The 57671-nt window shown below is 73.7% G+C and carries 45 protein-coding genes and 3 pseudogenes (1 of these 48 only partly in view); 24 read left to right on the top strand and 24 right to left on the bottom strand.

The genetic code is table 11. The features are described 5' to 3' along the window. Positions 1 to 199, bottom strand: partial view of an SDR family oxidoreductase gene (locus tag ACF061_RS13515; RefSeq protein ID WP_392266996.1) — the beginning only. 527 nt of this gene lie to the left of the window's left edge; only the first 199 of its 726 coding nucleotides appear in the window; it begins with the start codon at positions 197 to 199; its stop codon lies beyond the left edge, outside the window. Positions 200 to 488: 289 nt separating this feature from the next. Here ACF061_RS13515 and ACF061_RS13510 point away from each other — a divergent pair, with 289 nt between their 5' ends. The 11 genes from ACF061_RS13510 (at position 489) to ACF061_RS13460 (ending at position 13269) form a co-directional block, all read left to right on the top strand. Next, positions 489 to 1355: an SDR family NAD(P)-dependent oxidoreductase gene (locus tag ACF061_RS13510; protein WP_392266995.1), complete on the top strand. Its 867-nt coding sequence runs from the start codon at positions 489 to 491 to the stop codon at positions 1353 to 1355. A 252-nt stretch (positions 1356 to 1607) separates the two neighbouring features. Further along, positions 1608 to 2636 (top strand): C4-dicarboxylate transporter, encoded by a 1029-nt coding sequence (locus tag ACF061_RS13505; RefSeq protein WP_392266994.1) that lies wholly within the window; start codon positions 1608 to 1610, stop codon positions 2634 to 2636. A gap of 358 nt (positions 2637 to 2994) precedes the next feature. Then, entirely contained in the window at positions 2995 to 7080 is a 4086-nt protein-coding gene (locus ACF061_RS13500) for a discoidin domain-containing protein (RefSeq protein WP_392266993.1), read from the top strand. A 249-nt stretch (positions 7081 to 7329) separates the two neighbouring features. Next, positions 7330 to 7665 carry a nitrile hydratase gene (locus tag ACF061_RS13495; protein ID WP_392266992.1) on the top strand — a complete coding sequence of 112 codons (336 nt, stop codon included), beginning with the start codon at positions 7330 to 7332 and terminating at the stop codon, positions 7663 to 7665. Next, the gene (locus tag ACF061_RS13490; RefSeq protein ID WP_392266991.1) at positions 7662 to 7976 is read left to right on the top strand and encodes an SH3-like domain-containing protein; all 315 of its coding nucleotides are present in this window, start codon (positions 7662 to 7664) and stop codon (positions 7974 to 7976) included. Before ACF061_RS13495 ends, ACF061_RS13490 begins: the two co-directional genes overlap by 4 nt. After that, positions 7973 to 8665: a nitrile hydratase subunit alpha gene (gene nthA, locus ACF061_RS13485; protein ID WP_392266990.1), complete on the top strand. Its 693-nt coding sequence runs from the start codon at positions 7973 to 7975 to the stop codon at positions 8663 to 8665. The genes ACF061_RS13490 and nthA overlap by 4 nt, the downstream gene beginning before the upstream one ends. After that, complete coding sequence (locus tag ACF061_RS13480; RefSeq protein WP_392266989.1) at positions 8662 to 9522, top strand: MIP/aquaporin family protein; 861 nt, start codon at positions 8662 to 8664, stop codon at positions 9520 to 9522. Before nthA ends, ACF061_RS13480 begins: the two co-directional genes overlap by 4 nt. A gap of 4 nt (positions 9523 to 9526) precedes the next feature. Next, positions 9527 to 9949 (top strand): hypothetical protein, encoded by a 423-nt coding sequence (locus tag ACF061_RS13475; protein WP_392266988.1) that lies wholly within the window; start codon positions 9527 to 9529, stop codon positions 9947 to 9949. Then, positions 9936 to 11045, top strand: coding sequence for a HoxN/HupN/NixA family nickel/cobalt transporter (locus tag ACF061_RS13470; protein ID WP_392266987.1), 1110 nt, complete (start codon positions 9936 to 9938; stop codon positions 11043 to 11045). The genes ACF061_RS13475 and ACF061_RS13470 overlap by 14 nt, the downstream gene beginning before the upstream one ends. 16 nt (positions 11046 to 11061) lie before the next feature. Beyond that, positions 11062 to 11631, top strand: coding sequence for a TetR/AcrR family transcriptional regulator (locus ACF061_RS13465; protein WP_392266986.1), 570 nt, complete (start codon positions 11062 to 11064; stop codon positions 11629 to 11631). Positions 11632 to 11841: 210 nt separating this feature from the next. After that, positions 11842 to 13269 carry a DHA2 family efflux MFS transporter permease subunit gene (locus ACF061_RS13460; RefSeq protein ID WP_392267047.1) on the top strand — a complete coding sequence of 476 codons (1428 nt, stop codon included), beginning with the start codon at positions 11842 to 11844 and terminating at the stop codon, positions 13267 to 13269. Positions 13270 to 13525: 256 nt separating this feature from the next. On the opposite strand, the gene ACF061_RS13455 is transcribed toward ACF061_RS13460, so the two are convergent. Continuing rightward, on the bottom strand, positions 13526 to 15001 hold the full coding sequence (locus tag ACF061_RS13455; RefSeq protein ID WP_392266985.1) for a dihydrolipoyl dehydrogenase family protein: 1476 nt from the start codon (positions 14999 to 15001) through the stop codon (positions 13526 to 13528). A 547-nt stretch (positions 15002 to 15548) separates the two neighbouring features. On the opposite strand from ACF061_RS13455, the gene poxB reads away from it, so the two are divergent. Continuing rightward, a complete protein-coding gene (gene poxB, locus ACF061_RS13450; protein WP_392266984.1) occupies positions 15549 to 17282 on the top strand; it encodes a ubiquinone-dependent pyruvate dehydrogenase in 1734 nt (577 codons plus the stop codon). Positions 17283 to 17578: 296 nt separating this feature from the next. Further along, complete coding sequence (locus ACF061_RS13445; RefSeq protein WP_392266983.1) at positions 17579 to 18106, top strand: YbhB/YbcL family Raf kinase inhibitor-like protein; 528 nt, start codon at positions 17579 to 17581, stop codon at positions 18104 to 18106. 85 nt (positions 18107 to 18191) lie between these two features. Here ACF061_RS13445 and ACF061_RS13440 read toward each other — a convergent pair whose 3' ends face one another. Further along, positions 18192 to 18488, bottom strand: a complete 297-nt coding sequence (locus ACF061_RS13440) for a DUF4190 domain-containing protein (protein ID WP_392266982.1) — start codon at positions 18486 to 18488, stop codon at positions 18192 to 18194. 496 nt (positions 18489 to 18984) lie between these two features. Between ACF061_RS13440 and ACF061_RS13435 the strand changes: the two genes are divergently transcribed. After that, positions 18985 to 20637, top strand: coding sequence for an FG-GAP repeat domain-containing protein (locus tag ACF061_RS13435; RefSeq protein ID WP_392266981.1), 1653 nt, complete (start codon positions 18985 to 18987; stop codon positions 20635 to 20637). A gap of 267 nt (positions 20638 to 20904) precedes the next feature. Here the strand turns inward: ACF061_RS13435 and ACF061_RS13430 are convergent, their stop codons facing one another. Beyond that, positions 20905 to 21486: a TetR/AcrR family transcriptional regulator gene (locus tag ACF061_RS13430; protein WP_392266980.1), complete on the bottom strand. Its 582-nt coding sequence runs from the start codon at positions 21484 to 21486 to the stop codon at positions 20905 to 20907. A gap of 318 nt (positions 21487 to 21804) precedes the next feature. Here ACF061_RS13430 and ACF061_RS13425 point away from each other — a divergent pair, with 318 nt between their 5' ends. From ACF061_RS13425 to ACF061_RS13415, 3 genes are all read left to right on the top strand, one after another. After that, positions 21805 to 22566: an SDR family NAD(P)-dependent oxidoreductase gene (locus ACF061_RS13425; protein ID WP_392266979.1), complete on the top strand. Its 762-nt coding sequence runs from the start codon at positions 21805 to 21807 to the stop codon at positions 22564 to 22566. Positions 22567 to 22991: 425 nt separating this feature from the next. Next, positions 22992 to 23822, top strand: a complete 831-nt coding sequence (nadE, locus tag ACF061_RS13420; RefSeq protein WP_392266978.1) for an ammonia-dependent NAD(+) synthetase — start codon at positions 22992 to 22994, stop codon at positions 23820 to 23822. A gap of 462 nt (positions 23823 to 24284) precedes the next feature. Then, entirely contained in the window at positions 24285 to 26675 is a 2391-nt protein-coding gene (locus ACF061_RS13415; protein ID WP_392266977.1) for an ATP-binding cassette domain-containing protein, read from the top strand. Between the two features lie 196 nt (positions 26676 to 26871). On the opposite strand, the gene ACF061_RS13410 is transcribed toward ACF061_RS13415, so the two are convergent. From ACF061_RS13410 to ACF061_RS13400, 3 genes are all read right to left on the bottom strand, one after another. Beyond that, positions 26872 to 27651, bottom strand: coding sequence for an SDR family NAD(P)-dependent oxidoreductase (locus ACF061_RS13410; protein WP_392266976.1), 780 nt, complete (start codon positions 27649 to 27651; stop codon positions 26872 to 26874). Between the two features lie 329 nt (positions 27652 to 27980). Beyond that, positions 27981 to 29462 carry a pyridoxal phosphate-dependent decarboxylase family protein gene (locus ACF061_RS13405; protein WP_392266975.1) on the bottom strand — a complete coding sequence of 494 codons (1482 nt, stop codon included), beginning with the start codon at positions 29460 to 29462 and terminating at the stop codon, positions 27981 to 27983. A 339-nt stretch (positions 29463 to 29801) separates the two neighbouring features. Further along, positions 29802 to 30689: an endonuclease/exonuclease/phosphatase family protein gene (locus tag ACF061_RS13400; protein WP_392266974.1), complete on the bottom strand. Its 888-nt coding sequence runs from the start codon at positions 30687 to 30689 to the stop codon at positions 29802 to 29804. Positions 30690 to 31173: 484 nt separating this feature from the next. Between ACF061_RS13400 and ACF061_RS13395 the strand changes: the two are divergent. Then, positions 31174 to 31419, top strand: a pseudogene (locus tag ACF061_RS13395) (MurR/RpiR family transcriptional regulator); the annotation flags it as partial. A 124-nt stretch (positions 31420 to 31543) separates the two neighbouring features. Here the strand turns inward: ACF061_RS13395 and ACF061_RS13390 are convergent. The 4 genes from ACF061_RS13390 to abc-f form a co-directional block, all read right to left on the bottom strand. Next, positions 31544 to 32470, bottom strand: a complete 927-nt coding sequence (locus tag ACF061_RS13390; RefSeq protein WP_392266973.1) for an FG-GAP repeat domain-containing protein — start codon at positions 32468 to 32470, stop codon at positions 31544 to 31546. A 382-nt stretch (positions 32471 to 32852) separates the two neighbouring features. After that, positions 32853 to 33416 (bottom strand): CGNR zinc finger domain-containing protein, encoded by a 564-nt coding sequence (locus ACF061_RS13385; RefSeq protein WP_392266972.1) that lies wholly within the window; start codon positions 33414 to 33416, stop codon positions 32853 to 32855. 53 nt (positions 33417 to 33469) lie between these two features. Next, positions 33470 to 35161, bottom strand: a complete 1692-nt coding sequence (locus ACF061_RS13380) for an ABC-F family ATP-binding cassette domain-containing protein (RefSeq protein ID WP_392266971.1) — start codon at positions 35159 to 35161, stop codon at positions 33470 to 33472. A 78-nt stretch (positions 35162 to 35239) separates the two neighbouring features. Next, a complete protein-coding gene (abc-f, locus tag ACF061_RS13375) occupies positions 35240 to 36874 on the bottom strand; it encodes a ribosomal protection-like ABC-F family protein (protein ID WP_392266970.1) in 1635 nt (544 codons plus the stop codon). Positions 36875 to 38035: 1161 nt separating this feature from the next. Here abc-f and ACF061_RS13370 point away from each other — a divergent pair. Beyond that, positions 38036 to 38446: a RidA family protein gene (locus tag ACF061_RS13370; protein WP_392266969.1), complete on the top strand. Its 411-nt coding sequence runs from the start codon at positions 38036 to 38038 to the stop codon at positions 38444 to 38446. A 156-nt stretch (positions 38447 to 38602) separates the two neighbouring features. Here the strand turns inward: ACF061_RS13370 and ACF061_RS13365 are convergent, their stop codons facing one another. Beyond that, a complete protein-coding gene (locus ACF061_RS13365; RefSeq protein WP_392266968.1) occupies positions 38603 to 38800 on the bottom strand; it encodes a hypothetical protein in 198 nt (65 codons plus the stop codon). 107 nt (positions 38801 to 38907) lie between these two features. Continuing rightward, a complete protein-coding gene (locus ACF061_RS13360; RefSeq protein WP_392266967.1) occupies positions 38908 to 39966 on the bottom strand; it encodes an alpha/beta fold hydrolase in 1059 nt (352 codons plus the stop codon). 285 nt (positions 39967 to 40251) lie between these two features. On the opposite strand from ACF061_RS13360, the pseudogene ACF061_RS13355 reads away from it, so the two are divergent. Continuing rightward, positions 40252 to 40383 (top strand): annotated as a pseudogene (locus ACF061_RS13355) (osmotically inducible protein OsmC); the annotation flags it as partial. A 22-nt stretch (positions 40384 to 40405) separates the two neighbouring features. On the opposite strand, the gene ACF061_RS13350 reads toward ACF061_RS13355, so the two are convergent. The 3 genes from ACF061_RS13350 to ACF061_RS13340 are packed head-to-tail and all read right to left on the bottom strand — an operon-like array spanning position 40406 to position 42990. After that, positions 40406 to 41437: an NAD(P)/FAD-dependent oxidoreductase gene (locus ACF061_RS13350; protein WP_392266966.1), complete on the bottom strand. Its 1032-nt coding sequence runs from the start codon at positions 41435 to 41437 to the stop codon at positions 40406 to 40408. Then, positions 41434 to 41949 (bottom strand): isoprenylcysteine carboxyl methyltransferase family protein, encoded by a 516-nt coding sequence (locus ACF061_RS13345; RefSeq protein WP_392266965.1) that lies wholly within the window; start codon positions 41947 to 41949, stop codon positions 41434 to 41436. The genes ACF061_RS13350 and ACF061_RS13345 overlap by 4 nt, the downstream gene beginning before the upstream one ends. A gap of 9 nt (positions 41950 to 41958) precedes the next feature. Further along, positions 41959 to 42990 (bottom strand): type III polyketide synthase, encoded by a 1032-nt coding sequence (locus ACF061_RS13340; RefSeq protein WP_392266964.1) that lies wholly within the window; start codon positions 42988 to 42990, stop codon positions 41959 to 41961. A 328-nt stretch (positions 42991 to 43318) separates the two neighbouring features. Between ACF061_RS13340 and ACF061_RS13335 the strand changes: the two are divergent. Next, positions 43319 to 44008 (top strand): annotated as a pseudogene (locus tag ACF061_RS13335) (UbiA family prenyltransferase); the annotation flags it as partial. Between the two features lie 225 nt (positions 44009 to 44233). Here the strand turns inward: ACF061_RS13335 and ACF061_RS13330 are convergent. After that, on the bottom strand, positions 44234 to 44560 hold the full coding sequence (locus ACF061_RS13330; RefSeq protein ID WP_392267051.1) for a hypothetical protein: 327 nt from the start codon (positions 44558 to 44560) through the stop codon (positions 44234 to 44236). A 239-nt stretch (positions 44561 to 44799) separates the two neighbouring features. Then, positions 44800 to 45429 carry a hypothetical protein gene (locus tag ACF061_RS13325; RefSeq protein WP_392266963.1) on the bottom strand — a complete coding sequence of 210 codons (630 nt, stop codon included), beginning with the start codon at positions 45427 to 45429 and terminating at the stop codon, positions 44800 to 44802. 608 nt (positions 45430 to 46037) lie between these two features. Between ACF061_RS13325 and ACF061_RS13320 the strand changes: the two genes are divergently transcribed. After that, positions 46038 to 47456: an MFS transporter gene (locus ACF061_RS13320; protein WP_392266962.1), complete on the top strand. Its 1419-nt coding sequence runs from the start codon at positions 46038 to 46040 to the stop codon at positions 47454 to 47456. A gap of 25 nt (positions 47457 to 47481) precedes the next feature. On the opposite strand, the gene ACF061_RS13315 is transcribed toward ACF061_RS13320, so the two are convergent. Continuing rightward, complete coding sequence (locus ACF061_RS13315; protein ID WP_392266961.1) at positions 47482 to 48264, bottom strand: SAM-dependent methyltransferase; 783 nt, start codon at positions 48262 to 48264, stop codon at positions 47482 to 47484. Between the two features lie 56 nt (positions 48265 to 48320). Then, positions 48321 to 49142 carry a lipase family protein gene (locus ACF061_RS13310; RefSeq protein ID WP_392266960.1) on the bottom strand — a complete coding sequence of 274 codons (822 nt, stop codon included), beginning with the start codon at positions 49140 to 49142 and terminating at the stop codon, positions 48321 to 48323. A 258-nt stretch (positions 49143 to 49400) separates the two neighbouring features. Between ACF061_RS13310 and ACF061_RS13305 the strand changes: the two genes are divergently transcribed. Further along, on the top strand, positions 49401 to 49850 hold the full coding sequence (locus ACF061_RS13305) for a DUF523 domain-containing protein (protein WP_392266959.1): 450 nt from the start codon (positions 49401 to 49403) through the stop codon (positions 49848 to 49850). A gap of 244 nt (positions 49851 to 50094) precedes the next feature. Here ACF061_RS13305 and ACF061_RS13300 read toward each other — a convergent pair whose 3' ends face one another. The 4 genes from ACF061_RS13300 to ACF061_RS13285 form a co-directional block, all read right to left on the bottom strand. Next, positions 50095 to 51606: a hypothetical protein gene (locus ACF061_RS13300; RefSeq protein ID WP_392266958.1), complete on the bottom strand. Its 1512-nt coding sequence runs from the start codon at positions 51604 to 51606 to the stop codon at positions 50095 to 50097. A gap of 36 nt (positions 51607 to 51642) precedes the next feature. Then, complete coding sequence (locus ACF061_RS13295) at positions 51643 to 54375, bottom strand: S9 family peptidase (RefSeq protein ID WP_392266957.1); 2733 nt, start codon at positions 54373 to 54375, stop codon at positions 51643 to 51645. Then, the gene (locus ACF061_RS13290; protein ID WP_392266956.1) at positions 54348 to 56132 is read right to left on the bottom strand and encodes an N-acetylglutaminylglutamine amidotransferase; all 1785 of its coding nucleotides are present in this window, start codon (positions 56130 to 56132) and stop codon (positions 54348 to 54350) included. The genes ACF061_RS13295 and ACF061_RS13290 overlap by 28 nt, the downstream gene beginning before the upstream one ends. Positions 56133 to 56657: 525 nt before the next feature. Beyond that, the gene (locus ACF061_RS13285; protein ID WP_392266955.1) at positions 56658 to 57086 is read right to left on the bottom strand and encodes a CAP domain-containing protein; all 429 of its coding nucleotides are present in this window, start codon (positions 57084 to 57086) and stop codon (positions 56658 to 56660) included. Between ACF061_RS13285 and ACF061_RS13280 the strand changes: the two genes are divergently transcribed. Beyond that, positions 57079 to 57570, top strand: a complete 492-nt coding sequence (locus ACF061_RS13280) for a hypothetical protein (protein WP_392266954.1) — start codon at positions 57079 to 57081, stop codon at positions 57568 to 57570. The genes ACF061_RS13285 and ACF061_RS13280 overlap by 8 nt on opposite strands. Positions 57571 to 57671: the final 101 nt, after the last annotated feature.

Raw genomic sequence — 57671 nt, 5'->3', positions numbered from 1 at the left:
CGTCGGTGATGTCGAGGTGAACCGTCTCGGCCTTGCCGGGGAGTGCGGCGGCGGTCGTCTCCAACTTCGCGAGGTCCGGCCCCGCCAGAACGAGCTCGGCTCCCGCGGCGGAAGCCGTCTGGGCGAGCCGACGTCCGGTGGCCGAGCCTGCGCCGATGACGACGATCCGCTGTCCACCGAGGTCCTGAGACGTGGCCATGAGAATCCCTCCAACAGTCGAGTGAGCGACCCCGCTCTGTCCGGCGGGCTCGGGGATCACTCTGGTAGGGAACTCTCGATGAATCCAATGATTCGATGTGCTGGATTCCATAGATTTCATGCATGCAAAACGGACCCGGAATTTAAGAGAACAACGTTCTGTTAACGTATTTCGCAGCGGGTCGTCAGGGCCGGGCGCACGAGCGGAGGGCATTCCGACCTCCCCGCGTGCCGCACTCCCCCGGCCGCCCACCGCGTCAGTGACGGTTCCTTCCTCCCTGGAGTTCTCCGTGTCCTCTGTCTTCCTCGTCAGCGGCGCCTCGCGTGGTCTCGGCCGTGAGATCGTCCGAGCCGCCGCAGCCGACGGTCACCGGGTGGTGGCCGGCGTCCGCTCCCTCGACGCGCTCGACGACATAGTCGCCGAATACGGCGACCGCATCGCCGTGGTGCCCCTCGATGTCACCGACTCCGGACAGGCCGCGGACGCCGTCCGGACCGCGGTCGAACGGTTCGGCAGGCTGGACGTCCTGGTCAACAACGCGGGCTACGCCAATGTCGCCTCCGTCGAGGACGTCGACTTCGACGACTTCTCCGCCCAGGTGGACACCAACCTCTTCGGAGTGGTCCGGCTGACCCAGGCCGCGCTACCGGTTCTGCGGGAACAGCGCTCCGGACACATCGTCCAGGTGTCCTCGGTCGGCGGCAGGCTCGCCACCCCGGGACTGTCCGCCTACCAGGCCGCCAAGTGGGCCGTCGGCGGCTTCTCCTCGGTCCTCGCCAAGGAAGTCGCCCCGCTGGGCATCAAGGTCACCGTGCTGGAGCCGGGCGGCATGGCGACGGACTGGGCGGGCGCCTCCATGCGCGTCGCGCCGGTGCGCCCCGAGTACGAACCGACGGTCGGCGTCACCGCCGCCGTCCACGGATCAGGCGCGACCCAGGCCAGCGACCCCGCCAAGGTGGCCCGCCTCCTGCTGGACGTGGTGGCTCAGGAGGAACCGCCGCTGCGCCTGCTGGTGGGCGTCGACGCCTACCGGTACGCGACGGCGGCGGCCCGGGAGCAGCTCGCCGAGGACGAGCGCCGCAGGCACCTGAGCGAGTCCACGACCGCCGACGAAGCGACCCCCGAGCATCTCGACCCACTGGGCCACGGCCGCTGAACTCGCCACCGCGCGCCGCCGTGCGGTCCGGTCAGGACCGCACGGCGGCGCGCTCCTCGGGGCGGGGACCGCCGGTTTCACGGCCTCCCCAATGTCATGCATTCAATTTATGGTAGAGATCAAACCTAGTCCTTGGACTTATGAGATGGCTCGGGCGCAAGATCAGAGCGTCCTCGAAACGGGGCGTGATCCTCCGACCGGAAGCCGCGCCCGAGCACCGCGCCACACGCCCCACACAGCCATGGAGTCCTGATGTCCGCACCATCGACCCGCCCGGCGGCCTCCACCGACACTCCCCGTCCCACCAGGGCGCGGCTTCCCCTCAACACCTTCGGCATCGCCTTCGGCCTCTCCGGCCTGGCCGGCACCTGGACGGCCGCCGGTGAACTGGGGGCGCCCGAGCCGATCGCCGACATCCTCTGGCTGGTGGCGGCCACCGCCTGGCTCGTGACGATCGTCCGCTACGCCGCCGCGGGGCTGCGCCTGAACGACGTCGCCGAGGATCTGCGGCACCCCGTGCTCGGTCCGTTCGCGGCCCTCGCCCCCGTCGCCGGATCCCTGCTGTCGGCCCGCCTGTCGGTGTGGTTCCCGGCGGTCGGGGAGGCGCTGGTGTGGTTCATGCTCGCCCTGAGCGCCGCCTTCGGCGGATGGTTCATCGCCAGGATGCTGACGGTTCCGCGCGACCCGGCGACTCTGCACGGCGGGCATCTGCTGCCCACGGTCGCCGCGTCCCTGATCTCCGCACAGTCCCTGGCGACGATCGGTCATCCCGGAGCGGCCAAGGTGCTGTTCGCCTCCGGCGTCCTGTTCTGGATACTGATCGGCGCGCTGCTCCTGGCCCGCTTCACCACGGGCCCGGAGATCCCCCGGCCGCTGCTGCCGACCCTGGCCATCTTCTCCGCCCCGCCCGCCGTCGCCGGCAACGCCTGGTGGGCGATCACCGGGGGGCGGCCGGGAACGGCACATGAGATCCTGCTCGGCACCATGGCGGCGCTGCTCCTGCCCCATCTCTTCCTGGTCCGCGACTACCTGCGGCTGCCCTTCGCCCTCGGCTTCTGGGCCCTGACCTTCACCACCGCGGCGAGCGCGACCTACGGCATCCGCCTGCTGTCCCTCACCGGAGCTCGGTGGAGCACCCCGCTGAGCTGGGTCGTGGTCGCCGCCGCCACGGGTCTCATCGGCACCGTCGCCGTCCGCTCGCTGGCCCTGGTTCCGTTCCACCGGACCCACTCGCCGAAGACCCAGGGCGGTACGGGTCACACCGCACCGGCCGTCTGCTGAAAGGACCCGGGGGCCGGAGAAACCCCGAAGGCCTCGCGGGGTCCCCAGCGGCAAGCACACGGACATTCCGACAAGCAACTCGACGATGGGGCCGCCCCCCGCCAAGGGGCGGCCCCATCGGCGTACCAGCCGTCCCCTGCCGCCGCTTCCTCGCGTTGCGGCGGCAACTAGCCTCGCGGCGTTCCTTCCTGGGTGACTCCCCCGCCGACTGATGACCGTCGTCACAGGTCTTGACAGACACGTGTGTCCGGCCCGAGCCTTTGGCAACGTTGTCAGGCCGTGAGTCGTGCCGTGCCTTCCCAGCCACTGCTGCACCACCGGCCTCCTCTCCCGCACCCTGTGATTGGACGTCCCACCCATGGCTGACCTCCCGTCCCGGCGCTCGGTCGTCACCGCCGGTTCCACGTTGCTGGCGGGCCTCGGCCTCGGCACGCTCCTGCCCACGGCCGCTGCCGCCGCCGATGTCACGGCGACCGCGACAGGCCCCGCCCACCGGCCGCCGACCTCCCCGGCACCGGCCGAAATCGCCGCCCACCGGCCCGTCCAGGTCTCCTCGACGTCCTACGCAGCCACTCCCGGCGAGTTCGCGGTGGACCGGATGACCTCGCGGGGAGTACGCGGCTCCGGCTGGCGGGCCGGGGACGGCGACCCCCAGTGGATCTCGGTCGACCTCCAGGCCGACTGCCAGGTGACCGCGATCCGGCTGACCTTCGAGGCCGAGGCGGGCGACCCGGTGTTCATACCCCCCGCCGGTGGCAACTGGGCCCACGGCACCACCGGCAAGGAGATCCTGTCCAGCTACGCGGTGGACTTCGTCGTGGAGACCTCCCGCGACCAGCGCTCCTGGACCAGCGTGCACCGCACCGCCGCCGGCACCGGCGGCGAGGTGAACATCCAGCTCACCCGGCCGGTGACCGCCCGCTGGGTCCGGATGACGGCCCGCAGGCGGTCCAGCGCCAACCCGCTCGGCCTCAACGGGTTCGAGGTGTACGGCACCGTCGAGGGCCACCGGCCCGCCGCCACCGGCTGGACGGACTGGGGCACGCACACCGAAGAGGCCCCCCGCCTGTCGGTCGGCCGCGACGGAGCGGTCCCGTTGGAGTCCGGCTGGCGGCTGACCACGGACGACTGGGCGGGCGGCGGGGGAGCGGAGCTCTCCAAGGCGGGCGTGGACACCGCGGACTGGCTGCCCGCGACCGTACCGGGCACCGTCCTCGGCTCGCTCGTCGAGCGGGGCCTGCTGCCCGACCCGGTGGCCGGTCTGAACAACCTCCACGTCCCCGAGGCCCTGTCCCGGCACTCCTGGTGGTACCGGCGGGAGTTCGAGCTGCCGCGCGGACTGCGCACCGGCTCCGGCCGGCGGATCTGGCTGGAGTTCGACGGCGTCAACCACAAGGCCGACCTCTGGCTCAACGGTCACCGGGTGGGCGACCTGACCTACCCGTTCGCCCGCTCGGCCCACGACATCACCGCCTTGCTGGCCGACAGCGGCCCCCAGACCCTGGCCGTGGGGATCGCGCCGATGCCGGTGCCCGGCAGCCCCGGCGACAAGGGCCCGGCGGGGGAGGCCTGGGTGGACCCGGGCGCCGACCGGATGAACCTCAACTCACCCACCTACCTGGCCTCCGCCGGCTGGGACTGGATGCCGGCCGTCCGCGACCGGGGCGCGGGCATCTGGAACCACGTACGGCTGCGCTCCACCGGGCACGTGGTGATCGGCGACCCACGGGTCGACACCGTCCTGCCGCTGCTGCCCGACCTGTCCGTCGCCGAGCTGACCGTCACCGTGCCCGTCCGCAACGCCGACGCCACCGACCACCGCACCACCGTCACCGTCTCCTTCGACGGCATACGTGTCTCCCGCACCGTCACCGTCCCGGCGGGCGAGCGGTCCGAGGTGACGTTCACCCCCGCCGCCTACCGTCAACTGAGGGTGAGCAGTCCCAAGTTGTGGTGGCCCAACGGCCTCGGCGAGCCCCACCTGCACGAACTGACCCTGGTCGCCGAGAGCGACGGCGCCGAGAGCGACCGGCGCACCACCCGCTTCGGCATCCGGCAGTTCGGCTACGAGTACGACACACCGCTGCCCTTCGTCCCCTCCACCGACGCCTACACCCAGTCCTTGGACCTCGGCCCGACCAAGGCCCGGCACATCCGCGTCAGATGCCTGACCCGGGCCACCGGCTGGGGGAGTTCCCTGTGGGCCCTGTCGGTGTTCGACGGCGCCCGTCCCGGCACCGACCTCGCCCTGCACGCCACCGCCACCGCCTCCAGCACCGACGGCGACGACCACGGCCCGGGGAACGCCACCGACGGCGATCCGGGCACCCGTTGGTCCTCCGCCTACCAGGACGACCAGTGGATCAGCGTGGACCTCGGCTCGGCGCAGCCCTTCGACCGGTTGGACCTGGTCTGGGAGCAGGCCTACGCGCAGACCTTCACCGTCCAGGTGTCACAGGACGGCTCCTCGTGGGCGGATGTGAAGTCCGTGGACAACACGGCGGTGCCACTGCCGTTCAACAGCGGCGACGCCAGTCTGCGGGTGACCGACTTCGACGCCCGCACCGCCCGGTTCCTCCGCCTCAACTGCGGCATTCGCAATACCAGTTGGGGCAACTCCCTGTGGTCACTGGCAGTTGTCGACAGCTCCGTCCCGGGCACCGACCTCGCCCTGCGCCGTAAGGCCACCGCCTCCACCGAGGACGACGGCCACCCGGCCGCGAACGCCACCGACGGCAACCCCGGCACCCGCTGGTCCTCCGCCTACGACGACCACCAGTGGATCCAGGTCGACCTCGGCTCCGCCCGCCGCTTCGACCGGGTCGCCGTGCTGTGGGAGCAGGCGTACCCGAAGACGTACACCATCCAGGTCTCCGACGACGGCGACACCTGGACCGACGTGACGACGGTGTCCAACACGCCCGAACCGCTGAAGATCAGCGTCAACGGGGTGCGCGTCCTGGTCCGCGGCGGCAACTGGGGCTGGGACGAACTGCTGCGCCGGATGCCGGCCGAGCGGATGGACGCGGCCGTGCGGATGCACCGCGACATGAACTTCACCATGATCCGCAACTGGGTCGGCAGCAGCAACCGAGAGGAGTTCTACGCCAGTTGCGACGAGCACGGCATCCTCGTCTGGAACGACTTCCCCAACGCGTGGGGCATGGACCCGCCGGACCACGACGCGTTCGACGCCATCGCGCGGGACACCGTGCTGCGCTACCGCATCCACCCCTGCGTGGCCGTCTGGTGCGGCGCCAACGAGGGCAACCCGCCGGCCGCGATCGACAAGGGCATGCGCGAGGCCGTGCAGCGGCAGGCCCCCGGCATCCTCTACCAGAACAACTCCGCCGGCGGCATCGTCACCGGCGGCGGCCCCTACGGCTGGGTCGAACCGGAGAAGTACTTCGACCCGTCGACGTACGGCAGCAAGGACTTCGGCTTCCACACCGAGATCGGCATGCCGGTCGTCTCCACCGCCGCGAGCCTGCGCAACCTGGTGGGCGACCAGCCCGAGTGGCCGATCGGCGACGCCTGGTACCACCACGACTGGAGCGAGCACGGCAACCAGGCGCCGCAGATCTACAAGGCCGCCGTCGAGGCCCGCCTCGGCGCCGCGCGCGACCTGGACGACTTCACACGCAAGGCGCAGTTCGTCAACTACGAGAACTTCCGCGCCATGTTCGAGGCCTGGAACGCCAACCTGTGGGACGACGCCAGCGGTCTGATGCTCTGGATGTCCCACCCCGCCTGGCACTCCACCGTCTGGCAGACCTACGACTACGACTTCGACGTCAACGGTGCCTACTACGGCGCCCGCAGCGCCTGCGAGCCCCTGCACGTCCAGGCCGACCCGGTCCAGTGGCGGGTCCTGGCGGTCAACCACACCCGCGCCCCGCTCACCGGCGCGACGGTGACCGCCGAGACGTACGACCTCTCCGGCCGGCGGACCGGAACGCCCCGCAGCATCCGCGTAGATGTGCAACCCGCCTCCACCGCACCGGCGTTCACCGCCGACTGGACCGACGCACTGCCCGACCTGCACCTGTTGCGGCTCACCCTGCGAAACGGCGGGGGAGAGGTGCTGTCCCGCAACACCTACTGGCGCCACCGCACCCCGGAGGCGATGCGGGCCCTCGGCACGGCCGCGCGCACCCGGCTGACGGCCTCGGCGGGCCGGGTCACCCGCACCGCGGACCGGCACGGCCTGACCGCCACGGTCCGCAACCGAGGCTCCGCCGTGGCCGCCATGGTCCGGCTGTCCCTGCTGGACGACCGCGGCCACCGCGTCCTGCCCACCCTCTACAGCGACAACTACCTGTGGCTGCTGCCGGGCGAGACGCGGACCGTGACCCTGTCCTGGCCCGCCGGGGCGCTGCCCACCGGGCGGCCCGTCCTGCACGTGGAGGGCTACAACACACCCTCGGTGACGGCCCGCGCGTAGTCGGCGAGTGCCGTCGGCACACCGGAACGACGCTCCCGCCGCGGCGGGGCCACCACCCCGCCCCGGCGCCCGGTGGCGCCCCGCGGCGCGCGAGGGCGCCGGGGCGGGTGCGTCGGGGGGTGCTCAGTCGTCTGACGGATGCCAGGGCCCGGCCCTTCACCGCAAGCTCGGTCATGAGCCTTTGTAACGGGAGCGTTGAACCGGCACACGTGTCCGGCTACCTCCCGAGTAGGACACCCAAGGAGAGCAGTGGCCACGAAACGCGACATGATCGTGCGGCCCGCGCACGATCTCGGAGGGCTGCCGGCGGGGCCGGTCGTCCAGTCGGATCACGAGATGACACCGTTCGAGAAGAGCTGCCACGCGCTGCTCAACGTGCTCGCCGTGCACAAGCTCGTCAACACCGAGGAGAAGCGCCGGGGTGTGGAGGACCTCGGCGCGCAGATCATCGGGGAGCTCACCTACTACGAGCGGTGGGCGGTCTCGGCGTCCAAGGTGCTGATCGAGAAGGGGATCATCACCTCGGAGGAGCTCGGCGCGAAGATGAACGAGATCCGCGCCCGGTTGGCGGAGGCGGTGGCATGAGCACCCGCTTCGTGAAGGACCAGAGGGTGCGCATCGCGGACCGCGACGCGCCCGGACACGTGCGGACACCGGTGTACGTCCGCGGCAAGGAAGGCCGCGTCGAACGCGTCCTGCCCCGCTTCCTCAACCCGGAGCGGGAGGCCTACGGCGTCAACGAGGGCACCGACGTCCACCTGTACCGGGTGCGCATCGAGCAGGACGCCCTCTGGCCCGACTACGACGGACCGGCCGGCGACGTCCTGGAACTCGAGATCTACGAGCACTGGCTGGAGCCGGTCGACCAGCCCCACACCGAGGAAGTTACCCCGTGACCGACACGCACACCCACATCCCCGACCACGCGGACGGCGTCGTCGACCACGGTGACCACACGCACGGCGGGAGCGGCGGGGCCGACCCGCACGCCCCGATCGAGAACACCGCCGAGGAACCGGAGTACTTCGACGTCCTCCAGCAGGCGATCCGCGAACTCCTCGTGGAGAAGGGCCTGATCGAGGCGGACGAGGTACGGGCCATGATCGAGACGCTCGACGCGCACAAGCCCGCGCTCGGCTCGGCCCTGGTCGCCCGCGCGTGGACCGACGCCGCGTTCAAGGAGCGCCTGCTCGCGGACGGCACCGCCGCCATCGAGGAGTTCGGCATCGACAACTACGACGGCACCAAACTGATCGTGCTGGAGCAGACACCCGAGGTGCACAACCTCGTCGTCTGCACGCTCTGTTCCTGCTATCCCCGCCCGGTCCTCGGTCTGCCGCCGGACTGGTACAAGAGCCGCCCCTACCGGGCCCGCGCCGTGCGCGAACCCAGGGCGCTGCTCAAGGAGTTCGGCACCGAAGTGCCCGAGGACGTGACGATCCGCGTGCACGACAGCAACGCCAACATGCGTTACCTGGTGCTGCCGATGCGTCCCGCCGGGACCGAGGACATGACCGAGGCCGAGCTCGCCGGCCTGGTCACCCGGGACACGATGATCGGCGTCACCACGCCCAGGCTGCCATGACCGGGACAGGCCGGCCGCCGGGCGACGCGATCCGGCCCGCGCCGCCCGCCCCGGGCCCGCGGTGGGAGGTCGGCGGACGGCCGCTGTCCTCCTACCTCGCGGAGGCGGTGGGCTCGGCCTGGCTCGTCCTGGTCGCCCTCACCGCGATCTCCTTCACCATGCGGGACGGCAGTGCCCTCGCCTCCTGGCCGCTCACCGCACGCCTGGCGGTCGTCGGAGCCTCGGTCGGCGGCAGCGTCGCCCTGTTCTCGATCACCCCCGCGGGCAAGGAGTCGGGCGGCCACCTCAACCCGGCGGTCAGCCTGTTCATGGCGGTGCGGGGGGTGCTGCCCGTCCGGGACCTGTTCCCCTACGCCGCCGCCCAGTTGGGCGGCTCCGTCCTCGGCGTCCTGGTGGCCCGGGCGGTGTGGGGCGGGCGGGTCGGCGCGGTGCACGACGGGCTCATCCAGCCCGGGTCCGGCTGGGGCGCCACCGAGGTGTTCTGCGGCGAGGCGCTGAGCACCGCCGTCCTGCTGTGGGTGCTCGCGGGCATGACGGCCAGGCCCCGGCCGTACTCCACCCCCTGGGTGGTGGCCGCCGTCATCGCTGTCCTGATCACCGCCACCGGCGCGCGGACCGGCGCGAGCTTCAACCCGGCGCGCAACTTCGGGCCCCATGTGGTCACGGGCGACTACCACCTGTTCTGGGCGTACATGCTGGCTCCCCTGGCCGGGGCCCTGCTGGCGGCGGCCGTCCTGGCTCCGCTCGGGACCCGCCGGCCCTGGACCGGCAAGCTGTGCTGCGAACGCGACGTCCACCGCTACCACCAGCTCCAGCTCCACTTCCGGCACCACCACCTCCCCTCCTCATCCCGGTGATCCCATGCCACAGACACTGAGCGCTCCCGTACGCCCCGACTCCGCCACCGGTCCCGAGACCCCTGACGAGCAGGTGCGCCGGCAGGCACGGGACACCGTCGCCGTGCTCGGGCTCGACGACGTCGAGCTGGCCCCCGGCCTGGTCCACGCCCTGATCCGCGCCGGATTCGCCGTGCAGACCGGCGCGACGGCCGGGGGAGTGGAGATACGTGCCTGCCCCGAGCACTACGGGTCCGGCTCGCTGCTGGTCAGCTGGGCGCCGCACGAGGCGGCCCACACCCCTCTCGACCCACGGATCACCCATGTCGAGGGCGTCATGGCAGGCGCCCTGCTGGAGACCGTCCGGGCCCTCGGCTTCCGGGCCAAGCGGCTGGGCGCGTCCTATTCCGTGCAGGTGCAGCCATGGGGTTCCGATGACCCGGTCTGACCTGCTCAGAAGGACGCTGCGGACGTACCGGAGCAGTGTCGTCCTGCTCCTGGCGATCCTCGGCACCACCGTCTGCGCCTGGGTGCTCCTCGCCGACGTGGTGTCCGCGCACCGCTTCTCCGTGGGCACCCAGGCCTTCGGCACCGGGCTCGGCCTCACGGCGTACACGCTGGGCGTACGTCACGCCTTCGACGCCGATCACATCGCGGCCATCGACAACACCACCCGCAAGTTCATGGCCGAGGGACGGCCGTCCGCGCACGTCGGCTTCTGGTTCGCCCTGGGGCACTCGTCGGTCGTCGTCGTGCTGAGCCTGCTCACCGCGCTCGGCGCCCGGCTGGCGACCCGGCTCACCGACGACTCCTCGTCCTCCCACCGGCTGCTGGCGCTGCTCAGCACGTCCGTCTCCGGGCTGTTCCTGTGCCTGGTGGGCGTCTTCAACCTGCTGGCCGTGCGCCGCATCCTGGCCCTGTACCGGGCCGCGCGCCGCGGTGAGCACGACGAGCAGCGGTTGCGGACGGTCCTCGACGAACGCGGGCTGCTCTCCCGGATCCTGCGCCGCCTCACCGCGGCGACGACGCGGCCCTGGCACATGTTCCCCCTCGGTCTGCTCTTCGGCCTGGGGTTCGACACCGCCACCGAGGTCACGCTGCTGGTGCTCTCCGGGGCCGGCGCGACGTCCGGTGTCCCGTGGTACGCGCTGATGCTCCTGCCGCTGCTGTTCGCCTGCGGCATGAGCCTGTTCGACACCCTCGACGGCGCCTTCATGTCCGCCGCCTACCGGTGGGCGTTCGTCCATCCGGTGCGCCGGATCCTCTACAACCTCACCACGACGGGCCTGTCGGCGGCCGCCGCGCTGGCGGTCGGCGCCATCAACCTCCTCACGCTGCTGAGCAGCAGGTTTCCCCCGGTGGCGCACGCCTTCCCGTGGGTGGCCGATATCGACCTCAACACCGCCGGCTATCTGATCGCGGGTCTCTTCCTCACCGCCTGGACCTGCTCCGTCGTCTACTGGAAAGTGGCCGGCTCGCGGCGAACGCCCAGTGGAGGGGCAGGAGTTGCACGGCTGGAAGCACTTGAGCCAGAAAGTAATTGAGTGCTAACTTAGTCGCATGGTCAGGATGAGCGCGCAGGAGCGGCGCGAGAGCGTCATCCGCGCGGCGACGCGAGAGTTCGCCCGCGGCGGCTACCACGGCACCTCCACCGAGGCGATCGCCCGGCGGGTCGGGGTCTCGCAGCCGTACCTCTTCCGGCTCTTCCCGGACAAGCGGGCGATCTTCCTCGCCGCGGTCGAGCGCTGCATGGAGGACACCACCCGCACCTTCGCCGAGGCCGCCGAGGGACTCCAGGGCGATGAGGCCCTGCACTCCATGGCCAACGCGTACACCCGGGTCATCGCCGAGCGGCCCGAGCTGCTCACCATGCAGATGCAGACCTACGCCGCGGTGGCGGCCGCCGAGGCGGAGGGCGACCACGGACTCGGCGAGGCCGTGCGGACGTACTGGATGCGGCTGCGCGACACGGTGCACATCCCGCTCGGCGGGGACCTGGGCGAGACGACGACCTTCATGGCGTACGGCATGCTCATCAACGCGCTGGTCTCCATGGGGTTCCCGCCCCGGCACCCGGTGTGGGAGGGGCTCTACCCGTCCGCCCGGATCACGGGCCGGCTGGAGAAGTAGTAGGGGAAGGCCGGCCCTGGGGGAGGGCAGGGAGGGCACGCGAGGGGGCGTGCCGGGCCTCCGTGCGCCCTGGAAAGTTAGTCATCAATTACTAATCACCGTTGGACGCTCATCATTGGGGGAGCGATGGCACAGCAGAACGAACCGAACGAACCGGCCGCACCGACCGCGCCGGACACCGGCGGGACACCGGCCGCACGCCCGGGGGCGATGGCCTGGGCCCTGGTGATCACCAGCGTCGCCGGATTCATGGCGGCCCTGGACAACCTCGTCGTCACCACCGCCCTGCCCTCCATCCGCGAGGACCTCGGGGGAGCGCTGGGCGACCTGGAGTGGACCGTGAGCGCCTACACGCTCACCTTCGCCGTGCTGCTGATGTTCGGCGCGGCCCTCGGCGACCGGTTCGGCCGCCGACGGCTCTTCCTCACCGGGCTCACCGTCTTCACCGCCGCGTCCGCCGCCGCGGCCATGGCGCCGGGCATCGACTCCCTCATCGCCGCCCGCGCGGTCCAGGGCGTCGGCGCGGCCGTGATGATGCCGCTGACCCTGACCCTGCTGACCGCCACCGTGCCACCCGCCAAGCGCGGGACGGCGTACGGGATCTGGGGCGCCGTGAACGGCCTCGCCGTCGCCTCCGGCCCGCTCATCGGCGGCAGCCTCACCGAGCACGTCTCCTGGCACTGGATCTTCTGGCTGAACGTCCCGCTCGGCATCGCGGTCATGCCGCTCGCCCGCCTGCGCCTCGCCGAGTCCCACGGCACCGGCGCCCGCCTCGACATCCCCGGCACCCTCCTCGCCAGCGGCGGACTCTTCGGCATCGTCTACGGTCTGGTCCGCGGCCCCTCCGACGGCTGGACCGGCCCCCTGGTGCTGACCGGCCTGTTCGCGGGCAGCGCCCTCCTGGCCGGCTTCGTCCTGCACGGGATACGCGCCCAGAACGCCATGCTGCCGATGCGGCTGTTCCGCTCCCGCGCCTTCACCGGGATCAACGCCGCGAGCCTGCTGATGTTCCTCGGCATGTTCGGCTCGATCTTCCTGCTCAGCCAGTACATGCAGGGCGTGCTCGGCTACTCGCCCACCGAGGCCGGGCTGAGGATGCTGCCCTGGACCGGCATGCCGATGCTCGTCGCACCGCTCTCCGGCATCCTCTCCGACCGCGTGGGCGGCCGTCCGGTCGCCGCCGCCGGTCTCCTCCTCCAGGCCCTCGGCCTCGGCTACCTGGCCCTCGTGGTCGCCGCCGACACCTCCTACGCCGCCCAGCTGCCCGGCCTGATCATCAGTGGCGTGGGCATGGCGCTGTACTTCGCCCCGGCCGCCAACCTGGTCATGTCCAGCGTCCGCCCGCAGGAGCAGGGCATCGCCTCCGGCGCGAACAACGCCCTGCGCGAGGTCGGCGGCGCGCTCGGCATCGCGATCATGTCGTCGATCTTCTCCGCCCAGGGCGGTTACGACAGCGCGCGGAGCTTCGTCGACGGTCTGCGGCCCGCGCTGGTCGTGGGCGCGGCGGTGGTGGCGCTCGCCGCGGTGTCCGCCCTGCTGATCCCGGCCCGGCGCCGGACGGCACGGGACACGGGCGAGGCCGAACGCCCCGTCACCTCCTTGGAGGCCACCGTCCCGGCCGAACCCGCCGGGCTCTGAGGGAACACGGGGCAACGGGCGGCCAGGAGGGGGACGGCGACCGGCCGCGGGCACCGCGGGCCGACCGGGTGTACGCACCCGTCGGGCAAGCCCGCCCCGGCCGGATCCGCCGGGAACTCGGAACGGCACGCTGATCGGGCCGCCCCACGAGGGGCGGCCCGATCAGCGCGCCGGCCACTGGCACGTTCCCGCGCATCCGGTCGGGCCGCAGGGCACGACGCGACGTGACGCGTTCCCGGCCGGCCGCCGCCGGCCGTCAGCCCTCGCGAGCCGCCGCCTGCCGGTGTGCGCGCAGCGTCTCCAGCAGGCGCAGCCAGATCTCACTCGGCGTGGGATAGCTGGGGACGACGTGCCACAGCGTCGACAACGGCACCCGGCCCACGATCGCCGTCGTCGCCGAGTGCACCAGATCGGCGATGCCCGCGCCCACGAAGGTCGCGCCCACCACCACGTCCTCGGCGCGGTCGATGACCAGTTTGGCCCGCCCGCGGTAGCCGGAGCGCATGACCCAGGTGCCGGCGAGCGCGGCCAGGTCGTACTCGACCACCTCGACGTCGACGCCGGCCTCGCGGGCCTGCCGTTCGGTCAGTCCCGCGCTGCCGACCTCCGGGTTGGTGAACACCACCTGCGGCAGCCCGAGATGACCGGCGGCGGCGGACGGCAGGTCGCCGGCCCCGGCGGCGCGGGCGGCGATGACCTCCCCGGCGATCCGCGCCTGGTACTTGCCCATGTGGGTCAGCAGAGCACGCCCGCACACGTCGCCGATGGCGTAGAGCCAGTCGCCGGGTACTCCGCGCACCCCCTGGTGATCGTCCACGTCGAGGTAGCCGCCCGCGGGCAGGCCCACGGTCTCCAGACCGATGTCGTCGGTGTTCGGGGTGCGGCCGGTGGCCACGACGAGCTCGTCGGCGACGAGCACCGAGCCGTCGTCCAGGGTCACGCTCACCTCGCCGCCGTGGACGAGCCCCTCGCCGGTGTTCCGGACACCGTCCCGCTCCACCCGAAAGACGCCTCGCGAGAACAGGAGCGTCACGCCGCCGTGCCGCAGCGCCTCGCCGACGAACTCCCCCGCGAACGGCTCGTTCCTGCTGAGCAGCCGGTCCCCGCGGTGGACGACCGTCACCTCGGCCCCCAGACCGCGCAGCCAGGTGGCGGCCTCACAGGCGACCACGCCACCGCCGAGGACGACCACCCGGCGCGGGACCTCCCGCATCGTGGTCACGTCGCGGGAGGTCCACGGCAGCGCGGCGCGCAGACCGGGGAGGTCGGGCACGGCCGGACAGGAACCGGTGTCGATCACCACGGCGTGCCTGGCCCGCAGCGTGGTGACCGAGCCGTCGGGCCGGTCCACCGCCATCACCCGCTCCCCGGCCAGCCGCCCGTACCCGCGCACGACGTCGATGCCGGCGCCGAGTGCCCACTTGACCTGGGAGGCGTCGTCCAGCCCGTTGATCACCCGGTCCCGGCGGGCCAGGACGGCGGCGGGGTCCAGTTGCGCCGACACGCCGGCCGTGTGCTCGGCGGCGTCCACCACCTCCACCGGGCGCAGCAGCGCCTTGCTCGGCATACAGGCCCAGTACGAGCACTCCCCGCCCAGGAGCCCGCTCTCCACCAGCACCGAGGAAAGGCCGGAGAACTGGCTCGCGTACTGTGCGGCGTTCTCACCCGCCGCCGCGCCTCCGAGGACGATGACGTCCCACTCCGAACGCTCCGGATCCACCGCTGCGGCCATGGGTTCTCCCCGATCGTGACGACGCGCTGTGACCCCGGACAGCCTAGGAGCCGCAACCCGGCCCGACGCAACGGTCATTCGACTGACGCCGGCCCCCGGTACGGCGGCCGGGCCCCGGCCGACGTGGCCCGCGGACACGCCTCCCACGACGCGCGCGGGCACGCCTCGCACGAGCGCGGGCACGTCGTGAGCGTGCCGGTGCGCACACGTGTGCACGTCGGGTGGTGGTCGCGGGCCGGCGCCGGTTCCCACCCGCCACGGCCGCCAGTCATCCGACGGATACGTGAGGACGGCGCATCCGGCCACACTCGGGGAACGGTCACCGACTGGACGCCGTCGGCCGCCCGGCCCTCGACCTCGGGCACGACACGGTCGGCGCCGGGGGCCACCGGCCGCGGGCCGGGGGAAGGTCGCTCGGGCCACGGCACCGGCCCGGCCGTACTCCGGTCGGCCCCGGACGGCCCGTGACCCGCGCGGGGTCCACCGGCCGGGCGGCACACATGTGACCAGATGTGCGAACGACCAACGGAAGGCAGGCAGTACCGGCATGCCCACGATCGCCGATCACATCATCGCCTCGCTCAAGGCCGGCGGTGTCAGCCGTCTGTACGGACTGCCGGGCGACTCGCTCAACGGACTGACCGACGCGCTGCGCCGCGACGGCGAGGTCGACTGGGTGCACGTCCGGCACGAGGAGAGCGCCGCCTTCGCGGCGGCCGCCGAGGCCGGCCTGACCGGCGAACTGGCCGTGTGCGTCGGCAGCTGCGGCCCGGGCAACCTGCACCTGGTCAACGGCTTGTTCGACGCACAGCGCAGCCGCGTGCCCGTCCTCGCCATCGCCGCGCAGATCCCCGGCGCCGAGATCGGCACCGGATACTTCCAGGAGACCCACCCGCAGGAGCTGTTCGCCGAGTGCAGCGTCTACGCCGAGGCGGTGGGCAGCGCGGAGTCCGCGCCGCGCATCCTCGAACTGGCGATGCGCGCGGCCGTCGAACGCAAGGGAGTCGCGGTCGTGGTCGTGCCGGGCGAGATCTTCCTCGCCAAGGCCGCCCGGGACCTGGTCCCCGCCGTGGTCCGTCCCACCCGGACCGTCGCCCGCCCAGACGACGACTCGCTGCGCGAGGCCGCCGCGCTGCTGGACGCCGGGGAGCGGGTCACCGTCCTGGCCGGCGCCGGGGCGGCAGGCGCCCACGAGGATCTGATCAGGCTCGCCGAGACCCTGAAGGCCCCGATCGTGCACGCCCTGCGCGGCAAGGAGTACGTCGAGTACGACAACCCCTACGACGTGGGACTCACCGGTCTGCTCGGCTACTCCTCCGGCTACAAGGCGATCGAGGAGGCGGACACCCTGCTGATGCTCGGCACCGACTTCCCCTACCGCCAGTTCTATCCGCAGCGCGCCAAGGTCGTCCAGCTCGACATCCGCGGCGAGCAGATCGGCCGCCGCACCCGCGTCGACCTCCCGCTGGTCGGCAGCGTCCGGGACACCCTGCCCGTACTGCTGCCGCTGCTGACGCGGAAGACGGACCGCACCCACCTCGACCGGGCCCTGGCGCACTACGCCCGCACCCGCCGGTCGCTGGACGCACTCGCCGTCGACGATCACGACCGCACCCCGATCCACCCGCAGTTCGTGGCGAGCACCGTCGACCGGCTCGCCGACGACGACGCGGTCTTCACCACCGACGTCGGCTCGCCCGTGGTGTGGGCCGCCCGTTACCTGAGGTTCAACGGGCGGCGCCGGCTGCTCGGTTCGTTCAACCACGGCACGATGGCCTGCGCCCTGCCGCACGCCGTGGGCGCCCAGGCCGCGTATCCCGGACGTCAGGTGGTCGCCCTCGCCGGCGACGGCGGACTGACCATGCTGCTGGGGGAGCTGTTCACGCTGCGGCAGAACCGACTGCCCGCCAAGATCGTCGTCTTCAACAACAGCTCGCTGAACTTCGTCGAGTTGGAGATGAAGGCCGCCGGCATCGTCAACTTCGGCACCGGACTGGACAACCCACGCCTCGCCGACGTCGCCGCCGCGGTCGGGCTGTGGGCCCGCAGGGTCGAGCGGCCCGGTGAGCTGGAGGGCGCCCTGAAGAACGCCTTCGCCCACGACGGCCCGGCGCTCGTCGAGGTAATGACGGCCCGTCAGGAACTGTCGGTGCCCCCGGCGATCACGGTGGAGCAGGCCAAGGGTTTCACCCTCTACGCGATCCGGACCATCCTGTCCGGCCGCGGCGAGGAACTCCTCGACCTGGTCACCACCAACGTCGCCCGCCGGATCCTGCGCTGACCGGCAAGGACTCCGCCCCACCCGCGCGCACCCGGCCGGTGCACCGGGGACCACCGGCCCGCGCGCCGAGCGACGGGAGCACGATGCGCCTCCGACCCGTGACCTGACCCCACGCACCGGCGACGACGACGTCCCGGTGACCAGCACTTGCACCCACGAGAGGCCGTGCGCCCAGAACCCGTGCACCCACGAGAACCCGTGCACCCACGAGAACCCGTGCACCCACGAGAACCCGTGCACCCACGAGAAACCGTGCACCCACGAGAAACCGTGCACCCACGAGAGGAAAGACACCCATGTCCACCCCTTACGACCTGATCGGGAAGGTCCCCTCCTTCTCGCTCACCAGCGCCGACCTCACCGACGGCGGCCCCCTGCCGATCGCCTCCGCCAGCGGCATCTTCGGCGCCGGCGGCAGCGACACCTCGCCCCAGCTGAGCTGGTCCGGCTTCCCCGAGGAGACCAGGAGTTTCGTCGTCACCGTCTACGACCCCACCGCTCCCACCGGCAGCGGCTTCTGGCACTGGGCCGTCGCCGACATCCCGGCCACGGTGACCGAACTGTCCGCGGGCGCCGGTGACGAGTCCGGCTCCGCCCTGCCCGAGAAGGCCTGGCAGCTGGCCAACGACGCCGGACTCAAGCGGTATCTGGGCGCCGCCCCGCCGGCCGGCAGCGGCGAGCACACCTACTACATCGCCGTGCACGCGGTCGACGTGGAGACCCTCGGCCTGGACCACGGCGCCACGCCCGCCTTCCTCGGCTTCAACCTGTCGGGTCACACCCTGGCCCGCGCGGTCATCACCGCGCGGTTCTCGGTGGACTGACACACCGCCCACCGCGGGCCGGGACACGTTTGTGCCCCGGCCCGCCATGTGCGTGCGGGCCGGGGCGACACTCGTCTCCCGCGGCTCAGCCGCCGACGTACCAGGTGAAGCCGCCGTTGGAGGCCGCCACGGCCAGCAGCACGAAGAAGATGACCAGGTCGACGACGCCCAGGATGAGCCCGGCCTTGGCCATGCCGCCGCCCCCGCCGCCGCCCTTGACGCCCGGCTGACGCAGGGCGACGGCGCCGAAGATGATGGCCAGCGGACCGAGGACGACGTTCAGGAAGAAGACGCCGACGATGCCGCACACCAGGCTTGCGACCGCCAGGCCGCTGGTGCGCGAACCGGTGGACGGGACAGTGGAACCGCTATGACTGGCCATCAGTTGCTCCTCGCTCACGTCTGGTCGGTGGGGTGAGCCACAAGGGCGCACACCGGCTTTGCCTTTCCTTCACCGTCCGGGTGCCCCGCCCCCACCCGGACATTCCCGGGGATCGCCACCGGGGTGCGCGGCGATGGGCTCCGGGCTCGCCGCGTACCCCGGCGCCCGGGTCCGGGCCGGGGACCCCGGCGGCCGCCGCCGGGCCGGAGACCCGCGTCCCGAGCGACGGGCGCGAGGCTGTCCCGAGGGTGCACGACGTCGGCTCCCTGCCCGCCCAGGTCGCTTCCCGGCCGTCGGCGGCCACCCGGGCCCACCCGCGTCTCCCACCTGTCACAGGCTTGTCATACAATCCGGCAACCACCGGCTTTGACTGGTCTTCAGCGGTCAGCCGGAACTCAATTCCATCAGTGGGGGGCTTTTGTCCATTTCAAGCCTGTACGGCAGAGCACGTCGTTCCCGACTGCTTGGCTGCACCGCCCTCGCGGTGGCGGCAGGTATGTTCCTCAGCACTCCCGCCCTCGCGGCCGACCGGCCGACGGGGAACGTGCGGACGCCGACTCCCAAGTCCGCGGTGCCCCAGCTCGACCGCCCGGCGCCGCAGAAGGCGAACCGGGCCCGTACCGCCCTCAAGCCCGTCACCGGTCCGCAGTTCGACGTGGACGGCGACGGCATCGACGAGAACCTCGTCCGGCTCATGGACGGGACCACTCACACGTGGCTCAGCACCACGGGCAAGTTCTCGACGTACACCATCAACGCCAACTCCACCACGGAGCGGCAGAAGGACATCATCACCCCCGGCAACCTCGACGGTACCGGCGGGCCTGAGGTCCTGACCCTGTCCACGACGGGCACCCTGTCCCTGTACCACAGCACGGGCGCCTACGGCACGGGGCCCGTGGTGTGGAACGGCGCCGGGTGGCAGATCTACAACAAGGTCTTCGCCCCCGGGGACGTGACCGGCGACGGCAAGCCCGACCTGCTGGCGCGCACCTACGCCGGTGACCTGTACCTGTACGCGGGCACGGGCAGCGACACCGCCCCGTTCCGCGGGCGGGTCAAGGTCGGCGGCGGCTGGTCGGCGTACGACCAGCTCGTCGGCGTGGGCGACATGAACAAGGACGGGCTCGGCGACGTCGTCGCCCGTACCACCGGCGGCGACCTGTACTTCTACGCGGGCAAGGGCAGCACCACCGCCCCGCTCGCGGGCCGGGTGCGGATCGGCGGCGGCTGGAACATCTACAACCAGGTCATCGCCGCCAACGACTGGGACGGGGACGGGGAGAGCGACCTCATCGCCCGCACCCCCTCCGGTGACATGTACTACTACCTGGCCGACGGCACGGGCAAGTTCCGCGCCCGGCAGAAGGCCGGCAGCGGTTTCTACGGCATCGACCTGTTCGCCGGCAGCGGGGCCAACCCCCGGTTCGGCAAGGCGTCGCTGATCGGCATGGACACCAAGGGCACGCTGTTCTGGTACGGAGTGCAGAACAACGGCCAGTTCACCGCGCGCGAGCAGATCAGCGACACGGGCGGCTGGCAGGGCGCCAAGATCGCTTACGCCTCGTCGCTCGACAGCGACGGCTACGCCGACCTGCTGGAGCTCTACAACGGGGTTCTGTACAACTACGGCATCGACGCCGACGCCTCCCTGGCCACCGGCTGGGGCAGGATCAACCTGTTCCTCGGCCCCGGTGACCTGAACGGCGACGGCAAGGGCGACCTCCTCGCCCGGGACACCTCCGGCGCCCTGTACCTGGAGCGCGGCACCGGCAACGGCGCCTCGCTCGCCTCGGGCATCAAGATCGGCTCCGGCTGGAACGCGTACGACAAGATCGTCGGCGGTGGCGACTTCACCGGGGACGGACGCGCCGACATCGTCGCGCGCACGCCCTCGGGCACGCTGTACCTGTACCGCGGCACCGGCTCGGCCACCGCGCCGTTCGCCTCCCGGGTGAAGATCGGCGAGGGCTGGAAGGTCTACAACAAGCTGGCCTCGCCGGGAGACCTCGACGGGGACAACCGCGCCGACCTGATCGCGGCCAACTCCAAGGGCGAGCTGTTCCGTTACTCGGCCGACGGCACCGGGAAGTTCAAGGCTCCGGTGAAGCTGGGCAACGGCTGGAACACCTACCGGGACCTGCACTGACACCACCGGTCGGGACACCTCGGGGCCGTCGCCGCACAGCGGCACGGCACTGAGAACGGGGGTCCGCACCGGCGCCACGGCGTCGGGGCGGACTTCCTCTCACGTCACGGGTGCCGGCCGACCGCCAAGGCTCCAGCGCCGCGAGCCGGCGCCGCCGGTTCCGGGTCCCGGGGCGGGGCCTGGGCCGCGGCGACGTCCGGCGCCGCCCGCCGTGACGGCACCGGACCCGGCGGGAGCGGTCGGTCCAACGGGGCCGGTCCAACGCGGTCAGTCCAGGGCGGCCAGGGCCACGCGGGCGGCGTCCCGCAGCCGGGCGGTGTCCGGCGCGGCCCGCGCGATCACCCGGACCCCCTGCATGACCACGAGCAGGAAGTGCGCGATCTCGTGCGGGTCCTTGTCGGGCGCCAGTTCGCCCTGGGCCTGGGCGCGCAGCAGGGAGGAGACCAGTGCCGTCTCCACCACACTCCAGCTGATCTCCACCTGGCGGGCGACCTCGGGGTCGCGCCGGGACAGCTCCACCGCCGCGTTCACCACCAGGCAGCCCCGCCGGTACGGGTCGGTCAGGGAGTCGGTGACCCAGCTCTCCACGAAGGCGCGCACTGCGGGCAGGGCCGGCCCCGGCTGGGCGAGCGCGGTGACGAAGCCCGCCTCGCTGGTGCGCAGGTACCGCCGCATCGCGGCCAGGTACAGATCGTGCTTGCTGCCGAAAGTGCCGTACAGGCTGGCCCGCCCGATGCCCAGGTGCTCGACGAGGTCGGCCATGGACGTCGCTTCGTAGCCCCGCTCCCAGAACAGGTCCATCGCGCGCTCGAGCACCACGTCGGGGTCGAATTCCTTGGTCCTGGCCATGCCCCGAGGCTAACAACAAACAGACCGAGCAATCTGGAAAAGCCCGAACCGCCCGGACTGCCCGAACCACCGGGCCTGTACGCAGGGGCACTTGCGCCAGCTCCTCACCAGAAAAATCTAGACCGCTCGTTCCAAGTGGTGCTAGCGTCCATTGACGGGACAGGCAGCTCTTCCGTCCAGTGACCAGACCGATCGTTCAAATATCGACCCGTTCTCTGTGGGCGGCCCACCCGGCGCCGCCTCCCACGGCGCTGCCCGGGACGGCCTTCGCGCTTCCCTTCGGGCCCACAGCACCGCTATGGAAAGAGGGAGTTCGTCATGAGTGCACGTTTCACCGGCAAGGTGGTGCTCGTCACCGGGGCCGGTGGTGTGCTGGGCAGGGCGGCGGCACTGTCCTTCGCCCGGGAGGGCGCGACCGTCGTCGCGGCCGGCCGCGACGAGAGCCGCCTCCACGAGACGGTCGGGCTGATCGGGGCCGAGGGCGGCACGGCCTCCGCCGTCACCGTCGACGTCACCAGTTCCGAGAGCGTGCGGACGATGGTGGACACCACCGTCGCCCGCCACGGCGGCCTGCACGTCGCCTTCAACAACGCGGGCGTCCTCGACGGCGGCACGCCGGTCGGCGAGCACGACGAGGAGGTGTGGAACAGGGTGCTCGCCGTGAACCTCACGGGTGTCTTCCTGGCCCTCAAGCACGAGACCGCGCACATGGCGGCCAACGGCGGCGGCGTCATCGTCAACACCGGCTCCAACCTGGGAGCCCACTGGCGATTGGCCGGCATGAGCGCCTACTCGACCTCCAAGGCCGGCGTCAGCTTCCTGACCCGCAGCGCCGCGCTGGAGTACATCGAGCGGGGCGTGCGCATCAACGCGATCAGCCCCGGCCCGATCGACACCCCGATGTCCTACCGCTCGGGCGAGACTCGCGAGCAGCGTGACGCCCGGGTGGCCTCGGCCGTGCCGCTGGGTCGGGTGGCCGACCCGCAGGAGGTCGCCAACGCCGTCCTGTGGCTGGCGTCGGACGAGTCCAGCTACGTCGTCGGCCACGACCACGTGATCGACGGCGGCGCCACCGCCTGACCGGCGGCCGAGGGCGGGGGAGGAGGTCCGAAGCCGCCGCCCGACCGGCGGCCGAGGGCGGGGGAGGAGGTCCGGGACCGCCGCCCGACCGGGGCGAGGGGAGGAAGTCAGTGGCCACCCCCTGGCCGGCGGCCGAGGGCGGGGGAGAAGGGCCGAAGCCGCCGCCCGACCGACGGCCGCGGGCGAGGGGAGGAGGTCCGGGACCGCCGGCGTCCGCGGCGACCGGCCGTGCTCACGTCGGGTGCGTGTTCGGAGCGCCGCCGGCCTCCGGACCGCCCCCGCGGACCGGGCGGCGGCCCGCTCCTTCTAACATTTCCTGGCGGCCGTGTCCGCCCGCACATCATGGGCACCCCGCACCGGAGTGCCCGCGGCCCCGGCCGGCCGCGCGTGCCGACCCTGACCACGAGCCCGACCGAGGAGCAACCGTGACCGACCTGGCGTCCATGACCCTGCAGCAGGAGATCGCCCGCGATCTCCAGGTGAGCGAGGCCTTCGAGGCGGAGCAGGAGATCGAGCGCCGGGTGGCCTTCCTCGCCGACCGGCTGACGTCCACGGGCCTGCGCTCGCTGGTGCTGGGCATCAGCGGCGGCGTGGACTCCACCACCGCCGGCCGGCTGTGCCAGCTCGCGGTCGAGCGGGTCCGTGCCGCCGGCCAGGAGGCGACCTTCTTCGCGATGCGGCTGCCCTACGGGGTCCAGGCGGACGAGAAGGACGCGCGGCTGGCGCTGGACTTCATCCGGCCCGACCAGGTGCTGACCGTCGACGTGAAGCCGGCCAGTGACGCCGCGCTGGAGGCGGTGCTGGCCGGCGACACGGTCTTCCGTGACGCCCACCACCAGGACTTCGTGCACGGCAACATCAAGGCCCGGCAGCGCATGATCGCCCAGTACGCGGTGGCGGGCGCCCACGACGGCCTGGTCGTGGGCACCGACCACGCCGCCGAGGCGGTCTCCGGCTTCTTCACCAAGTTCGGCGACGGCGCGGCCGACGTGGTGCCGCTCACCGGCCTCACCAAGCGGCGCGTGCGGGCCGTGGCGCAGGCCCTGGGCGCGCCCGCCGAGCTGGTCGGCAAGGTTCCGACCGCGGACCTGGAGACCCTGAAGCCGGGCCTGCCCGACGAGGAGGCGCTCGGCGTCACCTACGACGACATCGACGACTTCCTGGAGGGCGAGCCGGTCGGCGAGGCCGCCTACGAGGCCATCGTCCGCCGCTACCGGCTCACCGAGCACAAGCGACAGCTGCCGATCGCTCCCTGAGCCGATCACTCACCGAGCCGGCCGCCCTCGGCCGGGCTTCCTGGGCCGGGCCGACGGCGACCCACGTCGGTCCCGCGCACGACGGCCGGGAGCCGCCACCCGGAGACCTGCGACGGCCCACGGCGGACCGGCTCAGGACGGCCCCCAGCGTGACCGTCCCGGGCCGGTCCGCGTTCCGGGGTTCCGCGCCTTGAACCCCGGGGTCCCGCGCCTTGAACCCCGGGGTCCCGCGGTCCGGCGGCCCCGGCCCACACCATGCGTCTCCGGCGCCGCGGGGCGGACGGACCCGGCCGCGCCGATCCCCGAGATCCGGCCGATCCCGCCGGTCGCGGGGACGGACCGGTGCGGGCGCCGTCCCGGGCGGGGAAAACCGGACGTACTGTCCGGGGCCGGTCAGTAAGGTCTGGCGGGCGACGCCCGCGGAGACCGTGAAGGCGGTCCCGCCCGACGGATGGAGACACGATGAGCTTGGCCACGAGGACGGACCCGGAGTCGTCCGTGCCGCACATCGCCGACAGCCATGACGCGATCCGTGTGCACGGCGCCCGGGTGAACAACCTCAGGGACGTCAGCATCGAGATCCCGAAGCGCCGGCTGACCGTGTTCACCGGGGTCTCCGGGTCGGGCAAGAGCTCCCTGGTGTTCGGCACGATCGCCGCGGAGTCGCAGCGGCTGATCAACGAGACCTACAGCGCCTTCGTGCAGGGCTTCATGCCGACCCTGGCCCGGCCCGACGTCGACGTGCTCGACGGCCTGACCACCGCGATCATCGTGGACCAGCAGCGGATGGGCGCCGATCCCCGGTCCACGGTCGGCACCGCCACCGACGCCAACGCGATGCTGCGCATCCTCTTCAGCCGCCTCGGACAGCCGCACATCGGCTCGCCCAAGGCCTTCTCCTTCAACGTCCCCTCGATCAGCGGCGCGGGGGCGGTCACCCTGGAGCGCGGTGGGCAGACCGTGAAGGAGCGCAGCAGCTTCAGCATCACCGGAGGCATGTGCCCGCGCTGCGAGGGCCGGGGCACCGTCACCGACATCGACCTCACCCAGCTCTACGACGAGAGCAAGTCGCTCAACGAGGGCGCGCTCGGCGTCCCCGGCTACAAGTCGGGCGGCTGGAACCACCGGCTCTACAGCGAGTCGGGCCTGGTCGACCCGGACAAGCCGATCCGGGAGTACACCGAGGGGGAGTTGCAGGACTTCCTGCACCGCGAGCCGACCAGGATGAAGATCGCGGGCATCAACATGACGTACGAGGGGCTCGTCCCCCGGATCCAGAAGTCGATGCTCTCCAAGGACCGCGAGGCGATGCAGCCGCACATCCGGGACTTCGTGGACCGCGCGGTCACCTTCACCGCCTGCCCCGAATGCGGCGGCACCAGGCTGAGCGAGGGCGCCCGGTCGTCGCGGATCGGCGGGATCAGCATCGCCGACGCCTGCGCCATGCAGATCAGCGATCTGGCAGCGTGGGTCGGCGGTCTCGACGAGCCCTCGGTGGCGCCACTGCTCACCACCCTGCGGCAGACCCTCGACTCGTTCGTGGAGATCGGCCTCGGCTACCTCTCCCTGGACCGGCCCGCGGGCACGCTGTCGGGCGGCGAGGCGCAGCGCGTCCGGATGATCCGGCACCTCGGCTCCTCCCTCACCGACACCACGTACGTCTTCGACGAGCCGACCACGGGCCTGCACCCGCACGACATCCAGCGGATGAACGACCTGCTGCTGCGGCTGCGCGACAAGGGCAACACCGTGCTCGTCGTGGAGCACAAGCCGGAGGTCATCGCGATCGCCGACCATGTCGTCGACCTCGGGCCCGGCGCCGGCACGGCGGGCGGCACGGTGTGCTTCGAGGGCTCCGTCGAGGGGCTGCGGACCGGCGGCACCCTCACCGGCCGCCACTTCGACGACCGTGCCGCCCTGAAGAGGACGGTGCGCGAACGCACCGGCACGCTGGAGATCCGCGGCGCGACGGCGCACAACCTGCGCGACGTCGACGTCGACATCCCGCTCGGCGTGCTCGCCGTCGTCACCGGCGTCGCCGGCTCCGGCAAGAGCTCGCTCGTGCACGGCTCGGTCCCCGCCGGCGCGGGTGTGGTGTCGATCGACCAGAGCCCCATTCGCGGCTCCCGGCGGAGCAACCCGGCGACGTACACCGGACTGCTCGACCCCATCCGCAAGGCGTTCGCCAAGGCCAACGGCGTGAAGCCGGCACTGTTCAGCGCCAACTCCGAGGGCGCCTGTCCCGGCTGCAACGGCGTCGGCGTCGTCTACACCGACCTCGCCATGATGGCCGGCGTCGCCACCACCTGCGAGGAGTGCGAGGGCAGGCGCTTCGATGCGTCGGTGCTGGAGTACCGTCTGGGCGGCCGCGACATCAGCGAGGTGCTCGCGATGTCGGTGACCGAGGCCGAGGAGTTCTTCGGCGCCGGCGAGGCCCGCACACCGGCAGCGCACCGTGTCCTCGGCCGGCTCGCCGACGTCGGACTCGGCTACCTCAGCCTCGGCCAGCCGCTCACCACGCTGTCCGGCGGCGAGCGGCAGCGGCTCAAGCTGGCCACGCACATGGCGGAGAAGGGCGGCGTCTACGTCCTCGACGAGCCGACCGCCGGCCTGCACCTGGCCGACGTCGAGCAGTTGCTCGGCCTGCTCGACCGGCTCGTCGACTCGGGCAAGTCGGTCATCGTCGTCGAGCACCACCAGGCGGTGATGGCGCACGCCGACTGGATCATCGATCTGGGCCCCGGCGCCGGTCACGACGGCGGCCGGATCGTCTTCGAGGGCACCCCCGCCGACCTCGTCGCCGCCCGCTCCACCCTCACCGGCGAGCACCTCGCCGCCTACGTCGGCGCCTGACCGGGCTCCTCGCCGGCACCGCGGGGACGAGCGAGCACACCCGGCCCGCCCGTCCCAGCGCGGGACCGCACCCACTGCCCTTGCCGCTCCTCGCTCCGGTCGCCGTGCGGCCGCCGGAGGGGAGGGCGGGAGGGCAGGGGGACCGTCCGGCGTGCGACGAGCCCGCGCCGCGCCCCGCCCGGGCCATGGTGGCCGGTCAGTGGACGGAGAACCCGCCGTCGACGAAGACCGACTGCCCGGTGACGTAGGCGGAGGCGCGGCCGGCGAGGAAGACGGCGGCGCCCGCGAAGTCCTCGGCCAGCCCGTTGCGCCCGGTCAGCGTGCGCGCGGCCAGCGCCGCCACCTTCTCGGCGTCGGACGAGAGCCGCGCGTTGAGCGGCGTCATCACGAAGCCCGGCACCAGGGTGTTGCAGGTGACGCCGTGCGGTGACCAGGCCTCGGCCTGGGAGCGGGCCAGCGACTCCAGCGCCCCCTTGGAGACGCCGTAGGCGCCGCTCTGCACGAAGGCCCGGTGCGCCTGCTGGGAGGTGACGTGGATGATCCGGCCGAAGCCCCGCTCGGCCATGCCGGGCCCGAACCTCTGCCCCAGCAGGAAGGGCGCCTCCAGGTTCACCGCCATGGTGGTGTCCCACACGTCCTCGCCCAGTTCGCCCATCGGCGGCCTCAGGTTGACGCCGGCGCAGTTGACGAGGATGTCCGGCTCGCCGAACACCGCCGCCGCCTCCTCGGCCGCCGTCCGAACGCCGTCGCGGGTGCCGAGATCGGCGCTGACCCAGGCCGCCCGGCAGCCGTCGGCCGCCAACTCGTCGACGGTCGCGGCCAGTCGGGCCTCCGTGCGGGCCACCACCACGACGCTCGCCCCGGCCCGCGCCAGGGCCCCGGCGATGGCCCGGCCGATGCCGGAGCTGCCACCGGTCACCACGGCGACCAGGCCGTCCAGCGAGAACAGTTCGGAGAGATACGTCCGCGAGGTCATGCCCGCAGCGTAGTTGGATCACTCAGGGAGAGGGCCCCGGGCCGGTGTCGCCCCGGCACGCGGCCGGGCGTGCCCGCCCCCGTGCGCCATCGCCGCGGTCCCCCGGCACCTTCGCTGCCGTCCCCGTGCGCCGTCGCCGCAGTCCCCGTGCGCTGCCGCGCGCGCGTCGTGTCTCGTTCCTGGACCCGCGCGTCGTGTCTCGACCCCGGACCCGCGCGTCGTGTCTCGTTCCTGGACCTGGGCGCCGTGTCTCGTCCCCGGGCCAGGGCGCCGTGTCTCGTCCCCGGCGACGAGGGCCGTGTCTCGCCCCCGGGCCCGGGGCCCGGCCGTCAGATCCGGAACAGCGAACCGACGAACTCCGCCAGCAGCCGCTCCTTCAGCCGCACCGGCAGCGCGTCCAGCAGCACCAGCACCGGAGCCATCCGCGTGGGCAACGGGCCGTCGCCGCCGAGTCCGGCGAAGGCCAGCACCGCGGCGACCTCCTCCGAGCCGAGGGTGTCGGGATCCAGCCCGGCCGCGAAGGCGGCCAACTCCGGTTCCGGCGCCACCGGTTCGCTCGCCCGGGCCGCCTTCAGGGCCTCGGCCAGATCGGCCAGCAGCGCGTCCACGCGGTCGCCCGTCGCCGGAGTCAGCGTCAGGTGCAGGTTCGGCGGGAGCGGTCCGGAGGAGAGCTGCGGCTGGAGGTACCAGCCGCGCTCGCGCATTTCGTCCGCGAGGTGCAGGACCAGGCCGAGGTCCGGAGCGCCGTCCGCTCCGGTCACGGTGAACGCCACCAGACTGCCCGCCGGTTCCCCCAGCACCCGCAGACCGGGCACGGCGCGCAGGGCGGGGACCAGCCGGCCGGCGGCGTCCGCGACCCGGCGGGCCAGTTCCGTGTAGCCGTCCTCGCCGATGTGCCGCAGCACCGCCCAGGCCTGCGCCAGCAGCCCGGCGGACTTGGTGCCCTGGGCCGTCGGGTTGACCACCGGGTAGCCGGGCCAGCCGGCGTGCGCGAAGTACTGGTGACGGCGCAGCTCGGCGTCCCGGTAGAGCACCACCGAGGCGCCCTTGTCGGCGTACCCGTACTTGTGCAGGTCCACCGAGAGGGACGTCACCCCCGGCACCGAGAGGTCGAACGGCTCCACCTCCCGGCCCGTGCGGTGCAGGAACGGCAGGAACCAGCCGCCTATGCAGGCGTCGACATGGCACAGCACCCCGTGCGTGGCGGCCGTCGCCGCGATGCCGGCCACCGGGTCCATCACCCCGTGCGCGTAGGACGGAGCGGACGCGACCACCAGGGCGGTCCGGTCGGTCAGCGCCGCCTCGACGGCCGGTACCACGGCCCGGAAGCTCACCGGGTCGACCGGCACCACCACCGGCTCCACGCCCAGGTAGTGGGCCGCCTTGTGGAAGGCCGCGTGCGCCGTCGACGGCAGCACCAACTGGGGGCGGGTGACGCCCCGGACGGCACGGGCGTGATCGCGGGCGGTCTTCACCGCCAGCAGGATCGACTCCGTGCCGCCACTGGTGAAGGTGCCTTGCGCGCCCGGCGTCCCCAGCACCGCCGCCACCGCGCCCACCAGGTCGTTCTCCAGCCGTGCCACGCTCGGGAAGACCGTGGGGTCCAGGCCGTTGACGGTCGCGTACGTGCCGTACGCGGCGGCGGCCAGGTCGTCCAGGCCGGGCAGCCCAGGGTCGTAGACGTAGGCGAAGGTACGGCCGCCCCGGGTCGGGGCGTCACCCGCGCGCAGGCCGCGCAGCTCGGCCAGCAGTTCGTCGGCAGGGCGGCCCGTCGGCAGCGCGGCGGGCGAGGAGGCGGGTTCAGGGGACATCCCGGGTGTCTACTTCCTGTGCGTGCGCGGGGCCGGACGGGAGCGGTGGTGGAGCGTGGCGGCACCGGCGGGCGGTGCGCGACGAGCGCGGTCGTCCGTCGGCAACTCACCTCAAAAGTCAGTGCAGTTGGTGGTGCCACCGTAGTCAGTGTCGCCACAGTAGTTGAGGGTCGCGGACCGGGGGAGTGGCGGACGGCGTAATCGTCCCGGTGCCGGTGCCGGTGCCGGTGCCGGTGCCGCGGGTTACCGACGTGCCACGCCGGGCGGGCGTCCGTCCCTCCGCCCGGCGGCGGGGACGGCGAGCCGTGCGGTGCGCCGTCCCGGGACCGCCGGGGCCGGTCAGGAGGGGCGCCGCCGGACCAGCAGGTCGGTGACGACGGGGCGGTGGTCCGACGCCGTGGTCTCCGCCTCGCGGGCACCGGTGACGGTGACCTCGGGGGAGACGGCCACCACGTCGATGCGCTTGACCGGGTCGAGCGCCGGATAGGTCCGGCCGCCGTCCGGGGCGGCGTCGGCCAGCGGGCCCCACAGCTTCGCCAGCTCCGGCGCACCCGGTTCGGCGTTGAAGTCGCCGACCAGGATCCTGGGTCCGGAGTCCGCGGCCAGCACCTTCAGCATGTCGTCGACCTGGGCCCGCCGGATCGACGAGTCGGCGCGGTAGTCCAGGTGGGTCGAGTAGACGTGCACCGAGGCGCCCCGGACCCGCACCGTCACCTCGGCGAAGCCCGGCGCCGGCTCCGGTACCGGGTCGGCCGCCTGGGTGGACAGCCGGGTGATCCAGTGGTTCTCGGCGCTCACCACCGGGTGGCGGCTCAGGACCGCGACGCCGAACCGCCGCCGCTCCGTGTGCCCCGTAGCCGGCGGCAGGTCGTAGATCGGTGCGAAGAAGACCCGCATGTGCAGCCGTTCGGCCAGGTCGCGGGCCTCGTCGGTGAAGCCGCTGCGCTCGCCCCAGTGCACGTCGACCTCCTGGAGCCCGATCACGTCGGCGTGCAGGTCCCCGATCGCCCGCGCGGTGCGGGCGAGGTCGAGGACGCCGTCCTCACCGGCTCCGGCGTGGATGTTGTAGGTGGCCACCCGCAGGGGCACCGCGGGGGGCGCCTGCCGTCCGGCGGGCGGCCGGTGGGCCGAGGCCGCGCCGGGTGAAGCCGCGCCGAGCGTCACCGCGGCGGCGAGCACCCCGGCGGCCAGCGCCCGGTATGCGGACGGTCGGTTTCTGCGTGTCACACGAACCTCCAGAGGTGGGACGACGGCGCGGTCCGCCAGGGCATCCGGCGGCCCTCGCCGGCGAAGCACTCCCGCGTGGGTCCCCGCCGTCCGGACGGGCGCGGGCCGGGCCGGGCGATCGCGATCGGACGGGCGACGAGCACGACGGGATCGAGGCGGCGCACGAGGACTTGCCCCTGACCGGAAGGCGTCGGCGGAGGAGGGGCGTCGGCGGGGCGGCTGGGCTCGGGGCGGCGAGGGCGGGACGGGGCGCGGCGGGCAGTCGGCGGGAGGGGGCCGGCACACGGGACGTCGGTGCACAGGACACCGGTGCACGGGAGGCCGGTGCCTTGGTGAGGTGTCGAGTATCGGAACAGCCCGCGGTGGCTGTCAACAAGTAACACCCCTGCCGCCGCTTCGCGTTACTTTTTGACATGGCCGGTCGCCGCACGGGTGGCCGAGGCGGTACTCGCGGACCCGGCCCGGGTCGCGGAGCCGTCGACTCAACTTCGCGCGCTCCCCGATCGCCGGGTGCGCCGACCTGCTGCTGACCACCCGCGCCCACGAGACGCCCTACCGGTCCGGGGCGACCGCCAGCCGGATTGCCCAACTGGCGCTCGTGGACTGCCTGTTCGTGGGAGTCGCACAGCGTTCCTACGACCACGCCACCGAGGCCATCAGCGGAACGTGGGGCGCCATCCATGGCCGCGGCACCCGCCGTCCGCCCTCGACGCCGGCGTCCGAGGATTGAGGCGGTCCGACGGCGGCCCGTCCCGGCGGAACCACCTTCCGGGGCGGGCCGGGGACGCGAAACGGGCCGCTCCCGAGGGAGCGGCCCGTCTCCGGTCGCCTTCGGTGAAGGCGGTGAGCCCGGATCAGAACATGAGGCGGTAGGTGTTCCAGCCGCTGTTGCCGATCTTCACGCGGGGCGCGAACGGGGCGGAGCCGTTGCCGGTGCCCTTGTAGAGCCACAGCGCGCCGCTCGTGTCGCGGGCGACCAGGTCGGTGATCCCGTCGAGGTCGATGTCACCGACGGAGACCAGCTTGTTGTAGGTGTTCCAGCCGCCGCCGATACGGGTGCGGGACGCGAACGGGGCCTTGTAGTTGCCGGTGCCCTTGTAGAGCCACAGCACGCCCGAGGTGTCCCGGGCGACGATGTCGTCCTTGCCGTCGCCGTTGAGGTCGCCCTTGCCGGCGATCTCGTTGTAGATGTTCCAGCCGCTGCCGACCTTGTAACGCGTGGTCAGCTTGCCGGTGCCGTAGCCGAGGTACAGCCACAGCACGCCGGAGCCGTCCCGGGCCAGCAGGTCGTCGGCGGCGGCGCCGCCGAGGTTGCCGGCCGAGAGGACGCGGTTGTAGATGCCCCAGCCGCTGCCGACGAGCAGGTTGGTGTCGGAGTCGTACTTCGTCCAGGACAGCTTGCCGCCGGTGACGTCCCAGACGCCGTCCGAGAAGCCGTCGGCGTTCTGGTCCGCCTGCGTGATGAAGGCGGTGTTCTGCCAGCCCGAGCCGGCCTCGACGCGGGGGTCCAGGCCTCCCTTGAGGTCGGGCCAGTACGACCACATGGTGCCCTTGCTGTCCACACCCCGCAGGTCGTTGATCTGGGCGTCGACCGAGGCCCGGATGCCGGACTTCGCGGCGGGCGCCGGCTTGGCGGCGACGGTGGCCTTCGACGCGGAGCGTGCGGGAGCGTCGGCGGCGAAGGCGGCACTCGTGCCGGTCGCCACCAGAGCGGCGGTGAGCGCCGCAGCCGTGACGCGCGCCATCGTACGACGCGTGTTCAGGCCGGAGCTTTTGGCCACGTTTGTCCTCCAGTTGTCATGAGTCACGGATCACGGGCCGCAGTGCGGCCCAACAGGATCCGGGGATACCCGTTGATCCTTTACACCTGTCCTTTACACGTCAACCAGATTCCCCGACCGCAGAAGAAGCGGTACAGAAGTGGGACAGAAGTGCAACATGCGCCGTACAACCATTTCGGAAGTCACCGTGACGGGCGGTCGATCTCCGTGCGAACGGGCGGCTGGGGCCGGCCCCCACGTGGCCGCCCCCCGGGGCCGGCGTGCGGGCTGCCGGGCCCGGCGCACGTGCACAGCCTGGCCCATCGGTGGGCGCCGGCGCAATGATCACGTCCGGCCCGCGGCCGCCGGCCCCGTCATCCGGCCGTTCGAGGCCGAGGTCCGGTCAGCTCGCCGTCGCGGCGGGCGCGTTCTTCTTGCGGGCGCGGTAGGCGGCCGCCTTGATCCGGTTGCCGCAGGACTCCATCCCGCACCACTGCCGTCGCATGCCGCGGGAGCGGTCGATGTAGACGCGGGTGCACTCGGGGTTGCCGCACTCCTTGAGCAGTGGCACGTCCGGCCCGCTGAGCAGCTCGACTGCCTGCCGCGCCACGGTGGACAGCGCCTCGGCCGGCGTCGCCTCCGTCCGGCGTCCCTCCCGGGTGAGCTGCGGCACCGCGGCGGGCCCGCGCGCCGTGGCGTTCACCAGGTCCAGCGCCGCGGGGTCGTACTCCTCCCCGAGGCGTCGTGCGGTGATCAGCAGGTAGAGGGCCTCCCGTACGGCCGTCGCCTCCTCGACGTCGCCCCGCCCGCTCGGGGTGACCGCGTCGACGACCTTGGACTCCAGGTACCAGGCGTCCAGCCGGTCGGGGGTCGCGAACATCTCGAACCGCCGGGTGCGGCGCGCGCGCAGGGTCGCGGCGAAGTCCAGCGCCGGATTCCCGCAGACGAAGACATGGTCAAGATTCACATCACCATTCTGACAGGTGACAGGGGTCCCGGCAAGGTCCGTCACCGGTTCGATCAGTGTTCAGGCGGCCCCGGCGGGCCGGCCGCGGGGGCGTGGCCGGCGGCGCCCGCGGCCACCTCCCCGCCGCCGACCCGCAGCCGCAGCTCGCGGCCCGGCCAGCGCGCCCGCAGCCAGCGGTCGTGGCTGGCCAGCACGATCGCGCCGGGGCCGGTGCCCAGCGCCGCCTCCAGCTCGTCGCACAGGCGCGGCGACAGATGGTTGGTGGGCTCGTCGAGCAGCAGCAGGTGCGGAGGACGCGCCACCAGGAGGGCCAGCGCGAGCCGCCGGCGCTGCCCCACCGACAGGTGCCCGACCGGCTTGTCCAGGTCTGCCCCGTGCATCAGGCCCAGCGAGTCCAGCGGCACCGCCTCGGCCCGTTCGGCGCCCAGCGACAGCTCGTAGATGTCCCGTACGGCCCGCTCCGGGCGGTCGAAGACGGTGTCCTGCGCGAGCAGTCCCACGGTCAGCCCGCGCCTGCGCCGTACCCGGCCCTCGGGTGTGATCCGTCCGGCCAGCACGGCGAGCAGCGTCGACTTCCCGGCGCCGTTGCCACCGGTGACCAGCAGACGGTCGGTCGGGGACACCTCCACGCCGTCCAGCGTGAGCCGGCCGGGCACCCGCACACCGCGCAGGGAGACCAGCGGACCGTCGCCCTCCCCGGCCGGCGCCGCGAGCGCCGCGCCCTCGAAACGCAGCGGCCGCGGCGGCTCGGCGACCCGGGTGCGCTCCAGCTCCGCCAGCCGGCGGGTGGCGTTGCGCACCCGCCGGGAGATCTGGCTCTGCACCCGGCCGGCGCGGTGCCCGTAGCCCATCTTCTCGTTGTCGCGCGGGCCCCGGTCCGGTGCGACGCGGCGCGCGGTGACCCCGGCCGAGCGGCGCAGCGCCGTGAGCTCCTCCTGCTCCTCGGCCCAGCGCCGCTCCCAGCGTTCCCGCTCGGCGCGCTTCTCGGTCAGGTAGGCGCTGTAGTCGCCGCCGTAGCGGACGGGACCCTCCGGCGCGGGATCGAGGTCGATCAGGTCCGTGCAGACGGCGTCGAGGAAGGCTCGGTCGTGGCTGGCCACCACGACCGCCCCGGGCAGGCCGCGCACCTGCTCCTCGACGAAGGCGGCGGCGTCGTCGTCGAGGTGGTTGGTCGGTTCGTCCAGCAGCAGGGCGGCGGGCCGCCGGACCAGCAGCGCGGCCAGCGCCAGCCGGCCGCGCTGCCCGCCGGACAGCGACCCGAGCGTCCGGTCGTGCGGCAACGCGCCGAGGCCGAGACCGTCGAGCACCAGCGCTGCACGCCGGTCGGCGTCCCAGGACTCCCGGTCCTGGGCCCGCTCCAGCCGCCCGCCGTAGGCGTCGAGCAGTTCGGCGTGCTCGGGGGCGTCCTGCGGGGTGCGCGCCAGGTGCTCGGTGAGGCGGTCGAGCTCGGCCAGGTCCTCCCGGGCCTCGCGCAGGGCGTCGTCGAGCACGCCGGCGATCGTCGCCTCGGTCTCGTAGGGCGTCTCCTGCTGGAGGAAGCCCAGGTCGGGCGGGCGGGTGACGCTGCCCGAGTCCGGCTGGTCCGTCCCGGCGAGCAGGCGCAGCAGCGTCGACTTGCCGACGCCGTTCTCCCCGATCAGACCGATGCGGTGGCCCGGGGAGGCGGTCAGGCTGACGCCGTCGAGCACCCGCCGGTCACCGAGGGTGCGGACGAGGTCATGGGCGAGCAGTGCGGGCTGGGACATGTGCGGGTCCGTTCGACGTGTTCGGCGGCCCGCCGGGCGGTACGCCTCGGACGCGGGCCAGGTCGGCACGCCGGCGGCTCACACCTCGGGCGCCCCCGTCTCCGTCAGCTCGCCGCCGGCCAGCCGCAGCCACCGGTTCACGCCGATCCCGCGCAGGAACCGTTCGTCGTGGCTGACCACCACGAAGGCCCCGCGGTAGGAGTTCAGGGCGCCTTCCAGCTGGCCCACGCCGACCAGGTCGAGGTTGTTCGTCGGCTCGTCCAGGAGCAGCAGGTGCGGGGCCGGTTCGGCGCACAGCACGCAGGCCAGGGTGGCGCGCAGCCGCTCGCCGCCGGAGAGAGCCCCGACGGGGAGGTGGGCGCGGGCGCCCCGGAAGAGGAAGCGGGCGAGCAGGTTCATCCGCTCGGCCTCCGGGCGGTCCGGGGCGTACGCGGCGAAGTTCTCGGCGACCGTCCGGTCGAGGTCCAGCAGGTCGAGGCGCTGGGAGAGGTGGGCGATGCGCCCGTCGGCCCGCCTGATCCTGCCGCTCGCGGGCTCCAGGTCGCCGCGCAGCAGGCGCAGCAGTGTGCTCTTCCCGGCGCCGTTGGGCCCGGTCAGCGCGATGCGCTCCGGGCCCCGGACGGTGAGGTCGACGCCCTGGCCGGTGAACACGTCCTTCTCGCCGAGGCGGACCCGGAGGTTCTCGCCGAGGAAGAGGGTGCGTCCGGCGGGCACGTCGGTGTCCGGCAGGTCCAGCGTGATGCGCTGCTCCTCGCGCAGCGAGCGCTCCGCCTCGTCGAGCCGGGCCCTGGCCTCGCTGACCCGGTTGGCGTGCGTCTGGCCCGCCCGGCCCGCGGCCTCCTGCGCGCCCCGCTTCATGGTGCCGGCGAAGATCCGGGGCAGTCCGGCGTTCTTCAGGTTGCGGGCGGCGTTGCTCGCCCGGCGCTCGGCGCGCTCGCGGGCCTGCTGCATCTCCCGCTTCTCCCGCTTCAGTTCCTGCTCGGCGTTGCGGATGTTCTTCTCCGCCGTCTCCCGCTCGGCCCGCACGGCCTCCTCGTACTCGGTGAAGTTGCCCCCGTAGAAGCGCAGTTCACCGCGGTCGAGTTCGGCGATGCGGTCCATGCGGTCGAGCAGGGCCCGGTCGTGGCTCACCAGGAGCAGGCAGCCGGTGAAGTCCTCCAGCGCGCCGTAGAGCCCCCGCCGGGCGTCGAGGTCGAGGTTGTTCGTGGGCTCGTCGAGCAGCAGTACCTCGGGGCGCTTCAGCAACTGCGCCGCCAGCCCCAGGGAGACGATCTGGCCGCCGCTGAGGGTGCTCAGACTGCGGTCCAGGGCGAGGCCGGCCAGGCCGAGGCGGTCCAGCTGGGCGCGGGTGCGTTCCTCGATGTCCCAGTCGTCGCCGATGGTCGTGAAGTGCTCCTCGCTCACGTCGCCGGACTCGACGGCGTCCAGGGCGCGGATCACCTCGGCCACGCCCAGCACCTCGGCCACGGTGAGGTCGCCGGTCAGGGGGAGGGTCTGCGGCAGGTGACCGAGCGGGCCGGCCACGGACACCGACCCGGCGCCGGGCCGCAGTTCACCGGCGATCAGCCTGAGCAGGGTGCTCTTGCCGGAGCCGTTGGGCGCGACGAGCCCGGTACGGCCGGTGCCGACGGTGAAGGACAGGTCCTGGAACACCGGGGTGTCGTCGGGCCAGGAGAAGGACAGGTTCGAGCAGACGACGGACGCGTCGGACACGGGATGGACCTCACGTGAGGAAGGGGGCAGGAAAGACACCTCTGCCCCGGTGGCAGACAGGGGGAAGGCGGGAAAGTGAGGACGACCACGAGGCCACGACGGCGGCGCTGCTCAGCGCCGGCCGGTGGCCGGTCGGGTCCGGGTATCACCCGGAGATGTCGTCGTCACCCGCCATGTCTGCAACTCCTCGACGAGAAAGATCGGATTCCCGCCAGTATAACAGGCGACGGTGTGGAGCCGGTCGGATCCTGACGGTGACGCGGGGGCGGGCAAACGCCGCGAACGGCGCCGACCGCCCACGAGCCGGCCCCGCTTCGCCGGGGAGCGCGCCGTCAACCACCGTGCCACCCGGCTCGCTTGACGGCCCGAACGAGGCCGTGCGAGCATCGTCACCGTTCTAACCGGTGATGCAGGTCGAGGATGGGAACACCCCCTGAGTGAGCGCGGGCACGCAGCTTCGGGGACGGTGCGCCCGGGACGAGGGACGGAGGCCGTGCCCTTGCGGGCCCTCCCGTCCTGTTCGCTCCGCCCGGCGGCGGTACCCGCACATGTGTCACCACCGCCTGTCCTCCACCCACTCCACGAAAGGCACGTCATGCGACGCGCCCTCCGTTCGAGCCCGGGCCGCCCTGCCGCCCGGCCTCCGCGACGAGGTCCCGACCCGCGCCTCCACGGCGAGGGTCGAGGCGTTCCCGGGCCGGACCGCCCTGAATCGACCCGCCGACCTGATCAGACCCGATCCGATCCGGGCCGGACAGGCCCGGGCCGGGCGACACACCGGCTCGGAGGGCCGGACGCCGGTGGCGGAAGCGTCCCGGCGTCGCCGCGGCGGCTGCGGGAGCTGTTGTGACGCCCCGGGGAAGGGCGGCATGACCGCCATGGGAAAGGCGGCGTGACGGCCCTGGGAAGGACGGTGTGACGGCCCAGCGATAGGCGGTGTGACGGGCTCTCGGGAAAAAGGGCGGGCGGCCGGGGTCTGCTGACAGGATGTCCACGCCCGCCACCCGACGCACGGGCGCCACCCGGCGCACGGGCGGACCCGGGCACACCCGGGACATGGACCCGGACACATCCGGGACACGGGCCCGGCACACTCGTCGCACGGGCCCGGCACACCCGGTGAGAAGGCCCGGCACACCGATGGGAAAGGACCCGACGACCATGGCTCGCGCCGTCACCCTCATCCGCGCCGCATCCCTGTCCGATGTCGCCGAGTACGCCTACGCCGCCACGGCGCCCGCCGAGGCACGTCTGGTCTTCCTCGCCGGCGCGTGTCCGTTGAACGACGACGGCTCCACGGCGGCGATCGGCGACTACGCCGGCCAGGCGGCGAAGGCCGTCGAGAACATGCGGACCGCGCTCGCCGCCGCGGGCGCCACGCTCCAGGACGTCATCAGCACCAGGGTCCTGGTCGCGTCGGCCCGGCAGCAGGACCTGGTGGCCGCCTGGCAGGTGGTCCGGGACTCGTTCGCCGACCATGACGTCCCGAGCACGCTGATGGGCGTCACGGTGCTCGGCTACCACGACCAGCTCGTCGAGATCGAGGCCGTCGCGGCCGTGCTGGATTCCTGAGACCCGCGGACGCGCGACGCGCCCCGGCGGCCGGACGCGGGCCGGACCGGAGGTGTCCGGTCGGGCAGTCGCGTACGGCCGCCGGGGCGGGAACGGCGGTGCCGGTCGGGTCGGCGCGGGCCGCGGGGCCCCACGGGCCGAGGTCCGCGGCAGGCTCTACAGGCCGAGGTCCGCGGCCAGGCAGGAGTAGTTCATCCACGCGCCCTCGGGGTCGTATCCGCCGCCCGCGGGATTCCTGGGGCCGGCCGGCTTCTCCTCGACCATGTCCGTGCAGGGGATGCGCTCGGGCAGTCTGCCGAACCGGGCGTGGCGGGCCGAGGCGGCCGCGGTGTCCGTGGTGATGTCGATGTCCATCGTCGAGCTCCGTTTCGTCCGTGACGGACGGCTCCGTCGTGGTGCGGCACTGGAAGTCGGGTGGCGGGACCGGGGGCGGGAGCGACCGGCCGGGGGCCGGCGCCGGGTCAGAGGCGGTCGGCCTCGACGACGGCCCCGGCGAAGGCCGCCGGGGCCTCCTGCGGCAGGTCGTGACCGATGCCCTTGAGCGTGTGGTGCCGGTAGGCGCCGGTGAACCTGTCCCGGTAGGAACTGTCGTCCGGCGCGGTGAAGGGGTCGCGTTCGGCGTCGAGGACGACGGTGGGGACCGCGATGGACGGCCGTGCGGCGAGCCGCTCCTCGTGGCGGTCGTAGCGCCGCTCGCCGTCGGCGAGGCCGAGCCGCCAGCGGTAGTTGTGGATCACGATGGCGGCGTAGTCGGGGTTGTCGAAGGCCGCGGCCGTGCGCTCGAAGGTGGCGTCGTCGAACTCCCAGGTCGGCGAGACGGTCTCCCACACCAGCCGGCACAGCTCGTTCCGCCTGGTCCGGTCCTCCATGGCGAGCCGGCCCCGTTCGGTGGCGAAGTAGTACTGGTACCACCAGGCGTACTCGGCCTGGGGAGCCAGCGGGCGCTGCTGCGCCTCGACGTCGGTGACGAGGTATCCGCTCACCGACACCAGCGCCCTGACCCGCTCCGGCCAGAGGGCCGCGATGACGTCGGCCGTGCGCGAGCCCCAGTCGAAGCCGGCGAGGACCGCCTCGTCGATCTTCAGGGCGTCCATCAGGGCGACGATGTCGAGGGCGACCGCGGACTGCTGGGCGTTGCGGAAGGTGCGGGGGGACAGGAAGCGCGTCGTGCCGTGGCCGCGCAGGTAGGGGACGATCACGCGGTAGCCCCGCGCCGCCAGCAGCGGGGCGACGTCGACGAAGCTGTGGATGTCGTAGGGCCAGCCGTGCAGGCAGATGACCACGGGGCCGTGCCGGGGGCCCGCCTCGGCGTAACCGACGTCCAGCAGGCCGGCCTCGACCTGCTTCAGCCGGGCGAAGGAGGTGCGCGCGCCGGGGGCGCCGGCCGGCCCGGCCGGCGCCGTGGCTCCCGTGCGCGGTGCGGCCGAGGCGGCCGGGGCGCCCGGCAGGCCGATCAGCGAGGCCGCTGCGGCGCCCGTCCCCAGACCCATGGCCTTGCCGAAGGTACGCCTGTCGATCATGTGAAGTCCTCCGTCGTGCGTGTCGGTGGCCGGCCTGCGGTCGCAGGGAGACCGAGCCCTGGAGCGGCTCGTCGGTGCCGGGAACGCCTGGTGCTGAGAGGCCGAAGCGGCTTGTGCGTGACATCACCGCGGTTCGATCGCGAGATGACTGTCGCACGCCATTCGTCACCTGTCAAACAGGTGACGAATGGCTTCCGTGCCCGATCGGGCGGTGGTGCGGCGCATGCTCCGCCAGCCCAATGTCACCTCCTTGACAGGTGACGAATGGTGCGATCGCGATGTCACCTCTCCGCCGCCCTGAGGCCCACCCTCGGCGGCGTCGACCAGGACACCGCGCGGGAACTCGCCGACGCCGCGCACCGGATCTGCCCCTACTCCAAGGCCACCCGCGGCAACATCCCGGTCACCGCCGCCTGAGTCCGCCGCCCGCCGGGCCGGCTCAGGCCAGCGCGTCGACCGCCGCCGCGAACAGGCGGGGCAGACGCGCGGCGGTGGGCACGATGAGCGGCCCGAGCACGGGACGCTGCCGGGCCCGCACCAGCGACTCCGTCAGCAGCCGGTGGCGGCGGGTCGCTCGGCGCCAGTCGCCCTCGTAGCGGGCGGGCGTGCCGCGGCGGATGTTGCGGACCAGCGCCTCGGCGCCGCTGAGCGCGAGGGAGACGCCCTCGCCGGTCAGCGCGTCGACGTAGCCCGCCGCGTCGCCGACCAGCAGCACCCGCCCGTGACGGCGGGTGCGCGAGCGCTGGCGCAGCGGCCCCGCACCGCGCACCGCGGTCACCGCGGCCGCCTCGGGGAGACGGGCCGTCAGCTCGGGGAAGGCCGCCAACTGCGCGCCGAAGGGGGCCCGCCGGGCGGTCAGCAGCGCCACACCGACGAGCGCGGGGCCGAGGGGGGTGACGTAGGCCTCCCCGTACGGTCCCCAGTGCACCTCGACGTACGACGACCACGGCCGCACCGCGTAGTGGCGGCGGAGCCCGTAGCGGGGCGCGCCGCCGCCGCGCACCTCCAGGCCGAGGAAGCGGCGCACCGGCGAGTGCAGTCCGTCCGCGGCGACCAGCCACCGGGCGCGCAGACCCGTACCCGGCGCGCTCACGCCCGTCGCGTCCTGGCGCACCTCGCCCACGCGCACCGGCAGTACGGGGACCCCCGCGGCCACGACGGCCCGGTGCAGGGCGTCGTGCAGGCCGGTGCGGCGGGCGCCGAGGCCGGGCCCGTGCCGGAACGCCGCCTGGACCCGGCGGGCGCCCTGCACGTAGCGGATCCCGGTGATCGGCCGGCCGGGGACCGTTAGGCCGAGTGCGCCGAGGGCGCGTACGGCGCCGGGCATCAGGCCCTCGCCGCACGCCTTGTCGACCGGCGCCCGGCGCGGTTCGGCGACCACCACGTCGAGACCGGCGCGCACGGCGTGCAGGGCGGTCGCCAGCCCGGCCGGACCGCCTCCGGCGATGAGCAGGTCGTGGCCGCCGCTCACGCGGGCGCCACCGTGGCCAGGGCCACGTTCTCGCAGCGGACGCGGACCGTGAGGAGCGCCGCGTTGGCCGCGGTGAACACCGCCGCGCTCAGCCAGGCGGAGTGCACCAGCGGCAGGGCGGCGAGCTCCACCACGACGGCGACGTAGTTGGGGTGGCGCAGGTACCGGTACGGCCCGGCGCCGACCAGACGCGCTCCGGGGACGACGATGACCCGGGTGTTCCAGTAGGGGCCGAGCGTGGTGACGCACCACCAGCGCAGTGCCTGGGCCAGCAGGACGAGCGCCAGCATGGGCCATCCCAGGGCGGGCAGGAACGGCCGGTGGGCGAGCACGGGTTCGGCCAGGCAGCACACGAGGAAACCGGTGTGCAGCGCGACCATGACCGGGTAGTGCCCGCGGCCGTGTTCCACCCCGGCCCGGGCCCGGGTCCAGGCGCCGTTGCGCCGGGCGACGGCGAGTTCGGCCGCGCGTTCGGCGGCGACGGCGAGGACGAGCAGCACGTAGTACGGCATGAGGACCACTCACCAGCGCAGCAGGACGAGTTCGGAACAGAAACCCGGGCCCATCGCCAGGACGAGCCCCCAGGTGCCGGGCTCGGGCCGCGAGGTGTCCCGGACCGTCTGCAGGATGTGCAGCACGGAGGCGGAGGACATGTTCCCCACGGTCGCCAGGGAGTGCCGCGCCGTGTCCAGGGCGCCGCCGGGCAGGTCGAGGGCGTCGGCCACGGCGGCCAGCACCTTGGGGCCTCCCGGGTGGCACACCCAGGTCCCGATGTCGGCGATGGTGAGGCCGTGCTCGGCCAGGAAGGCGGACAGGTGCCGGCCGAAGTGGCCGCGCACGACGTCCGGAACGCCGGCGTCGATCACCACGCGGAAACCGCAGGCCCCGATGTCCCAGCCGAGGAGCCGTTCGGTGTCCGGGTACAGACGGCTGCGGGTGGCGACCACCGAGGGCCCCGCCGCCGCTCCCGGCCCGGCGCCGCGGCCGCGTGCCACGAGAGCCGCCGCGCCGTCACCGAACAGCGCGCCGGCGACCAGATTGGCGCGGGAGTCGTCGCGCCGCTGGAGCGTCAGCGAGCACAGCTCGACGCTCAGCAGCACGGCGGTGTCGTACGGGTGCCCCCGCAGGTAGTCGTGCAGCCGGGCGAGGCCGGCCGCGCCCGCCACGCAGCCCAGGCCGAAGACGGGGAGCCGTTTGACGTCGGGCCGCAGCCCCAGCCGGCCGGCCAGCCGGGCGTCCAGGGAGGGGGCGGCGATGCCGGTGATGGAGGTGCACACCAGCAGGTCCACGTCGGCCGGTTCCAGCCCCGCCGCCCGCAACGCGCCGCCGACGGCCTCCTCGCCGAGGTCGAGTCCGGCGGCCATCCACGCGTCGTTGCTCCGCCCGAAGTCGCCGAGTCCGGCGTACCGCTCGATCGGCAGGGCGAGATGGCGGGTGCGCACGCCGGCCGAGGCGTGCAGGCGACGCAGCACGGCGCGGTCGGCCCCCGGGGCAAGGCAGAGGTCGCCGATCGCCTCGGTGAGGTCGTCCTGCGCGTACCGGTGCGCCGGCAACGCGGTACGGACCGCGACGACCGTGCTCGCCGCGGCCGGCGGGCGAACCGGGCGGGGCGCGCCGGACGGCGCCGTCGGCGCGGGCCCGCCGGGCGGGGGCGTGGGACCGATCGGGCCGGCCGGGAGCGCCGGGCGCGGGCCGGCGGGCGGGACCTTCGGGCGGTCGGCGGGCCCGGAGGGCGGGACCGCCGGGCGCGGTTCGCCGGGCCCGGGGGGCGGGCTGGGCGCGGTGGGTGTGAGGGGGGCGGCGGGAGCGCCGGCGACGGCCTCGGGGACACGCATGTCGACAATGCCTTCCTCATCCCATGTGCCCTATTAACTTCCTTTTGTGTCTCTACACCCGCCCGACGCCCTCCCGCCCGCGACACACCGTCTCCCGGTGCTGTTGCGCTCCTGTCACCTGGAGCCGGCCGTCTCCGTGACGGTGTTCGTGACCGCACTGGCCGTGGCGGCGGGCCGCGGGCCGGCGGGTTCGGCGGCGGTGGCCGCGGCGGTGCTGGCCGGCCAGCTCTCGGTGGGCTGGTGCAACGACGCGGTCGACGCGCGTCGCGACACGGCCTGCGGGCGCCGCGACAAACCGGTGGCCACCGGTGAGCTCCCGGCCCGCGCGGCGGCGCTCGCGGCGGGCACGGCCCTGGCGGTGTGCGTGCCGTTGTCCCTGCTCAGCGGTGCCGCCGCGGCGGCGGCGCACCTGGGGGGCATGGTGGCCGCGGGCTGGGGGTACAACCTGGTGCTCAAGCGCACGGTGCTCTCGCCGCTGCCCTACGCCGTGGGATTCGGATCGCTGCCCGCCTTCGTCACCCTCGGCCTGCCCTCGCCGTCCTGGCCCGCCTGGTGGGCGGTGGCGTCCGGGGCGTTGCTGGGTGTGGGCGCGCACCTGGTCAACGTGCTTCCGGACATCGAGGACGACCTGGCCGCCGGGGTGCGGGGGCTGCCGCAGCGGCTGGGCCGCGGCGCCTGCCGGTGGCTGGCCCCGCTCGTGATGCTGTCCGCCGTCGGGGTGCTCGTCATGGGGCCGCCCGGCGCGCTCGGGCCGTGGCACGGCGCACTCGCGGTGACGGCCGCGGCCGTCGCGGTCTCGGGGACCGCCGTCCCCTCGGCCGTCCGCGGCCGCCGGCCCTTCCGGGCGGCGATCGTCGTGGCCGGCCTGGCCGTGGCACAGTTGCTGTTCCAGGGCGCGGAGATCGCCCGGTCCGCCCCGTGGACGGCTGCCGCGCCGGTCGTCGGGACGACGACGCCGCCGTCACCGGGTGGCCGGCGCGAACAGCGCGATCTGGTCCTTGACCCAGGGGTCGTAGACGGCGGCCCGCCTGGCCGCCGAGGGCTCGAACCACGCCAGCTGGCCCGCGACCCAGGGGTCGGTGCGCCGGTGGGCGGCGCGGTGGTGCGCGGCGGCGCCGTGGTGGGGCGAGAAGCGGTGGACCGCGCCGCTCACCGGCGTCCGCGCGGTGGTGTGTGCGGGCGCCTGGGAGGGAACGGCCACCGCGGTGCCGCCGGCGGAGAGGAGCGCGCCCGTGACGATCGCGGCGGAGACGCCCGTGGTCGCGGCGCGCCGCATCAGCTTCTTCATGATCCTGCCTCCTTGCTCGGCTTGTACAGGTCGGGCCGCCTACCCCGGGCCATTCCTCCTCACACACCCGCGGAGAAACCCGGCGCCCACCGCCGGGCCGCCGCCGCCCGAGGGCGCCGCCGCCCACCACGGCCCCGGCCGCCCCGTCGAACGGGTGGAGCGACCGGACCGCACGGGAACGGACGGGCGGTCGGGACGGCGTGCGGAGCTCCCGGGCGCCGAAGCGCGCTCCGGAGGGCTCAGTAGCGCTCGGCCTTGGCCAGGCGGGCGGTCAGCTTCTGCTCGGGCGGCCGGGTGCTGAACACGATGGGCTGCTGCTTCTGTCCCGCCTCCAGGTTCTCGGCGCCGGTGTACCTGGTCTCGACCACGTGGTGACCGGCGTCCTCGAAGTCGACCCGCACGGCGTAGGACGCCTTGCGGTCGGTCTTGTTGGTGATGGTGACCAGGACGGCGAGCACCCCTCCGGTCTGTGCTTTGGGCAGCCCGGTCATGGCGACCTCGCCGAGCGCGTTCCCACGTCCCTTGACGTCCTTCAGCGCCTTCTCGGCCGCGGCCGACCTGCGGGCCGACTCGGCCGACACCGAGGCCTCGAACTCGGAGGCACGCGCCGACGCCGAGGAGGCGGCCGCCGAGGCCGAGGCACGGGCCGAGGAGATGGCGGCGGACGCGGAGGACGCCAGCGCGGAGGGCGGCGTGCCGGTGAACGACGCCGTGTTCGGCGCGGGAGGTGTCCGGGTGGTCTCGGAGCTGCTGCTGCCGTTGCCGCCGCATCCGGCCAGCGCACCGGCGACGACGGTACAGGTCAGCACGGCCGAGACCAGGGCGGGAGGCCGCAGGGCGAGGGCGTGAGCGCGAGAGGGGGGAGGCATCGGGTCTTCCTTCGGGTGGGGGTTCCGCAACTCATGGTTCGTGCTGGACGCCCGGCGCGCGACCCGGCCCTGTCCAGACGGACGACGCCCGGTGGGCGCAACGGCGGGCGGCCGCAGCCGGGTCACCGCGCGCCGCCCCGCGCGATCGGGCGGACCTCCGGACCGGGTGGGCCCCTCCCACTCCGTGAAGGGGAGGGGAACGCACCGACGAGGACGGCGACCGCCCGGCCGGGATCGCCGTCGGACGTGGTGTTCCGGAGGGCTCCCCGTCCCGCGGGCGCCACCGGTGGGGCGCCGACGCCCAGGGGCTCGCGCCCACCGGAGCGGAACACACCGGGGCCGGTCACCCGTTGGCGCCCCCTGGGCTCACCGGGCGCGACGGCCGACGGCACGGATCCGGAAGGCGCGGTCACCGCTTCGGCCACTGCTGCGAGGACCTCCCCGACGTGCGGGAGGTGGCACTCCGTACGTGACGCCCCGTCGGGCGGCTGGGGGTAGGCCCGCCGCCGGGCGGCCGACCGGGCCGGTCGGGCCGGCCGGTACGGTTCGGTCCGAGGCGATATCGTGCGTTTCGTGTGGATCGTCCTGGACGGGATGGGGTTCTGGTCGTGACGTTCGCGGGGCCGGCCGGCGCCGATGGGCCCGAGCCCGCCGACGAGTCGGCCCCGGAGCCCGGACGGCGGTCCCCGGCGCCGCTGCTCGCGGTGTGCGCCGGATACTTCATGGTGATCCTGGACGTGACGATCATCAACGTGGCCGTGCCGGTGATCGGCCGTGAGCTGTCCGCGTCCCTCACCGGGATCCAGTGGATCACGGACGGCTACACCCTGGCGTTCGCCGGGTTCCTGATGACCGGCGGTGCGCTGGGCGACCGGCTGGGCAACCGGCGGATCTTCTGCTCGGGAGTGGTGGTGTTCACCGCGTCCTCGGCCGGGTGCGCGCTCGCGCCGGACGCCCTCTTCCTCGTCGCCGCCCGGGTGGTGGAGGGGATCGGCGCGGCGCTGATCGTGCCCGGTTCCCTGGCCCTGCTCCAGCAGGCGTACCCGGACCCGGCGACCCGCGCGCGGGCCTTCGGGCTGTGGGGTTCGATGGCGGGCACAGCGGCCAGTGCGGGGCCGCTGCTGGGCGGGCTGCTGGTCTCCACGGTGGGCTGGCGGTGGGTCTTCCTCATCAACCTCCCGGTGGGCGTGGCCTGCCTTGTCCTGACGCTGCGTCAGGTCGCGCCCTCGCCCCGCGACACCGCCCGGGCCCTGGACCGGCCGGCGCAGTGCGCGGTCGTGGCGACGGTGGCCCTGCTGACCGCCGCGCTCAACGAGGCCGGACGGCGCGGCTGGACCGACCCCGTCGTCCTGACGGGGTTGGCCCTGGCCGCCGCGGCCGCCGCGGTGTTCGTGCTGCGCGAGCGGCTGGCCGCGTCCCCGGCCCTCCCGCTGGGGCTGCTGCGCTCCCGGGCGATGAGCGGCGGTGCCGCGATCGGCCTGCTGTTCAATCTCGGCTTCTACGGCATGGTGTTCACCGCCAGCCTGGACTTCCAGCGCCGACGGGGCCTCAGCGCCCTGGAGACCGGGGCGGCGCTGTTCCCGGCGGTGGCGATGACCATGTTCGCCTCCGCCCTGTCCGGGCGGCTGACCCGTCGCACCGGCGACCGGCCGCTGGTGGTCTCCGGCATGCTGCTGGCCGCTCTGGGGCTGGCCGGCTGGGCCGTGGCCGGCCCCGATCCCGGTTATCCGCTGCTGGTCCTGCCGATGATGGCCGCCGGGTTCGGCACCTCCTTCGCCCTGACCGGCTCGACCGCCACGGTGATGGGCGCCGCACCGCCCGGGTATCCGGGTGTGGCCTCCGCCCTGTTCAACACCACCCGCCAGATCGGCAGTGCCACCGGCGTGGCCCTCGGCGGCAGCCTGCTCTCGATGGACGCCGCCCACGGCGCCGGACCGCGCACCAGCATGGCCGTCGGCGCGCTCGCCTACCTCACGGCGGCCGGCCTGGCGTGGCTGTGCGTACCGGGGAAGCCCGGACAGGCGTAGGACTCCGCGCGTGCGGGCCGTACCGTCAATCTCGCGCCCCAGGGCCTTCGGGCGAACCGCTGTCGCGGGACCGCTCGGGCGTCGGGCGCAGGACCAGGGTGACGAAGCCGAAGGCGTCCCGGTAGCCGCGCAGCCATTCGTCGCGGTGAGTCGTGGCCGCCGCCAGCGCCTGGGAACCGTCCGGGTCGTCGAAGTGGTCCAGGGCCCAGGAGGCCAGCGAGCCCGTCCAGGACCATTCGTAGTCGTCGAGTTCCCGGCGCGTGCTGATGTGCCCGTGGACAGGGGTCCAGCCGTCGGCGACGACGCGGTCCACGGTGGTCGGCAGGTCGGCGAGGTCACCGAGCATCTCGACGGCGTCCGGGGAGGGCTCCCGGGCCCAGAATCCGTCGCCGACCAGGACCCGTCCGCCGGGAGCCAGGTGCCGCCGGGCCGCCGCGAGGGTGGCGGGCAGCCCGCCGAAGGCGTGCGCGGCCCCCACACTGATCACCAGGTCGAACGTGTGCGGGGCGGCGAAGTCCGAGGCGTCCGTCTGGCGGAGGACGAGCCGGTCTCCAACACCTCGCACCCGCGCCGTCTCACGGGCGAGGGCCAGTGCGCTCCCGGAGACGTCGACGCCCTCGGCCCGCAGCCGGGGATGTGCGGTCAGGGCACGCAGCAGCCACTCGCCGCTGCCGCAGCCGAGGTCCAGTACCCGGGCGTCGTCGCGTGGGACACCGTGCCGCAGCAGCCGGCGCACCGACTCGTCGTCGAGCGGGGCCGCGACCGGGTGGTCCGTGTGGGCGAGGAGGGAGAGCCGTTGACGGTTCACCGTCGCAGGGTGACACGCGCCCCCGGCCGCGCCCATCCGTTTTCGGCGCCGCGTCGTCAGGACAGGTTCTTCTCCAGGGCGGTGAGGTAGCTGCGCATGAAGTGGTCGCGCACCCCGTCGCTCGCGGGCGCCAGCGCGTCGGCCGTCAGGCCGGCGGCACGGTCGGCGAGTCCGCCGAGGAGCGACACCGAGTCATGGACCTTTCCACGGGAGTCGATGTACCGCAGCGCGTCGACATGGGTGTACACGGGCTCGGGCGGGAGGTGGGGCACGACGTCGTTGTTGTTGACGAAGCGGTACATCCGGTCCTTGAAACCCTTGTTGTACGCCTTGGCCAACGTCGCGTCGCAGGTGCGGGGCTGACCGTAGGTGTAGACGCCGTCGGCGGCCAGCCGCGGCTCCTGGAGGTACAGCCGGGCGCCGGCGAGCATGGCCAGCGCGCCGCCCAGACTGTGACCGGTGAACCACACGCTCTGCCCGTTGGTGCGCAGCTCGGCGAGGGTGTTCTCGACGTCCGGGAAGATCGAGTCCAGCGCCTCGGCGAAGCCGTAGTGGACGTGTCCGGTGCCGCCCGGGCCGGGGCTGGGCGGGGTGGTGCCGTCCGAGAGCCAGTCCTTGATCTGTGCCGGTTCGGTGCCGCGGAACGCGGTGACGATCATGTCGTCCCCGGCCATGGTGTAGGCCTGGGTGTCCTCCAGCGGGAACGGCGGCGTGAAGCGGGTCTCGTGGTGGCGGACCTCGCCGAAGCCCCAGTCCCGGGCCTGCCGGTCGATCGTGGCCTCGTCCTTGTAGGCCAGGTCGCAGGCCAGGGCCAGCCAGTAGGCGCGCTTCAGGCTGTACGCGGTGTCACGGTGGTCGATCTCGACGGGCGCGGCCATGGCGGCCTCCTCGTTTCACCGGCGGTCGGGCCTCCCGGGCCGCGCGTCACGCGCCGGCCTCCGGTCGACCGCCATGGACAGTGACGTGGTCCTTCCTAGCGGCGGCGGACCGGCGCCGGGGAGCTGACACACCCGTGGCAGCCCGTACGGACCACACCCGGTCGCCGCCCACCACACCAACAGCCCCGGGGGAACCGCCGGGCCGCCGCGTCATGGACCGGCGGCGGCACCGGCAGCCGCTGCGGCTAGCCTGGCGGCATGGAAGCGATCCTGGTCAGCGCCTGCCTGCGGGGTGTGCCCTGCCGGTTCGACGGCCGGCACAAGGCGTCCTCGCGGACGGCCGAGGAGGTGGCCGGCCGTGAGGCCGTCCCCTTCTGCCCGGAGGTCGCCGGTGGTCTCACCACACCGCGGCGGCCGGCGGAGCTGGTGGGCGGGGACGGGCATGACGTGCTCGACGGCACGGCGCGGGTCGTGGACGACACCGGGCGCGATGTGACGGCGGAGTTCGTCGAGGGAGCGCGGCGCGCGCTCGCGGCGGCGCGGCGCACCGGCTGCACGGAGGCCCTGCTCATGCCGCGCAGCCCGTCGTGCGGGCGGGGCACGGTGTACGACGGGTCGTTCACGGGGGAGTCGGTGCCGGGAGACGGAGTGACGGCGGCGCTGCTCGAACGGAACGGGATCGCCGTACGGCCCGCGCCCGGCGTGTGAGGCCGCACGGTCCGCGCCCGGCGTGTGAGGCCGCACGCCCGTGCCCGGCGGGCGCGGGCCGTACGCCCGTGCCCGCCGGGCGAGCGCGCGGGCGGTGTGCCGTGCGGACAGGCAGGCGGAGACGCCGAGCACGGCAGCCGGACACACCCGGCATCGCCCGCCCGGCCACCGGCACGGCGTACCCGGCCATCGCGTGACGCGCGCCCGGCCCGCTCCTGACGAGAGGGACGGGAGACGAGAGGAGCTAGGACACGGCCCGGCGGCGACGGCGGTACAGCACCGCCGCGGTCACGGCCGCCACGGTGACCAGGGCGGCCGGGACCAGCAGTGCGGGCCGTACCGCCGACCGGTGCGGCAGGGCCGGTGAGGCCTCCAGCGGGATGCCTGCGGTGTCGTTGCCCGGCGTGCGGTCGTACGGGCCGTGCGTGCGGACAGTGCCCCGGGCGCCCGGCACCTGCCGGTCGATGCGGAAGCGGAAGTCCACGGTGGTCGTCCCGTGGTCCCCCGGCCGGAACACGTCGCTGTCGAGATCGCAGACGAAGGCCCCGCCCGGCCGCCCCGGGCGCCGGCACGCCCACTTCCCGTCCGTGTCCTCGAAGGTGTACGGGACGGAGGTGACCGTGGTGCCCTCCGGCGGGACCACCTCGAAGGTGCCCCTGGCGCCCCCCGGCCTGCCGGGGCCGAGATCGCGTACCCCGAGCTTCACGCTCACCGTGTCGCCGACCCGCCCCCGCACGGTCCCGGTGACCGCCGCGTAGTCGGCCTGGACCGTGGTCCGCACCTCGGTGAGCGCGCCGGCGCTGTGGCGCCGGCCCGGTCCGGACGTCCTGGTCAGGGTGAGCGGGGCGCCCGTTCCGCGCACCGTCGGCTCGATGGGCGACCGCGGGTCGGAGGACCAGGAGTACTCCAGCGTTCCGGTCAGCTCCCCGGGGGCGGCCGTGAAGGTGACCGGCGAGGTGGTGCGGTAGGCGGTGCCCGGGGCGGCCCGGGTCGGGAACGTGCACCAGGCGGAGGTGAACTCCGGGTCGTAGCGGCAGTTGCGGGGACGGGCCGTCAGCACCAGGCCGCCGCGCGCGGTGATCCGCAGGGCGACGCCCTGCCCGGTGGAGAACCGGCTGGGGTTGGCGAACTCCGGCGTCAGCGACGCGGACCTCCCCGGCTCGAGCCCGGACACCTTTCCCTGTTCGTCGGGCGAGTACAGCGTGGGCCCGCCGACGACCATGCGGGTGGTGCCGGTGACGGGAGCCGCGTTGTCCGCGCGCGCGGTGTAGGTGACCGTCCCGCTGTCGCCCGGCCGCACCCCGTCCACGCCGTGGACGGTGAAGGGCGGCATGCTCTCCCCGTCGTCGCGCAGGGTGCCGTACTCGCACGTCCACACCCAGCCCGCGCCGGTGCAGTCGTTGCCGCCGCCGTTCGTCACCCGGGCCACGCCCGCCAGCCCCGACGCGTCCACCACGACCTCGATGTCGCGGGCCGGTTCGGTGTTGCCGGGCACGACGGAGACCGGCAGGACGAACCCGTTGTTCTCCGCCTCGGCGCCCTGGTCGGCGTTGTACATGACGAAGGTCCGCGGGGCCTCGAGCCGCAGCCGGACCGCGTCCGCCCCGGCGGCGCCGGCGGCGCCGGCCCGCGCGGCGAAGGCGGGCGCGGCCGCGACGGCGAGGAGTGCGGCGAGCGACGCGACGAGGGGGACGAGGGGCGCGAGGAAGGCTCCCCACCACCCGCCGTCGCGTGGGCGTGCGGTCCGTATCGGCATGCGCGGCACTATGCCATCAGCCGGTGCCGGCCCCCGTCAGCCGGTCAGGCGGCGCTGGATCCACTCCGCGGCCGTCCGGCGGAACAGGCGGCGGTTGTCGGCGCGTTGGAAGTCGTGGCCCTCCTGGCGCAGGAGGAGGAGTTCCGCCTCCAGCCCGCGTTCCCTGGCCGCCCGGACGAACTGCTCGGACTCGCCCGGCGGCACGTTGGTGTCGTGTTCGCCGTGGATGGCCAGCACCGGGGCGCGCAGGGCGTCGATGCGGCTCATCGGCGACAGCGCGCGCAGCAGGTCGCGGTCGTGCTCCGGGTGCCCGTACTTGTGCGCCGCCGACTGGGCGATCCACGGTTCGGTGCCGGCGAAGAAGGTGGCGAAGTCGCTCATGCCGCACACCGCCACTCCGGTGCGGAACAGGTCCGGGTGCCAGACCAGGGAGGCCATCACCAGGTAGCCGCCGTAGGAGTGGCCCATCACGGCCAGGCGCTGGGGGTCGGCCGGTCCGGCCAGAACGGCGTGGGCCGCGCAGTCGGCGACATCGTCGATGGCGGCGAACCTCCCCTTGCCCAGGTCCGCGTCGACGTACGAGCGCCCGTAGCCGCCCGAGCCGCGCACGTCGGGGGCGAAGACGTCCAGTCCCCGGCCGAGCAGTTCGTGGTACAGCGGGTCGAAGACGGGGCGTTCCTGTTCCTCGGGGCCGCCGTGCAGGTGGATGACGCAGGGCGCGGGTTCGCCGGGGGAGCGGCCGTGGGCGCGGTAGTACCAGCCGCCGAGGAGGAGTCCGTCCCGGGCCACGGGGCGCATCGGCACGGGCCGGACGGGGGAGCGGCTGCCGGGGGCCACGTCCTCGTCGCGGGAGGACCACGCGGTGCGCAGCGCCGTGCCCTGCGACAGCCACCACACGCCGGGTCGGCGCTGCGACCCGGACAGGGCCACGACCGGGCTGTCCGGGTCCGAGGTGGGCTCCACTCGGGTGACCACCTCGTGGGGGAGCGGTACGGCACGGGACGTACGGATCGTCGGCGCCGCGACGGCGAGCGGTGTCGAGCGCAGGACCGACCGGGCGAGCCGTGCCGGCGGTGCGAGCGGTGCCGGCGGGGACAGCCGTGCCGGCGCGGCCGGCGGTGTCGCTGGCGCGAGCAGCGCCTGTGGTGCGGGCTCCGGCGCGGGGGCGGTCCGGGCCGTGGCGCCGTCCCCTTCCCCGTCGGCCGCGGCGGCGGTGTCCAGGACGGCGATCTGCAGTTCGCTGAGGCCGCGTGCGTTCCAGCAGAGCAGGGCGCCGCGCCCGCTCCGGTCCAGGGCCAGCAACTCCAGCTCCCGGTCCGGGCGTTCCGCGGCGACGTCGAGCCCCGTCCGACGCCCCTGCGGGTCGAGCCGGACCGCGTACAGGGCGGCGTACTCCCGGTCGTGGTCGCTGCGCAGCCACAGGGTGCGGCCGTCCGGCGCGAAACCGCCGATCCAGGGATCGCCGTCGGCGACCGGCACCGCGCAGGCGGTCGCCAGGTCGCGGGTGCGCACGACGAGGGCTTCGCGCCCGGCCCGCGGCCCCCGGCGCAGCAGGGCGAGCCGGCCGTCGCGGCTGACGTCGCACACGCGCAGGGTGGCGGCGCCGCGCTCACTCGCCAGGAACACGGGGGCCCTCACGCCTTCCGGATCGACCAGGTAGGCGGAGAGCGTCAGGGGCACCGGCTCGTCGAGGCCGGTCGGGTCGCCGCCCGCGACGGCGTGGCCGCCGGGGGCGGGGGCGGGCGGACGCCGGGCGGCGGCCGTACCGGACGGCGGAGCGCTGAGCAGCACGGCGTGGCCGTCCCGTGCGGCCCAGCCGGCCGGCAGGGACGGTATCCGCGCCTCGGCCTCCGCCCGTACGGGAGCGGCCTCCACGGCGCCCGTCTCCGCGCCCGCGGACGGCTCGGCGACGGTCACCGCGACGGCGGAACCGTCGTGCAGCCAGCAACCCAGGTGTGCCGAGCTGCCCGGCTCCGCACCGGCGAGGACGCGCCGCCCGGTGCCGTCGGGACGCACGCACAGGACACGTGTGAGCTCCCCGCCGCCCGGCGCGGTGGTGTACGCGATCCACCGGCCGTCCGGTGACCAGGACACCTCGGTGACCGGGTCCAGGTCGCCGTCGAGCAGGTGCACCGCGTCGCCGTCTACCGGCCCCGCCCACAGCTGCGGCACGCCGCCCCGGTCGCAGATGAAGGCGACCTGGCGGCCGCTGGGATCCACCGAGGGATACCAGCAGCCGTGGGCCGTCACCAGTTGCGGCACCTCATGGGCCGGCGCCACGTCCGGCAGGAGCAGCGGCGCGGGCGCGGGCAGCGGCGCCCGGGACGACGCGTCGTCCGTGAGGGCCGTGGCCGCCCGCAGGCCCGGCAGCCGGCTCGCCGCCTCCCGCCCGGGCACGATGATCCCGGTCTCGCCGGGACGCGCGGACGGCGGCCCGGAAGCCTCGCCCGCGGCGGCGGCACCCGGCGTCAGGAGCGACCGGCGCGGCCGGTCGCCGAGCAGGGGCGCCCCCGTCGGCCCGAGGAGCGTTCCCGCCGGCTCCGCCGGGCCCTGGGCCGACGCGGCCGCTTCCGGGAGCGCGAGCCTGGCCGGTGTGCCCGGGGCCGGAGCCCCGGCGGCCGTGCGCGGGGCGGCCGCGGTCGCGTCCGGGGCCGACGCGGCAGGGTCGTGGGCCGGGGCCGCCCCGCCGACCGCGGAGTTCGTTCCACCGGGCGCGGACGGGCGCGGGGCTCGCCCGCCGGTCAGTCGATCCCGTGCGTTTGCAGCCATATCTCCAGCAAAGCTACCTGCCACAGCGTGTTCGCCCCCCGATGAGTGCGGTGCGCGTCGGGCGCCGCGAGCAGTTCGGCGACGTACTCCTGCCGGAAGACGCCTCTGGCCTTGGCCTCCGGGGCGGTGACCGCCTCGCGCACCCGCTCCAGCACCGGGCCGGCCATGTGCTTGATCGCCGGCACCGGGAAGTAACCCTTGGGCCGGTCGACGACCCTGCGCGGCAGCACCCGGCGTCCGACCGCCTTCAGCACGCCCTTGCCGCCGTCGGCGAGCTTGAGCCCGGGCGGGCAGGCGGCGGCGAGTTCGACGAGTTCGTGGTCGAGGAACGGTACGCGGGCCTCCAGACCCCAGTCCATGGTCATGTTGTCCACGCGCTTGACCGGGTCGTCGACCATCATCACGTGTGTGTCCAGCCGCAGGTCCGCGTCGAGCGCGGTCTCGGCGCCCGGCGCCGCCATGTGCGCGCGCACGAAGTCGCCGGACGCGTCGTGGTCGCACAGCATCTCGGGCTCCACCATGCGGGCGAGGTCGGCGTGCGGCCGGTCGAAGTAGGCGTCGATGTACGCCTGCGCCGCGTGCCGGCGAGGCGCTTCGGCCATGGCCGGGTACCAGTGGTAACCGGCGAACACCTCGTCGGCGCCCTGGCCGCTCTGGACGACCTTCACCTCCTTGGCGACCTGCTCGGACAACAGGTGGAAGGCGACCACGTCGTGGCTCATCATGGGCTCGCTCATGGCGGCCACCGCGCCGTCCAGCGCGCGCGAGACCCGGTCGGAGGGGACCAGCAGCTGGTGGTGGTCGGTGCCGAAGTGCCGGGCCACCAGGTCCGAGTAGTCGAACTCGTCCCCCTCCTCGCCGCCCTCCGACTCGAAGCCGACGCTGAAGGTGGCCAGGTCGCGCTGGTTCTCCTGGGCCAGCAGGGCCACGATGAGACTCGAGTCCAGACCGCCCGACAGCAGCACTCCGACCGGTACGTCGGCCACCATGCGGCGGCGCACGGCGGTGCGCAGCGCCTCCAGCACGGCATCCGTCCAGTCCTCGGCGCTCAGCCCGGCGTACTCGGGCCGGCGGGTGTAGCCGGGCTGCCAGTAGCACTCGTCGCGGTGGGTCCCGTCCCGCTCGATCACCCGGACCGTGGCCGGCGGGAGCTTGCGCACGCCGTTGAGGACGGTCCGGGGCGCGGCCACGGTGGCGTGCCAGCTCAGGTACTGGTGCAGGGCGACCGGGTCCAGCGAGGTGTCCACGCCGCCGCCGGCCAGCAGGGCCGGCAGGGAGGAGGCGAACCGCAGCCGTTCCGGCGTCGAGGTCAGGTACAGCGGCTTGATGCCGAGCCGGTCGCGGGCCATGACCACCCGGCCGGTGTCCTGCTCGACGACCACGAAGGCGAACATGCCGTGGAAGCGGTCGACGCAGGCCGTACCCCACTCCTGGTACGCCTTGAGCACCACCTCGGTGTCGGAGTCGGAGAAGAAGCGGTGGCCGAGGTCGGACAACTCCCGCCGCAGCGCACGGTAGTTGTAGACGCAGCCGTTGAAGACGCCGGCCACGCGGCCCATGGGGTCGGCCATGGGCTGGGCGCCGCTCTCCGACAGGTCGATGATCTTGAGTCGGCGGTGGCCGAGGCAGACCGGCCCCTGGGACCACAGGCCGCGGCCGTCGGGCCCCCGAGGCGCCAGTCGATCGGTCATGCGTTCGACTGCCGCGATGTCGGGTCGCCCGCCGTCGAAGCGGACCTCGCCGCTGAGACCGCACATCAGGCAGACCTCCTCACGGCGCTCCGCCCGCTCGCGGCGATCCGCCGCCCTGCCAGGGCTCGCCGCCGCGCGGGAGTCCTGCGTCGTCCGTCTCCCCACTGACCTGCGGTGATGTGCCGTCGTGCGGTGATCCGCCGACCGGAGCGACGGCGACCCGGAGTGGGGTCGGCGTCACGGGGAGTGAGACCGGGTCTGTCCGACCGGTCGAGCCCGGCGCGGGCCGGTGGCCCCGACCGCCCGCTCGTCACGCCCCGTACGCGGGGTCCTTCCACTGCCCCGATGCACTCCGTCACGGTACCTCCCATGCCGTGCCTTCCGGTCGACTCCCGCGGATCGCGGCCCCGCCCCGTGGTGGAGGCGGTTCCGGCGGATCGGCGGACACGACCGGTTCCGACACCGGGTGCCCTGAGTCGGCCGGGGCAACCGGGAATCACCTGCCGAGTGCCGTGGGAGCCATGTCGCGGTACCGTGCCGGCCCGCCGGCCAGGGGTGTGCCAGGCGGGCCGGTACCGGCCGCGACCCCGGTCAGCGGGAGGCGCCGAAGTCCTGGGTCCAGTAGTCGCCGGGCTGGGCGACGCCGACGCCGATCTCCTTGAACGCGCAGTCGAGGATGTTGGCCTTGTGGCCGGGGCTGGCCATCCAGCCGGCCATGACCTGCTCGGGAGTGGCGTATCCGTAGGCGACGTTCTCGCCGTAGGCGCTCCAGTCGTAGCCGGCCCGGGTGATCCGGTCGCCGGGGGCGGACCCGTCGGATCCGGTGTGCGACATGTTCTGGTGGGCCGCCATGTCCTCGCTGTGCGCCTGGGCGGCCGCGGTCAGCGTCGCGTTGAGCGTCAAGGGCGAGCAACCGACCTTGGCCCGCTCGGTGTTGACGAGTTCCACCACGCGGGCGGCGGCCGTGGACGCCGTCGCGCCCGCCTTCGGGACGCTCGGGGAAGCGGAAGCCGTGGACACCGCGGCGGTGGTCCGGGGGCTGCTGGGCGTCGCGGCCACCGCGGGCTCGGAGGCCGTGGTGTTCCCGGTGCGCGAGGGAGCGGCGGTGGTCCTCGTCGTCGACGGCGCGGGCGTGGTCCGCGGCGTAGCGGTCCTCCACGGAGCGGTCTTCGAGGGGGCCGTCCTGGAGGCGGCGACCGTCTTCGGGGCGGCCGCGGTCTTCGAGGCGGTGGGCTTCGAGGGGGCGGCGGTCCGCGAAGCGGCCGGCCGGGGCGTGCTCGTCGCGGCGGCCGGAGTCCGTGACGCCACCGGGCTCGGCTCCGCGTCCTCGGCCAGGCTGGGGTCATTGTGCCGTTCGGCGTCGCTCCACCAGTTGGTGGCCGTGGTCCTCTCGGCGACGTGTGACGCGCTTCCTCCGTTGCCCTGCCAGTCGCCACAGGCCAGGGCAACGGAAGGTATGCCAACGGCGCTCACGACCACGGCGGCGATGGCCGCCCGCCGGTAGTACTGCTTCTTGCGATGCTTTCCCATACGTGACCTCACTCGGTGGCCGCCGAGCGCCCCTCAATGCAGTTCGCTCTGTACGGAGTTCGGCTCTGAACTGCG

It is taken from the genome of Streptomyces sp. NPDC015220 (genome assembly GCF_043079345.1).
In the GTDB taxonomy this organism is placed as follows: domain Bacteria; phylum Actinomycetota; class Actinomycetes; order Streptomycetales; family Streptomycetaceae; genus Streptomyces.
The sequence above is the reverse complement of the archived record's forward strand: the minus strand, read 5'-3'. Positions and strand labels throughout refer to the sequence as shown.

Bases quoted from the DNA above. Each gene is read 5' to 3' on its own strand.
- ACF061_RS13380 (WP_392266971.1), bottom strand. From the start codon at position 35,161: ATGTCCCAGCCCGCACTGCTCGCCCATGACCTCGTCCGCACCCTCGGT.
- ACF061_RS13455 (WP_392266985.1), bottom strand. From the start codon at position 15,001: ATGGCCGCAGCGGTGGATCCGGAGCGTTCGGAGTGGGACGTCATCGTC.
- ACF061_RS13425 (WP_392266979.1), top strand. From the start codon at position 21,805: ATGAGTGCACGTTTCACCGGCAAGGTGGTGCTCGTCACCGGGGCCGGT.
- ACF061_RS13295 (WP_392266957.1), bottom strand. From the start codon at position 54,375: ATGGCTGCAAACGCACGGGATCGACTGACCGGCGGGCGAGCCCCGCGC.
- ACF061_RS13310 (WP_392266960.1), bottom strand. From the start codon at position 49,142: ATGGCCGCGCCCGTCGAGATCGACCACCGTGACACCGCGTACAGCCTG.
- ACF061_RS13415 (WP_392266977.1), top strand. From the start codon at position 24,285: ATGAGCTTGGCCACGAGGACGGACCCGGAGTCGTCCGTGCCGCACATC.
- ACF061_RS13435 (WP_392266981.1), top strand. From the start codon at position 18,985: ATGTTCCTCAGCACTCCCGCCCTCGCGGCCGACCGGCCGACGGGGAAC.
- ACF061_RS13305 (WP_392266959.1), top strand. From the start codon at position 49,401: ATGGAAGCGATCCTGGTCAGCGCCTGCCTGCGGGGTGTGCCCTGCCGG.
- ACF061_RS13500 (WP_392266993.1), top strand. From the start codon at position 2,995: ATGGCTGACCTCCCGTCCCGGCGCTCGGTCGTCACCGCCGGTTCCACG.
- ACF061_RS13370 (WP_392266969.1), top strand. From the start codon at position 38,036: ATGGCTCGCGCCGTCACCCTCATCCGCGCCGCATCCCTGTCCGATGTC.
- ACF061_RS13465 (WP_392266986.1), top strand. From the start codon at position 11,062: ATGGTCAGGATGAGCGCGCAGGAGCGGCGCGAGAGCGTCATCCGCGCG.
- ACF061_RS13480 (WP_392266989.1), top strand. From the start codon at position 8,662: ATGACCGGGACAGGCCGGCCGCCGGGCGACGCGATCCGGCCCGCGCCG.
- ACF061_RS13460 (WP_392267047.1), top strand. From the start codon at position 11,842: ATGGCCTGGGCCCTGGTGATCACCAGCGTCGCCGGATTCATGGCGGCC.
- ACF061_RS13410 (WP_392266976.1), bottom strand. From the start codon at position 27,651: ATGACCTCGCGGACGTATCTCTCCGAACTGTTCTCGCTGGACGGCCTG.
- ACF061_RS13365 (WP_392266968.1), bottom strand. From the start codon at position 38,800: ATGGACATCGACATCACCACGGACACCGCGGCCGCCTCGGCCCGCCAC.
- ACF061_RS13490 (WP_392266991.1), top strand. From the start codon at position 7,662: ATGAGCACCCGCTTCGTGAAGGACCAGAGGGTGCGCATCGCGGACCGC.
- ACF061_RS13360 (WP_392266967.1), bottom strand. From the start codon at position 39,966: ATGATCGACAGGCGTACCTTCGGCAAGGCCATGGGTCTGGGGACGGGC.
- ACF061_RS13445 (WP_392266983.1), top strand. From the start codon at position 17,579: ATGTCCACCCCTTACGACCTGATCGGGAAGGTCCCCTCCTTCTCGCTC.
- ACF061_RS13505 (WP_392266994.1), top strand. From the start codon at position 1,608: ATGTCCGCACCATCGACCCGCCCGGCGGCCTCCACCGACACTCCCCGT.
- ACF061_RS13325 (WP_392266963.1), bottom strand. From the start codon at position 45,429: ATGCCTCCCCCCTCTCGCGCTCACGCCCTCGCCCTGCGGCCTCCCGCC.
- ACF061_RS13470 (WP_392266987.1), top strand. From the start codon at position 9,936: ATGACCCGGTCTGACCTGCTCAGAAGGACGCTGCGGACGTACCGGAGC.
- poxB (WP_392266984.1), top strand. From the start codon at position 15,549: ATGCCCACGATCGCCGATCACATCATCGCCTCGCTCAAGGCCGGCGGT.
- ACF061_RS13475 (WP_392266988.1), top strand. From the start codon at position 9,527: ATGCCACAGACACTGAGCGCTCCCGTACGCCCCGACTCCGCCACCGGT.
- ACF061_RS13345 (WP_392266965.1), bottom strand. From the start codon at position 41,949: ATGCCGTACTACGTGCTGCTCGTCCTCGCCGTCGCCGCCGAACGCGCG.
- ACF061_RS13440 (WP_392266982.1), bottom strand. From the start codon at position 18,488: ATGGCCAGTCATAGCGGTTCCACTGTCCCGTCCACCGGTTCGCGCACC.
- ACF061_RS13405 (WP_392266975.1), bottom strand. From the start codon at position 29,462: ATGTCCCCTGAACCCGCCTCCTCGCCCGCCGCGCTGCCGACGGGCCGC.
- ACF061_RS13300 (WP_392266958.1), bottom strand. From the start codon at position 51,606: ATGCCGATACGGACCGCACGCCCACGCGACGGCGGGTGGTGGGGAGCC.
- ACF061_RS13290 (WP_392266956.1), bottom strand. From the start codon at position 56,132: ATGTGCGGTCTCAGCGGCGAGGTCCGCTTCGACGGCGGGCGACCCGAC.
- ACF061_RS13330 (WP_392267051.1), bottom strand. From the start codon at position 44,560: ATGAAGAAGCTGATGCGGCGCGCCGCGACCACGGGCGTCTCCGCCGCG.
- ACF061_RS13430 (WP_392266980.1), bottom strand. From the start codon at position 21,486: ATGGCCAGGACCAAGGAATTCGACCCCGACGTGGTGCTCGAGCGCGCG.